The organism is Limibacillus halophilus, from assembly GCF_014191775.1.
Classification (GTDB): Bacteria; Pseudomonadota; Alphaproteobacteria; order Kiloniellales; family CECT-8803; genus Limibacillus; species Limibacillus halophilus.
Genome location: NZ_JACHXA010000002.1, coordinates 514,747 through 571,329, shown reverse-complemented (window position 1 = coordinate 571,329; position 56,583 = coordinate 514,747). Strand labels below are relative to the sequence as shown.

General features: G+C 59.3%; 51 protein-coding genes and 1 other RNA gene (2 of these 52 cut by a window edge). 39 read left to right on the top strand and 13 right to left on the bottom strand.

Features of this window, described 5'->3' with window-relative positions:
- On the bottom strand, positions 1–837 hold the beginning of the coding sequence (locus FHR98_RS05810; protein ID WP_183415681.1) for a molybdopterin guanine dinucleotide-containing S/N-oxide reductase. It extends 1,494 nt beyond the left edge of the window; the window shows 837 of its 2,331 coding nt (coding positions 1–837); it begins with the start codon at positions 835–837; its stop codon lies beyond the left edge, outside the window.
- Between the two features lie 233 nt (positions 838–1,070).
- Here FHR98_RS05810 and phnD point away from each other — a divergent pair, with 233 nt between their 5' ends.
- The 11 genes from phnD (at position 1,071) to FHR98_RS05755 (ending at position 14,430) form a co-directional block, all read left to right on the top strand.
- A complete protein-coding gene (gene phnD, locus FHR98_RS05805) occupies positions 1,071–2,018 on the top strand; it encodes a phosphate/phosphite/phosphonate ABC transporter substrate-binding protein (protein WP_183415680.1) in 948 nt (315 codons plus the stop codon).
- Positions 2,019–2,174: 156 nt separating this feature from the next.
- Positions 2,175–2,999: a phosphonate ABC transporter ATP-binding protein gene (gene phnC / locus FHR98_RS05800; RefSeq protein WP_183415679.1), complete on the top strand. Its 825-nt coding sequence runs from the start codon at positions 2,175–2,177 to the stop codon at positions 2,997–2,999.
- Between the two features lies 1 nt (position 3,000).
- Positions 3,001–3,810 carry a phosphonate ABC transporter, permease protein PhnE gene (gene phnE / locus FHR98_RS05795; RefSeq protein ID WP_183415678.1) on the top strand — a complete coding sequence of 270 codons (810 nt, stop codon included), beginning with the start codon at positions 3,001–3,003 and terminating at the stop codon, positions 3,808–3,810.
- On the top strand, positions 3,810–4,625 hold the full coding sequence (gene phnE, locus FHR98_RS05790) for a phosphonate ABC transporter, permease protein PhnE (protein WP_183415677.1): 816 nt from the start codon (positions 3,810–3,812) through the stop codon (positions 4,623–4,625). Before phnE (FHR98_RS05795) ends, phnE (FHR98_RS05790) begins: the two co-directional genes overlap by 1 nt.
- An 84-nt stretch (positions 4,626–4,709) precedes the next feature.
- The gene (locus FHR98_RS05785; RefSeq protein WP_183415676.1) at positions 4,710–6,716 is read left to right on the top strand and encodes a CocE/NonD family hydrolase; all 2,007 of its coding nucleotides are present in this window, start codon (positions 4,710–4,712) and stop codon (positions 6,714–6,716) included.
- 159 nt (positions 6,717–6,875) lie between these two features.
- Entirely contained in the window at positions 6,876–7,910 is a 1,035-nt protein-coding gene (locus tag FHR98_RS05780) for a putative 2-aminoethylphosphonate ABC transporter substrate-binding protein (protein ID WP_183415675.1), read from the top strand.
- A 108-nt stretch (positions 7,911–8,018) separates the two neighbouring features.
- Entirely contained in the window at positions 8,019–9,143 is a 1,125-nt protein-coding gene (locus FHR98_RS05775) for a putative 2-aminoethylphosphonate ABC transporter ATP-binding protein (RefSeq protein ID WP_221205736.1), read from the top strand.
- Positions 9,140–11,167, top strand: a complete 2,028-nt coding sequence (locus FHR98_RS05770) for a putative 2-aminoethylphosphonate ABC transporter permease subunit (RefSeq protein ID WP_183415674.1) — start codon at positions 9,140–9,142, stop codon at positions 11,165–11,167. Before FHR98_RS05775 ends, FHR98_RS05770 begins: the two co-directional genes overlap by 4 nt.
- Before the next feature lie 76 nt (positions 11,168–11,243).
- Positions 11,244–12,458 (top strand): diaminopropionate ammonia-lyase, encoded by a 1,215-nt coding sequence (locus tag FHR98_RS05765; protein ID WP_183415673.1) that lies wholly within the window; start codon positions 11,244–11,246, stop codon positions 12,456–12,458.
- On the top strand, positions 12,451–13,644 hold the full coding sequence (locus tag FHR98_RS05760) for a M24 family metallopeptidase (protein ID WP_183415672.1): 1,194 nt from the start codon (positions 12,451–12,453) through the stop codon (positions 13,642–13,644). The genes FHR98_RS05765 and FHR98_RS05760 overlap by 8 nt, the downstream gene beginning before the upstream one ends.
- A gap of 39 nt (positions 13,645–13,683) precedes the next feature.
- Complete coding sequence (locus tag FHR98_RS05755; protein WP_183415671.1) at positions 13,684–14,430, top strand: maleate cis-trans isomerase family protein; 747 nt, start codon at positions 13,684–13,686, stop codon at positions 14,428–14,430.
- Positions 14,431–14,446: 16 nt separating this feature from the next.
- Here FHR98_RS05755 and FHR98_RS05750 read toward each other — a convergent pair whose 3' ends face one another.
- A complete protein-coding gene (locus FHR98_RS05750) occupies positions 14,447–14,815 on the bottom strand; it encodes a hypothetical protein (protein ID WP_183415670.1) in 369 nt (122 codons plus the stop codon).
- Positions 14,816–15,353: 538 nt separating this feature from the next.
- Here FHR98_RS05750 and FHR98_RS05745 point away from each other — a divergent pair.
- From FHR98_RS05745 to FHR98_RS05730, 4 genes are all read left to right on the top strand, one after another.
- Positions 15,354–15,620, top strand: a complete 267-nt coding sequence (locus FHR98_RS05745; RefSeq protein ID WP_322091216.1) for a DUF4212 domain-containing protein — start codon at positions 15,354–15,356, stop codon at positions 15,618–15,620.
- 14 nt (positions 15,621–15,634) lie between these two features.
- Complete coding sequence (locus FHR98_RS05740) at positions 15,635–17,494, top strand: sodium:solute symporter family protein (protein WP_183415669.1); 1,860 nt, start codon at positions 15,635–15,637, stop codon at positions 17,492–17,494.
- 100 nt (positions 17,495–17,594) lie between these two features.
- Entirely contained in the window at positions 17,595–17,951 is a 357-nt protein-coding gene (locus tag FHR98_RS05735; RefSeq protein ID WP_183415668.1) for a YggT family protein, read from the top strand.
- An 18-nt stretch (positions 17,952–17,969) separates the two neighbouring features.
- A complete protein-coding gene (locus tag FHR98_RS05730; RefSeq protein ID WP_183415667.1) occupies positions 17,970–20,081 on the top strand; it encodes a DUF294 nucleotidyltransferase-like domain-containing protein in 2,112 nt (703 codons plus the stop codon).
- Positions 20,082–20,098: 17 nt separating this feature from the next.
- Here FHR98_RS05730 and FHR98_RS05725 read toward each other — a convergent pair whose 3' ends face one another.
- A complete protein-coding gene (locus FHR98_RS05725) occupies positions 20,099–20,776 on the bottom strand; it encodes an esterase (protein ID WP_183415666.1) in 678 nt (225 codons plus the stop codon).
- A gap of 326 nt (positions 20,777–21,102) precedes the next feature.
- On the opposite strand from FHR98_RS05725, the gene ettA reads away from it, so the two are divergent.
- Positions 21,103–22,776, top strand: a complete 1,674-nt coding sequence (ettA, locus tag FHR98_RS05720; protein ID WP_183415665.1) for an energy-dependent translational throttle protein EttA — start codon at positions 21,103–21,105, stop codon at positions 22,774–22,776.
- Positions 22,777–22,854: 78 nt separating this feature from the next.
- Here the strand turns inward: ettA and FHR98_RS05715 are convergent, their stop codons facing one another.
- From FHR98_RS05715 to FHR98_RS05705, 3 genes are all read right to left on the bottom strand, one after another.
- Positions 22,855–23,532 carry an MlaC/ttg2D family ABC transporter substrate-binding protein gene (locus tag FHR98_RS05715; RefSeq protein ID WP_183415664.1) on the bottom strand — a complete coding sequence of 226 codons (678 nt, stop codon included), beginning with the start codon at positions 23,530–23,532 and terminating at the stop codon, positions 22,855–22,857.
- A 53-nt stretch (positions 23,533–23,585) separates the two neighbouring features.
- The gene (locus FHR98_RS05710) at positions 23,586–24,452 is read right to left on the bottom strand and encodes an MlaA family lipoprotein (RefSeq protein ID WP_183415663.1); all 867 of its coding nucleotides are present in this window, start codon (positions 24,450–24,452) and stop codon (positions 23,586–23,588) included.
- A gap of 163 nt (positions 24,453–24,615) precedes the next feature.
- Positions 24,616–25,548, bottom strand: a complete 933-nt coding sequence (locus FHR98_RS05705) for a hypothetical protein (RefSeq protein WP_183415662.1) — start codon at positions 25,546–25,548, stop codon at positions 24,616–24,618.
- Positions 25,549–25,658: 110 nt separating this feature from the next.
- On the opposite strand from FHR98_RS05705, the gene FHR98_RS05700 reads away from it, so the two are divergent.
- Together FHR98_RS05700 and FHR98_RS05695 are read left to right on the top strand one after the other, a co-directional pair.
- Entirely contained in the window at positions 25,659–26,156 is a 498-nt protein-coding gene (locus FHR98_RS05700) for a thioesterase family protein (RefSeq protein ID WP_183415661.1), read from the top strand.
- Positions 26,156–26,680 (top strand): pentapeptide repeat-containing protein, encoded by a 525-nt coding sequence (locus FHR98_RS05695; protein WP_183415660.1) that lies wholly within the window; start codon positions 26,156–26,158, stop codon positions 26,678–26,680. Before FHR98_RS05700 ends, FHR98_RS05695 begins: the two co-directional genes overlap by 1 nt.
- Here FHR98_RS05695 and FHR98_RS05690 read toward each other — a convergent pair.
- Together FHR98_RS05690 and FHR98_RS05685 are read right to left on the bottom strand one after the other, a co-directional pair.
- On the bottom strand, positions 26,677–27,162 hold the full coding sequence (locus FHR98_RS05690) for a GNAT family N-acetyltransferase (RefSeq protein ID WP_183415659.1): 486 nt from the start codon (positions 27,160–27,162) through the stop codon (positions 26,677–26,679). The genes FHR98_RS05695 and FHR98_RS05690 overlap by 4 nt on opposite strands.
- Positions 27,159–27,644 carry a GNAT family N-acetyltransferase gene (locus FHR98_RS05685; protein ID WP_183415658.1) on the bottom strand — a complete coding sequence of 162 codons (486 nt, stop codon included), beginning with the start codon at positions 27,642–27,644 and terminating at the stop codon, positions 27,159–27,161. Before FHR98_RS05685 ends, FHR98_RS05690 begins: the two co-directional genes overlap by 4 nt.
- Before the next feature lie 127 nt (positions 27,645–27,771).
- Here FHR98_RS05685 and FHR98_RS05680 point away from each other — a divergent pair, with 127 nt between their 5' ends.
- Positions 27,772–29,619 (top strand): chloride channel protein, encoded by a 1,848-nt coding sequence (locus FHR98_RS05680; RefSeq protein WP_221205735.1) that lies wholly within the window; start codon positions 27,772–27,774, stop codon positions 29,617–29,619.
- Positions 29,620–29,626: 7 nt separating this feature from the next.
- On the opposite strand, the gene FHR98_RS05675 is transcribed toward FHR98_RS05680, so the two are convergent.
- Together FHR98_RS05675 and FHR98_RS05670 are read right to left on the bottom strand one after the other, a co-directional pair.
- Positions 29,627–30,769 carry a succinylglutamate desuccinylase/aspartoacylase family protein gene (locus tag FHR98_RS05675; protein WP_183415657.1) on the bottom strand — a complete coding sequence of 381 codons (1,143 nt, stop codon included), beginning with the start codon at positions 30,767–30,769 and terminating at the stop codon, positions 29,627–29,629.
- A gap of 121 nt (positions 30,770–30,890) precedes the next feature.
- Complete coding sequence (locus FHR98_RS05670) at positions 30,891–31,868, bottom strand: AraC family transcriptional regulator (protein ID WP_183415656.1); 978 nt, start codon at positions 31,866–31,868, stop codon at positions 30,891–30,893.
- Between the two features lie 186 nt (positions 31,869–32,054).
- Between FHR98_RS05670 and FHR98_RS05665 the strand changes: the two genes are divergently transcribed.
- The 3 genes from FHR98_RS05665 to FHR98_RS05655 all read left to right on the top strand — a co-directional run bounded on the left by FHR98_RS05665 (position 32,055) and on the right by FHR98_RS05655 (position 36,240).
- Positions 32,055–32,912: a cysteine hydrolase family protein gene (locus FHR98_RS05665; RefSeq protein ID WP_246377469.1), complete on the top strand. Its 858-nt coding sequence runs from the start codon at positions 32,055–32,057 to the stop codon at positions 32,910–32,912.
- 140 nt (positions 32,913–33,052) lie between these two features.
- Positions 33,053–35,338, top strand: a complete 2,286-nt coding sequence (locus FHR98_RS05660) for an ATP-dependent helicase (protein ID WP_183415718.1) — start codon at positions 33,053–33,055, stop codon at positions 35,336–35,338.
- Positions 35,338–36,240, top strand: a complete 903-nt coding sequence (locus FHR98_RS05655; RefSeq protein ID WP_183415655.1) for a 50S ribosomal protein L11 methyltransferase — start codon at positions 35,338–35,340, stop codon at positions 36,238–36,240. Before FHR98_RS05660 ends, FHR98_RS05655 begins: the two co-directional genes overlap by 1 nt.
- Before the next feature lie 105 nt (positions 36,241–36,345).
- On the opposite strand, the gene FHR98_RS05650 is transcribed toward FHR98_RS05655, so the two are convergent.
- On the bottom strand, positions 36,346–36,726 hold the full coding sequence (locus FHR98_RS05650) for a DUF1127 domain-containing protein (RefSeq protein ID WP_183415654.1): 381 nt from the start codon (positions 36,724–36,726) through the stop codon (positions 36,346–36,348).
- A gap of 234 nt (positions 36,727–36,960) precedes the next feature.
- Between FHR98_RS05650 and FHR98_RS05645 the strand changes: the two genes are divergently transcribed.
- From FHR98_RS05645 to FHR98_RS05635, 3 genes are all read left to right on the top strand, one after another.
- On the top strand, positions 36,961–39,000 hold the full coding sequence (locus tag FHR98_RS05645; RefSeq protein WP_183415653.1) for an aminopeptidase P family protein: 2,040 nt from the start codon (positions 36,961–36,963) through the stop codon (positions 38,998–39,000).
- A gap of 33 nt (positions 39,001–39,033) precedes the next feature.
- An RNA gene (rnpB, locus tag FHR98_RS05640) (RNase P RNA component class A) lies at positions 39,034–39,450 on the top strand.
- A gap of 42 nt (positions 39,451–39,492) precedes the next feature.
- Positions 39,493–39,990, top strand: coding sequence for a GNAT family N-acetyltransferase (locus tag FHR98_RS05635; protein WP_183415652.1), 498 nt, complete (start codon positions 39,493–39,495; stop codon positions 39,988–39,990).
- Between the two features lie 11 nt (positions 39,991–40,001).
- Here the strand turns inward: FHR98_RS05635 and FHR98_RS05630 are convergent, their stop codons facing one another.
- Complete coding sequence (locus FHR98_RS05630) at positions 40,002–40,298, bottom strand: STAS-like domain-containing protein (RefSeq protein WP_183415651.1); 297 nt, start codon at positions 40,296–40,298, stop codon at positions 40,002–40,004.
- Positions 40,292–41,182 carry an STAS domain-containing protein gene (locus FHR98_RS05625; protein WP_183415650.1) on the bottom strand — a complete coding sequence of 297 codons (891 nt, stop codon included), beginning with the start codon at positions 41,180–41,182 and terminating at the stop codon, positions 40,292–40,294. Before FHR98_RS05625 ends, FHR98_RS05630 begins: the two co-directional genes overlap by 7 nt.
- Before the next feature lie 514 nt (positions 41,183–41,696).
- Here FHR98_RS05625 and mraZ point away from each other — a divergent pair.
- The 14 genes in view from mraZ to FHR98_RS05555 are tightly spaced (at most 11 nt apart) and all read left to right on the top strand, a layout consistent with a single transcriptional unit that may run on beyond the window.
- Complete coding sequence (mraZ, locus tag FHR98_RS05620) at positions 41,697–42,164, top strand: division/cell wall cluster transcriptional repressor MraZ (protein ID WP_183415649.1); 468 nt, start codon at positions 41,697–41,699, stop codon at positions 42,162–42,164.
- A complete protein-coding gene (gene rsmH, locus FHR98_RS05615) occupies positions 42,164–43,129 on the top strand; it encodes a 16S rRNA (cytosine(1402)-N(4))-methyltransferase RsmH (protein ID WP_183415648.1) in 966 nt (321 codons plus the stop codon). Before mraZ ends, rsmH begins: the two co-directional genes overlap by 1 nt.
- Positions 43,126–43,665, top strand: a complete 540-nt coding sequence (gene ftsL / locus FHR98_RS05610) for a cell division protein FtsL (protein ID WP_183415647.1) — start codon at positions 43,126–43,128, stop codon at positions 43,663–43,665. The genes rsmH and ftsL overlap by 4 nt, the downstream gene beginning before the upstream one ends.
- Complete coding sequence (locus FHR98_RS05605) at positions 43,662–45,431, top strand: peptidoglycan D,D-transpeptidase FtsI family protein (protein WP_221205734.1); 1,770 nt, start codon at positions 43,662–43,664, stop codon at positions 45,429–45,431. The genes ftsL and FHR98_RS05605 overlap by 4 nt, the downstream gene beginning before the upstream one ends.
- Positions 45,409–46,896 carry a UDP-N-acetylmuramoyl-L-alanyl-D-glutamate--2,6-diaminopimelate ligase gene (locus FHR98_RS05600; protein ID WP_183415646.1) on the top strand — a complete coding sequence of 496 codons (1,488 nt, stop codon included), beginning with the start codon at positions 45,409–45,411 and terminating at the stop codon, positions 46,894–46,896. The genes FHR98_RS05605 and FHR98_RS05600 overlap by 23 nt, the downstream gene beginning before the upstream one ends.
- Entirely contained in the window at positions 46,893–48,338 is a 1,446-nt protein-coding gene (locus FHR98_RS05595) for a UDP-N-acetylmuramoylalanyl-D-glutamyl-2,6-diaminopimelate--D-alanyl-D-alanine ligase (RefSeq protein WP_183415645.1), read from the top strand. The genes FHR98_RS05600 and FHR98_RS05595 overlap by 4 nt, the downstream gene beginning before the upstream one ends.
- Before the next feature lie 11 nt (positions 48,339–48,349).
- Positions 48,350–49,438: a phospho-N-acetylmuramoyl-pentapeptide-transferase gene (gene mraY / locus FHR98_RS05590; protein WP_183415644.1), complete on the top strand. Its 1,089-nt coding sequence runs from the start codon at positions 48,350–48,352 to the stop codon at positions 49,436–49,438.
- A gap of 7 nt (positions 49,439–49,445) precedes the next feature.
- A complete protein-coding gene (murD, locus tag FHR98_RS05585) occupies positions 49,446–50,867 on the top strand; it encodes a UDP-N-acetylmuramoyl-L-alanine--D-glutamate ligase (RefSeq protein WP_183415643.1) in 1,422 nt (473 codons plus the stop codon).
- On the top strand, positions 50,864–51,991 hold the full coding sequence (locus tag FHR98_RS05580; protein WP_183415642.1) for an FtsW/RodA/SpoVE family cell cycle protein: 1,128 nt from the start codon (positions 50,864–50,866) through the stop codon (positions 51,989–51,991). Before murD ends, FHR98_RS05580 begins: the two co-directional genes overlap by 4 nt.
- Positions 51,988–53,148 (top strand): undecaprenyldiphospho-muramoylpentapeptide beta-N-acetylglucosaminyltransferase, encoded by a 1,161-nt coding sequence (murG, locus tag FHR98_RS05575; protein ID WP_183415641.1) that lies wholly within the window; start codon positions 51,988–51,990, stop codon positions 53,146–53,148. The genes FHR98_RS05580 and murG overlap by 4 nt, the downstream gene beginning before the upstream one ends.
- On the top strand, positions 53,145–54,569 hold the full coding sequence (murC, locus tag FHR98_RS05570; RefSeq protein WP_183415640.1) for a UDP-N-acetylmuramate--L-alanine ligase: 1,425 nt from the start codon (positions 53,145–53,147) through the stop codon (positions 54,567–54,569). Before murG ends, murC begins: the two co-directional genes overlap by 4 nt.
- Positions 54,566–55,507 (top strand): UDP-N-acetylmuramate dehydrogenase, encoded by a 942-nt coding sequence (gene murB / locus FHR98_RS05565; protein WP_183415639.1) that lies wholly within the window; start codon positions 54,566–54,568, stop codon positions 55,505–55,507. Before murC ends, murB begins: the two co-directional genes overlap by 4 nt.
- Positions 55,504–56,424, top strand: coding sequence for a D-alanine--D-alanine ligase (locus FHR98_RS05560; protein WP_183415638.1), 921 nt, complete (start codon positions 55,504–55,506; stop codon positions 56,422–56,424). Before murB ends, FHR98_RS05560 begins: the two co-directional genes overlap by 4 nt.
- Positions 56,412–56,583, top strand: the 5' end (the start) of a protein-coding gene (locus tag FHR98_RS05555; RefSeq protein ID WP_183415637.1) for a cell division protein FtsQ/DivIB. It continues 707 nt past the right edge of the window; the window shows 172 of its 879 coding nt (coding positions 1–172); the start codon lies at positions 56,412–56,414; its stop codon lies beyond the right edge, outside the window. The genes FHR98_RS05560 and FHR98_RS05555 overlap by 13 nt, the downstream gene beginning before the upstream one ends.

Below are 56,583 nucleotides of genomic sequence, written 5' to 3'. Positions count from 1 at the left end.
GCGGTCGAAGCCGGTACAATAGCGATCAAGGAAGGCCTGATCGTGTAATCCCTCGCTGTGAATCGTGTGCGCAAGCGCCAGCATCAATGCGGTGTCGCTATTTGGCCGCGCAGCGACCCAATCGGCGTCCAACAGGTCGATGGCATCGCTGCGCAGCGGCGAAACGGAGACAAATTGCGTGCCGTTTCGCTTGGCTGCCAACAGTGCCTCGCGGGTCGTGTGCCGACCAACGCCGCCCGAGGTTACCTGGGCATTCTTGATGGCCATGCCACCGAACATCACCATCAGCTCGCAATTCTCGACGATATGCGGCCAGGCCGTCGCCTGATTCAAGACAAGGCGGGCAAAGTGGCCGACCACGTGGGGCGAAATGGCGCTGACCGCCGCATAACTGTAAGTGTCGATGGAGGGCGTATAGCCGCCGATGCAGTTCAGGAAGCGGTGCACCTGGCTCTGCGCGTGATGAAAACGGCCGGCACTGCCCCAGCCATAGGATCCGCCGAATATCGCTTGGTTGCCGTGGGCCTTACGGACCCGGTCCAGCTCGCCCGAGGCGATTTCCAGAGCCTCATCCCAGGGAACGGCGACGAAGGGTTCGCGGCCGCGGCCACTGCGGTCGGAATCCTTACCCTTTTCCAAGAAGCCCTTGCGGATCATCGGCCGACCGACCCGCGTCGGATGCTCGACCATATCGACGATACCAGGGCCGATGACCGCGGGATCGGGATCGTCGGCATAGTCCCTGACGCCAACCACCTTGCCGCCGCGAACCTCCGCGTGATAGGTGCCCCAGTGGGTCGCGAAGGGTGTAACGCGAAGCTGACTGTCGTCTTCCATGGCCTTGATCCTGGTGGTTTAATAGATCTCCTATCTACTTAAAGTGCAACGCGCCCGCAATCCAGCGCTAAGCCGTCGCAGCGTGGTTCGGAATTCTTATTCCCCGGTATCAGTCTCACAACAATTTTCGGCTTGCTCCGACGGCAAACTTCCGTTCGTAATAAAAACATCATAAAACGTTAGCCAAGTGAGCTTCTTATAACGCTCCGTAAAACAGACCAGGGAGATACCCGATGAAGTTGCTTTTAATGGCGCTTGCCGCGCTGACCTTTCTTGTGAGCCCCGCGCGTGCCGAGTTCACGTTGGATAGCCGTTTCACGGACAGCGACGGTGACTTGATCGCCGATATTCCGAGCGATGCCTCTCAGCAGATCGATCCGGACACCTTGATCTTCGCTTACACACCGGTCGAGGATCCGGCTGTCTACGCCAAGGCTTGGTCGGACTTCTTGGCCCACATGGAAAGCGTAACCGGCAAGAAGGTGCAGTTCTTCCCGGTGCAGTCCAATGCCGCCCAGATCGAGGCGATGCGCGCCGGCCGCCTGCATATTGCAGGCTTCAATACCGGCTCGAATCCGCTGGCTGTCGCCTGTGCGGGCTTCCGGCCCTTCACCATGATGGCGAGCGCCGACGGCTCCTTCGGTTATGAGATGGAGATCATCACCTATCCCGGCTCCGGCATCACCAAGGTCGAGGACATCAAGGGCAAGAAGATGGCCTTTACGTCTGAGACTTCGAACTCTGGCTTTAAGGCGCCCTCGGCGATCCTGAAAGCCGACTACCAGTTCGTTGCCGGCACGGATTTCGAGCCTGTCTTCTCCGGCAAACACGATAACTCGATCCTGGGCGTCGCTAACAAAGACTATCCAGCGGCTGCCATCGCCAATTCGGTTCTGGCGCGCATGCTGGACCGTGATGTCGTCAAGGCCGAGCAGATCGTTTCGATCTACAAATCCCAAACCTTCCCGACGACCGGTTACGGCATAGCCTACAACCTGAAGCCGGAACTGCAGGAGAAGATCCAAGAGGCTTTCTTCTCCTTCAAGTGGGAGGGGTCATCTCTTGAAGAAGAGTTCGGCAAATCCGGCGAAGCGCAGTTCGTGCCGATCACCTTCAAGGACCATTGGGCCGTCATTCGCAAGATCGACGAAGCCAACGGTGTTTCTTACGCTTGTCAGTAAGACGCTTGATTTAGCTTTTTCGTCGTCTTTCCCGTGTTGGGAAAATCGGAACTTTAACGTACAGCGGTTCGCCGGACATTTGGTTATCCAAGTGTCCGGCGGCACGCGACGTTCATCCGGTTCCGTTTTTGGTACTTGCTTATCTGGAGATGCCCGGTGCTTAAGGTCGCCAATCTCTCAAAAACCTATAAGACCGGAGATAAAGCGCTCAGCGATGTTTCCTTCGAGGTCCCGTCCGGCGAAGTGGTCGGGTTGATTGGCCCCTCCGGCGCCGGCAAGTCTACCTTGATTCGCTGCGTAAACCGCTTGGTGGAGCCGACCGCGGGCAAGGTCTTCCTGGGCGATTTGGATATCACCTCGTTGCCGCGCAAGGAACTGCGCCGCGCCCGGCGCCGGATCGGTATGATCTTCCAGGAATACGCGTTGGTCGAGCGGCTGACCGTCATGGAGAACGTGCTTTCTGGCCGATTGGGTTATGTTCCTTTCTGGCGGTCGTTCACGCGACGTTTTAATCAATCCGACCTGGATAAGGCCTTCAAGCTCTTGGATCGTGTTGGCTTGTCCGATCAGGCCGAAAAGCGTGCCGATGCGCTGTCAGGCGGCCAGCGCCAGCGTGTTGGTATCGCACGGGCGTTGGAGCAAGACCCCGAGCTCCTGCTGGTGGATGAACCCACGGCATCGCTGGACCCCAAGACCTCGCGACAGATCATGCGGCTGATCGGCGAGATCTGCGCAGAGCGGGACCTGCCGGCCATCATCAATATTCATGACGTGATCCTGGCGCAGAACTTCACGCGCAGGATCATCGGCCTGCGGGCGGGGCAAGTGGTCTTCGACGGCCCGCCGGATGCGCTTGACGACAAGGTGCTGACCGAAATCTACGGCGAGGAGGACTGGACAGCGATGCGTAAGGCTGCGCACTCGGATGACCATGATGACGCCGCGCTGGTGAAGGAAGAACGTTTGGCGGGGCTGACTTGAGATGACAGACGCCGCCGTCAAACCGCGCCGTTGGAAGCGTCCGCCCGTACTGATCCAAGACGCTCGATGGCGCTTGGGAATATACAGTGGTGCGGTCATCTATCTTATCCTGGCGATCAGTTCCGTCGAGGTGAACTGGGTCCGTGTCTATGACGGACTGGAGCGAGGCTGGCGCTTCGTGCAGGGTTTCTTGGTTCCCGATTTCACGAGTCGTTGGTCGGATATCTCACAAGGGTTGGTCGAAAGCTTGACCATGACCGTAACGGCAACGGTCGTCGGCATTCTGATATCCGTTCCCATCGGCGTCGGGGCTGCGCGCAATCTGGCGCCGCGTCCCGTTTACTACGTTTGCCGCTCGATCATTGCGCTGTCGCGGGCCCTGCAGGAAATCATTATCGCCATTCTTTTTGTTGCAATGTTCGGTTTTGGTCCCTTCGCGGGGTTCTTGACCTTGTCGTTTGCCACCATTGGTTTTCTCGCCAAATTGCTGGCGGAGGATATCGAAGACATTGACGAGAGCCAGGCGGAAGCGGTTCGCTCGACCGGCGCAAGCTGGCTTCAGCTTGTGAATTACGCCATTCAACCGCAGGTCATGCCGCGTTTGATAGGCTTGTCGCTTTATCGTCTGGATATCAATTTCCGAGAGTCGGCGGTGATTGGAATCGTCGGGGCGGGCGGTATCGGCGCCACCTTGAACACGGCGATTGATCGTTACGAGTATGACTCGGCCGGCGCAATTTTGCTGATGATCATCGCTATCGTCATGGTGGCGGAATATTCCTCCGGCTTCGTTCGCAAGTGGGTGCAGTAATGCCGATTACAAAAACTTCCGATTCGGCTGTCTGGCGCAAGCGCACAACCTTGCAACAGTGGGCATTGTGGGGCGGTTGGTTCCTTCTCGTGGTCTTCTTTATCTTCTGTTGGCAGGTGATGACGAAGGACACGATCTGGTATTTTGTGGCCGATGCGCCGACCCAGGCCGCCGATTTGGGCGGACGGATGTTTCCGCCTCGCTGGTCTTACATCGACGTGCTTTGGGCCCCTCTGTGGGATACGCTTAATATCGCAACGCTGGGGACGCTCCTGGGCATCGCCATTGCTATTCCGGTGGCCTTTCTGGCTGCCAGAAACACGACACCCAGCGTCCTTTTCGTACGACCGATAGCGCTTTTCATCATTGTGTCGTCGCGTTCGATCAACTCGCTGATATGGGCTCTGTTGCTGGTGGCGATCATAGGTCCGGGGATTCTGGCGGGAATCGTCGCCATCGGCCTTAGGTCGATCGGCTTTGTCGCTAAGCTCCTTTATGAGGCGATTGAGGAGATAGACGAGACTCAGGTCGAGGCGATCTCTGCGACCGGCGCATCTGCCGCACAGGTCGTGGACTACGCTATTGTGCCTCAGGTGTTGCCAGCGTTCTTCGGCATTTCGGTGTTTCGGTGGGATATCAACATCCGAGAGTCGACGATTCTGGGCTTGGTCGGCGCCGGAGGCATTGGCCTCCAACTTCAGGCATCGCTGAATGTACTGGCCTGGCCGCAAGTAACCATGATTTTCATCGTTATCCTTGGAACCGTGGTGTTGAGCGAATGGGTGTCCGCGAAGGTTCGCCACGCGATCATTTAGGCCCCCGGCATCTTTCTTCGTTGTTGATCGCACCATTAGTTCGGCAAGATTGTTCCCTTGTCGGCACTTGGGAGGGTGTACTTCATGTCCGGTAATGCTGTGGCAAGCCATGATGTGCTGGAAAACGTCTGGATAGAGATGGACGACGGCTGCCGGCTAGCGGCGCGCATCTGGCGCCCGCGCGGCGCCGATGTGGCACCCGTTCCGGCAATTCTTGAGTTCCTCCCTTACCGCAAGCGCGATGGCACCGCGCAGCGTGACGAAACCAATTATCCGACCTTTGCCCAAGCCGGATATGCCGGTGTGCGTGTTGATATGCGTGGCAACGGCGAATCGGACGGCCTGATGACCGACGAGTACACGCAGCAGGAGTGGGATGATGCTGTCGCGGTCATCCACTGGATTGCGGCGCAACCTTGGTGCAGCGGCAAGGTCGGCATGATGGGAATCTCGTGGGGCGGCTTCAACGCCCTGCAGGTAGCGGCGTTGGCGCCCGAACCCTTAAAGGCTGTGATAGCGCTCTCCACGACAGTGGATCGTTACAACGATGATATCCATTACAAGAACGGCTGCCTTCTAAACAGCAACCTCAGCTGGGCTGCTTCGATGCTGTCGCGTAGCTCCCGCCCGCCCGATCCTTTGTTGGTTGGGGAGCGTTGGCGCGAGATGTGGCGCGAAAGGTTGGAGAACCTACCGCCGTTGGTCGCGATTTGGTTCGGTCATCCGCACCGTGATGCCTACTGGAAGCACGGCTCCATCTGTGAGGACTATGGTGCCTTGAAAGCCGCAGCCTTGGTGATAGGTGGGTGGGCCGACGGTTACAAGAATGCGCCGCCGGCTGCTGTGGCGGGCCTTGGAGGCGTTGCCAAGGCCATCAACGGCCCGTGGATTCACAAGTATCCCCATTTCGCCTATCCCCACCCGCGCATCGATTTTTTCGCTGAGGCGCTGCGTTGGTGGGACCGCTGGCTCAAGGAGGAAGACAACGGCGCGGAAAGCCTGCCCGCCTATCGTGCCTATATCACGCAAGCCGTTCGACCGACACGCTGGCGCGAAAGAGACCCTGGACGTTGGGTCGGAGAGCAGACTTGGCCCTCCGACAACATTGAACCGTTTAGCCTGTTCCTTAACCGGGATGGCAGCCTGTCTGATGAAGGTGGCAGCCAGGTTTCGGTGTCATTGAAGTCACCTCAGGATCTGGGGCTGGAATGCGGGGAGTACTTCTCAGTCGCACCTGATGGTCAGTTGCCCGGCGACCAGCGGATCGATGGCGGCGGGTCTCTTCTGTTCCAGTCTGATGTTTTGGTTGCGCCCTTGGAGATTCTGGGGCGACCGTTTCTCACCCTGAAGGTCGCAATCGACGCCGCAGTCGGTAATCTGATCATTCGACTGATCGATTTGGCGCCGGACGGTGCGGCACACCGCGTTTCATGGGGTGTCCTCAATCTCACGCACCGGCGCGGCAATGAAACGCCGGAGCCAATGGTCCCCGGTCAAGTCGAAGACCTACAGATCGTGCTTGATGAATGCGGGCATCGCTTTTTGGCGGGGCATCGTTTGCAACTGGCAATCTCCACCGCCTACTGGCCTCTCATTCAACCGCCGCCGACGGCCGTAACCGCAACGCTGGAGTTAGGTGCGGCGGCGCGTCTGACCTTGCCCTGTCGCACCGTTTGCGATGATCGCTATGACTTCGAAGAGCCCGAACTTCCGCCTGTTCCAACTTACAAAATTTGTGAGCCCAAGCAGAACCGGCGCTGGATTGAACGCGACCTCAATAGCAACGTGACCCGATACTGTATCCTGGAGGACAGCGGCGTGGAGGAGTTGCCGGACCACGGGTTGCTGCAGCAAGAGGTGCGTCGGGAAACCTGGTCGATTTCTCCGGAGGATCCGACAACGGCTACTGCGGATCTGCATTTCACGAGCTGGCGCAAGCGCGGCGACTGGGAGGTCCGTACCGAGATTCAAGTTGAGGCTACGACCGACGGTGAGCTTTTCGTCTTCGATACAACCTTGGAGGCCTACGAAGGCGATCGCGAAGTCTTGGTGCGGCGTTGGCGCGATACGATACCTCGCTTGCTTCTTTAGGTATCCGAATTGAGTCAGGCCGTCTCGCCCAGAAGAAGATTGTTACGATACGTGACGGCGGTGTAATATTTCTGTAATAATTTTGCCGCGAAACCGATAGAGTTCGGATTCTAAAAAGGCAAATCAACGAAATTCACCACAGGGAAGAGGTCTTCTGACATGAAATTATCTCATCGTAGTTTGCTGGGGGGAGCATTCACCGCCCTGGCCATGTCCATGATGCTCAGCACCGCCGCCAAAGCGGAGGCGTTGACCGTCTATACGGCCATCGAAGCCGAGGACTTGCAGAAATATGCCGAGCGCTTCAACGCGGCCCATCCGGATATCGAAGTTAAGTGGGTGCGCGATTCGACGGGCATCATCACGGCCAAGCTTTTGGCTGAGAAGGACAATGCCCAAGCCGATGTAATTTGGGGCTTGGCCGCTACGTCGCTGCTTCTGATGAAGAGTGAGGGCATGCTTGAGCCCTACGCGCCCAAGGGTGTGGAAAAGCTCGATCCAAAATTCCGGGATAAAGCCAATCCGCCGGCTTGGGTGGGCATGGACGCCTGGGTCGCGGCCATCTGCTTCAACACCGTCGAAGGCGAGAAGAACGGCCTGCCGGTTCCCACATCTTGGGAAGATCTGACCAAGCCGGTCTATCAGGGTCACGTTTCCATGCCGAACCCGAACTCTTCGGGCACGGGCTTCCTGGACGTTTCCAGCTGGCTCCAGATGTTCGGCGAAGATGGTGGCTGGGCCTATATGGACAAGCTCCATGAAAACATCCGCTACTACACGCACTCCGGCTCCAAGCCCTGCAAGGACGCTGCTCGCGGCGAAATCGCCATCGGCGTGTCCTTCGCCTTCCGTGGCGCGAAGTCCAAAGCCGAGGGCGCCCCGCTTGAGGTTGTGATTCCTTCCGAGGGTATCGGTTGGGACATGGAAGCGGCGGCAATCGTTAAGGGTACGGATCACATGGACGCCGCCAAGACGCTCATGGACTGGCTCATTACCGAAGACGCGATGAAGATGTACAACGAAGGCTATGCCGTCGTCGGCATCCCCTCGCTGGCCAAGCCGGTCGAGCATTTCCCAGACGGTATCCTGGAAGCCATGATCGACAACGACTTCGAGTTCGCTGCTCGTAATCGCGAGCGGATTCTGAAGGAATGGCAGACGCGCTACGACAGCAAGTCGGAGCCCAAGAGCTGAGTATAGCGAAAGGGGACCGTCGGTTCTCAACGTGACAGCCAGGGGGCGCCTGTTCGCAGGCGTCCCCGCCATTCATTTCTTAACGCCGGAACCTCAGGAGCGGAATACATGGCCGTAGCCGAAACCGCAGGTATGAGTAAAGCAAAACTCTCCACACAAGAACCCTTCCTGCGCATCGAAAATGTCATAAAACGCTTCGGAGAGTTCGTTGCACTTAAAGAAATCTCGCTGGAGATATACCCCGGCGAATTCGTTTGTTTTCTCGGTCCTTCCGGTTGTGGAAAGACGACCCTTCTGCGGGCGATAGCCGGGCTCGACATTCAAAGCGAAGGGCGCATCTATCAAAATGGCGAGGATATTTCCGCGTTGCCGCCCAGCGAGCGGGATTTCGGCATCGTGTTCCAGTCTTACGCTCTGTTCCCCAACCTGACGGTCTCGAAGAATGTGGCCTATGGGTTGGAGAATCGCCGCATGCCGCGCCAGGAAGTGCAGCGGCGTGTTACCGAGCTTTTGGAGTTGGTCGGGCTGCCCGATCAAGGGGACAAATACCCAGCACAGCTTTCCGGCGGCCAGCAACAGCGCGTCGCCTTGGCGCGCGCCCTGGCGCCTTCGCCGAATCTGCTGCTGCTCGACGAGCCGCTTTCGGCACTCGATGCGAAGGTTCGCACGCACCTGCGCCACGAGATCAAGCTATTGCAGCGCGAGCTTGGCGTGACCACGGCGATGGTGACACACGATCAGGAAGAAGCTCTGACCATGGCAGACCGCATCGTCGTGATGAACCACGGCGTCATTGAGCAGGTCGGGACGCCTGAGCAGATTTATCGGGAGCCTGAGTCCGCTTTTGTAGCCGATTTCATCGGCGCCATGAATTTCCTGACCGGAGAAGTCACCGGCCAAGATAGCATTACGATCGAAGGTCGCCAGTTGCGCTGCGAGACCGGCGAATTAGCGGTTGGTAAGGCCGTAACCTTGGCGTTGCGCCCGGAAGAGGTTGAAGTCCAAACCGACACCGGCGCGCAGGACAACAGCCTTGATCTGAAGATTGTCTACCATGAGTTCCTGGGGCCGGTGGTGCGCCTGCACCTGGGGTGGGAAGTCGGGCAAGCGCCGCTGTTGCGCCTTGAATTGCCTGCAGAACAAACGCGGGCGGATTCCCTGAAGAACGGCGCGCCTTTGACCGTTCGCTTGCCGGCGCGTGGCCTGAGGATATTCGGACGAGGCGAGCGATGACTGCGTCGGACCCAGCAGTAGCCTTGCAGCCTGCGCGCCCGTCGAGCGGTCCGATCAAGGCGAAAGTCAGTCGCGACGACTGGATGATGCGCGGGCTGATAATGGTCATTGGCCTCTATCTTCTGATAACCCTGGCCTTTCCCCTCTATGCGATGATGTCGCGCTCTGTCGAGGTTTACGATTTCCGCTTCGATGCGGTGATGATCGAATTTGAGGAAGATGGTCAGTGGATTGACAAGGGCACGGCGGCGGACTGGGTGGAACGCCTGAGCCAGCCAATCAATAACGGACTGCTGCCGACCGCACGTACACGCATCGCCGCGTCTGAATTTCTTTTGAAATCGGAGCGCCAGGGCATCGACGCTTTTCGGTTCACCGACACGACCGAAGAGGGAGGGACGCTTCTCTATGACGGTAACCTGACCGAATCCGGACAGACATTGGAAGTCGGGCGCGGCGATCTTTCCCGTGTTTTCTTGCGCCCCATGCCGCAACTCGGCGCGCGGAACTACCAGATCTACTTCCAGACACCGACGTTGCGTCTGTCGATAGTCAACAGCCTTTTCATTGCCAGCCTGACAACCATCATTACGGTGTCGCTGGCATTCTTTTTTGCTTACGCGCTAACGCGAAGCTGCATGCCCTTCAAGGGGCTGTTCCGCGTGATTGCCCTTGTTCCCATTCTGGTTCCTTCGCTGCTTCCCGGCATTGGGCTTGTCTACCTGTTTGGTAATCAGGGGATGATCAAGGAAATGCTGATGGGGGAGTCGATCTACGGCCCCATTGGCATCGTCATAGCATCGGTCTTTTATACCTTTCCGCATGCCTTGATCATCATCCTGGTAGCCTTGTCGATCGCCGATGCCAGGCTCTATGAAGCTGCGATCGCCCTTCGGGCCTCCAAACTGAAGACGTTTTTCACCGTGACCCTGCCCGGTGCGCGCTACGGTTTGGTTTCTGCAGCTTTTGTGGTTTTCAACCTGGTGATCACCGACTTCGGCGTGCCCAAGGTTATCGGTGGCCAGTACAACGTGCTGGCGCTGGACATCTACAAACAGGTTGTCGGCCAGCAGAACTTCGAAATGGGCGCCGTGGTCTCGGTCGTTCTGCTGTTCCCCGCGGTCTTGGCTTTTGCCATTGATCGCTCCATGCAGCGTCGCCAGGTGGCGCTGCTCTCGGCACGCGCCGTTCCCTATTCGCCCAAGAAAAGCAGGCTCTTCGATTTATCCATGTTCGGTTACTGCACGTTTGTGGGACTCTTCATCATGGGTCTTCTGGCGGTCTGCCAGTATGCCGCGTTGGTGAAGTTCTATCCCTATAACCTGGAATTGGGCCTGAAGAATTATCAGTTTGGACGCATGGATGGCGGCGGTTGGGGTTCCTACCTGAACTCAATTCGTCTTGCGCTTTACACCAGTATTTTTGGAACCGCGGTGGTTTTCATCGGTGCTTATGTCGTTGAAAAAGGCCGCGGGTTCCAGTTCGGGCGCTCCAGTTTTCAATTCCTCGCAATGATGCCGATGGCGGTGCCGGGTATGGTTTTGGGACTGGCCTATGTGTTCTTTTTCAATGATCCAGACAATCCGTTAAACGCGCTCTATGGCAGCATGACCATCCTGGTGATCTGTACGATCACCCACTTTTATACCGTGTCGCACCTGACGGCCGTCACCGCGCTCAAACAGATGGATGCCGAGTTCGAGTCCGTTTCGGCTTCATTGAAACAGCCGTTTTACCGAACGTTTGCGCGTGTGACGGTACCGGTTTGCTTGCCCGCGATTCTCGATATTTCGATCTATCTGTTCGTCAACGCCATGACCACTGTGTCCGCTGTCGTCTTCCTCTATTCGCCCGATACCACGCTGGCATCCATCGCCATGTTGAACATGGATGACGCCGGTGATATCGCACCGGCGGCGGCCATGGGGATGATGATCTTCTATACCAACGCCTGCGTTCGATTGATGCACGCGGGTTTGACGCATGGCTTGATTGGCAAGACGCAAGCTTGGCGGCGCGCCTAGAGTGCCCAAGCCCATGTTTCGTATTGGCGGGTCTTGCTTCCCGACGGTCTCTTTGGCTTGCCGAAAGGAGTGAACGATGACGCTGAGCAGGACAATAGCGGGGTGCGGCAGGATCACCGACCGTGCGGCGACCTCACCCTCGACGGGCTCCTTTCCGGCAGAGTTAGAGGCCGTTCTTTCCTCCACGATGACCGCAGCCGCTCAGCGTGAAATCACGACTTGGCCGGGCTATGAGCCAACACCCTTGCGGTCGCTGAATCACCTGGCGGAAGGGCTGCAGCTGGCCGAGGTGCTCTACAAGGACGAAAGCCCTCGATTTGGGTTGGGGAGCTTCAAGGCCTTGGGTGGGTCCTACGCCGTCGTTTGTCTGATGGCCGACTTGCTGGAAGCGCAAAAGGGTGAACGTCCGCCTTTGGCCGCGTTGCGTAGCGGCGCGCTGGCGCGTGCGGTGGAGAATATTACGGTGGTGACGGCCACGGACGGCAACCACGGGCGCTCGGTGGCCTGGGGTGCGCAGATGGTTGGCTGCGCTTGCCGAATTTATATTCATGCCGAAGTTAGCAAAGGGCGGCAGGAAGCCATGGAGGCGCTGGGCGCTGAAGTTGTCCGCATCGATGGCGATTACGATGCCTCTTTGCGGCGTTGCGCGGAGGAAGCGGCGGCTAACGGATGGTATGTGGTCTCCGACACCTCATACGAAGGTTATATGGACCTGCCCCGCAATGTCATGGCTGGGTACAGCGTCATGGCGGCCGAGGTGCTGGACCAAATCGAGGGTCCACCACCCAGCCATGTTTTCATACAGGCCGGTGTTGGCGGCGTGGCGGCTGCGGTCTGCGCGACCTTCTGGCAGCGCTTGGGGGCCGCCCGCCCGCGGTTTGTGATCGTTGAGCCCGCAACGGCGGCATGCATCCTGGCAAGCGCGCGCGCCGGTCGCCCCGCGACGGTGCCGATCGAAGCGGAGACCATCATGGCCGGGCTTTCTTGCGGCGAAGCTTCGCTGCTGGCCTGGGATATTCTATCCCGCGGCGCTCAGGACTTCCTGGCCATCGAAGAGCAGGGTGTCGAATCGATGATGCGGCTGCTGGCATCGGGTGAAGCCGGAGGCGGTACAATCGAAGCGGGCGAGTCGGCCGTACCAGGATTGGTGGCTCTTGTCGCTGCGTGCCGCGACCAGGATCTCCGCCGTTCTCTCGGACTGGACGACACATCTCGTGTCTTGGTTTTTGGCTGCGAAGGCGCAACCGATCCGGCCATCTATCAGCAAATTCTGGCAGGCAACGATGCCTGACGCCGGGAACGACAAGCAATCGAGCGCACCGCGACGTGGATTTCCGGACCAGGAGTTCGTGAATCGGACCACGCGGGCCCAGGCGCTGATGGAAGCCCAGGGTCTGGATGCCTTGTTGCTGACGACCGAGCCGGAAGTCCGTTACTTTTCCGGCTTCCTGACACAGTTCTGGCAAAGCCCGACGCGACCTTGGTTCCTGATCCTCCCCAAGCAAGGAAAGCCGGTCGCCGTCATTCCCGCCATCGGTAAGGAATGCATGGCGCGCACCTGGGTCGAGGATATCCGCACCTGGTCTTCGCCTGCCCCCGACGACGAAGGCGTGTCATTGCTTGCCGCGACCTTGTTGGAGCTTGTTGGACCAAACGGCGCGGTGGGTTTGCCCGAAGGGCCAGAGACGCACCTGCGGATGCCGCTTGGCGATTACCGGATTTTGCTGGAGTGGCTGCCGGGGATCGCCATCCAGGATGCCTCAGCCATTTTGCGAAGCCTTCGCCAGGTTAAATCAGAAGCCGAAATCGAGAAAATCGCCTACATCTGTGACTTGGTTTCAGGAGTCTTCGAAGACCTGCCCGGCTTGCTGCACCAGGGTATGAGCGAAATCGAGATATTTCGCCGCTTCAAGATCGAATGTCTGAAGCGCGGCGCCGATGACGTTGCCTACCTGGTGGGAGGTGCCGGTCCGGGCGGATATGGCGATATTATATCCCCACCATCGAACCGGCCCGTCGCCGCCGGCGACATTTTGATCTTGGATACAGGCTCGATTTTCGACGGTTATTTCTGCGACTTCGATCGCAACTATGCGTTTGGTCACGCGTCCGATGCCGTGAAGCGAGCCTACGCCGCGGTTTACGAGGCAACGGAAGCGGGGCTGGCAGCAGCGAAGCCGGGCGCAAGTTGCTCTGAAGTTTTTGCCGCTATGCAGGACGTGATGGACAGGGCGGGGGCAATGGGTAATGACGTGGGGCGCCTTGGGCATGGCCTGGGAATGCAGTTGACCGAATGGCCATCGAACCGACCAGGTGACGAAACACGATTGGAACCCGGCATGATATTGACTCTGGAACCAGGTATGACCTTCGAGCCGGGTCATGTGATGGTACATGAGGAAAACATTGTGATTCGCCCGGACGGCGCGCATCTCCTGACGCGGCGCGCCGCGGCCGAGATTCCGATTATTCGATAGTTCCAGCATGAGGCGGGCCGGTCAGAGAGGGGATCGATAATGCAGTTACCCTACCGACTGAATGAAGGCAGCGATGCGCGCCGGAAACTCGGGCTGATCGTGCTGAAGACCGATGAAACCATCGAGCGGGATTTCCGTGCGCTTAGGTTGCCCGACGATCTTTGGCTTTATCACAGCCGGATTCCCAGCTCTCTGGAAGTCACGGTAGAGACATTGAGTGAAATGGAGCAGGCGCTGCCGACGGCTGCGGGGCTTTTTCCAACTGCCTCAACGTTCGATGTCATTGGCTATGCCTGCACCTCTGGCGCTACGGTCTTGGGCGAGTCACGGGTAGAGGCCATGGTGCAACAGGCACATCCGGAGGCCCGGGTTACCAATCCCATGACCGCCCTCAAGGCGGCATGCCGGGCCTTGGGGATCACGCGCTTGGGAATGGTCAGCCCTTATGTGGAGAAGGTTTCCGATGCCTTACGGCAGCGGTTGGAACAAGCCAAGGTCCAAGTTACTTCGTTTGGCGAGTTCGGTGAAAAGGAAGAGTGGAAGGTCGCCCGCATCGACCGCCATTCGATCATTCGGGCGATGGTAGAGGTCGGAAGCAGTGACACATGTGATGCGGTTTTTGCTTCCTGCACCAATCTACGCGCCTTCGAAGCCATCGAGGAGGTCGAGTCGCTGATCGACAAACCCGCGCTTTGCAGCAATCAGGTGCTGGCTTGGCACATGCTGCGCGTGACCGGCGTCGCTGATCCCATCGCGGGGGCGGGTCGTCTTTTTAGTTTGGCTTAGCGGTGCCAGGGGACCGTCAGAGGGCAAAACGGATTGCTGCGCTGATGCCCCAAAGGATCATCCCGATGATGCCGGCTCGCAGGGCGTATTTGTAGTAAACGCGCTGCAGTATCAAGCCCAGAACCGCCTGTACGCGCTCTCGCGGTACGCCACCGAAATCTCCACCCAACATGATCCAGGCATGGGTTGATCGACTGTCGCGTCGCGGGGCCGTTAAACCGCGGAGAACCAGGATTGCAGCCAACAAGATGGATAAATTAGCGCCGATCAGAAAGGCCAATGCGGCATCGTAGCTAAGGCCCATCATTAATATGGTAATGCCAAAGCCGATAAATGCCAGGGCTCGCAGCACGGAAAGCTCCGCCGTTCGCTCGATCCGCTCCATAACGCTAGCTCAAAAAGTGGATCTTCACCGTAAAGCATGCCTTAAAAGGCCAACATTTGTGAACCTCCATTCACCCAAATGACTGAAACAGGAAGTTCAAAAAATGATGAGCGCTCACCCAAAAGGCCCCTCACCGGTACGCCCGTCAGATGTGCTTAAAGCTGTATTGTGAAGGAGGTCTGCTATAATATATAATCATATTCGGATAGGCGAAGGAGTTGTCTGATCCGATATGCCCCGGGTAATTGATGCGTTTGCAGCGGTTATCCGGGTTTATCTGCAGGGGGAATAGGTCGGGGAATGACTTGTACTTTTCCCTCTAGTTGCAATGCTCTGAAATAAGAGCGCCCGATTTGGCCGAGGGTTCTCGGTTGGTAGCCGTCTACAAATAAATAATAAAGAGTCGGGTACAGTAAAACGGTGAACTGTTTAGCGGGAGGCACGCGCAACTTAGTTCCGAATCTACCAAAATGTTTGTGTGTTCCTGCTTTGCATTCGACGAAGTCCTAACACCGCGATTTGAACGGGAGGAAACTCGGTGAATACGGATACAACACAACGTCGCGAAGAACACTGGAAGCGAACCAAGGCGCTGATGATCAAGCACTTGGTCGTATGGTTTTTCTTCGCTTATTTGGTGCATTTGTTCGCGTCCAGCCTCAACAGCATTAACTTCTTCGGCTGGCCGCTTGGCTTTTACATGGCTGCCCAGGGTTCCCTGATCGCTTTCGTTGTCCAGCTCTTCTTGTTTGCGAAGCAGCAGGACAGGATTGATCAGGACTGTGGCGTCGCCGAAGAAAGCTGAGGGGGGACACGATCATGTCAAACGTAAACGATCCATTCGGTGGCCTCTTCAGGATGAAGGGGAACTTCATCGACAATCTGCCCAAGATCTACGGATTCTACACGGGTGGTTTTCTACTATTCTTCGCTCTAATGGCGGTTCTTGAAACGATGGGAGTGAGTGCTGACGTCATCGGCATCCTGTTCCTGTCCTTCACGATTTTCATCTACGCCCTCATCGGGTGGCTTTCCCGCACCATGCAGGTCGACGCCTACTATGTTGCCGGGCGGCAAGTGCCTGCGGTGTTCAACGGCATGGCAACAGCGGCAGACTGGATGTCTGGTGCATCGTTCGTGGCGATGGCCGGCGGTATCTACTTCGGCGGTCACGGGTACCTTGCCTTCGTGGTTGGCTGGACCGGCGGTTACGTGCTGGTGTCGGTCTTGATGGCACCCTATCTGCGCAAGTTCGGTTGTTATACGGTGCCGGACTTCATCGGTACGCGCTACGGCGGAAACCTGACACGTTTCCTCGCTGTTCTGGTTTTGGTGATCGCTTCCTTCACCTACGTGACGGCGCAGATCAACGCGACGGGTACCATTGCATCGCGTGCCTTGCAGATCCCGTTTGAAGTCGGTGTCTGGTTTGGACTTATCTCCATTCTGCTGTGCTCCATGCTTGGCGGAATGCGGGCCGTTACCTGGACGCAGGTCGCTCAGTATATCGTGCTGATCATCGCCTACCTGTTGCCGGTGTTCTGGATGTCCAACAAGCAGGGCTTCGGCGTCATTCCTCAGTTCGTCTACGGCGATGCCGTCGCACGAATTCAGGAACTCGAGGGTATGTTGCAGGTCGGTATGGCGCCCGCCGAGGGAGCTGCTTCGACCTTCCCGGGCTTGAAAGCCCTGACAACCCTTCACGCGGACACCGGTGGTGGTCTTGCCGCGTGGAAGTTCGTGACTCTTGCAGCGGCTATGATGCTCGGTACGGCATCGCTGCCGCACATTCTGATGCGCTATTTCACCACGCCGTCCGTCAAGGCGGCGCGTAACTCGGTGACGTGGTCATTGGTTTTCATCTTCCTGCTCTACTTCACGGCCCCTGCGCTTGCGACTTTCACCAAGCTGCAGATCATGGATCCCAATCTCGCGACGAGCATCATCGGTAAAGCCATTGCCGATGTGAACGCCATCGAGTGGATTCAACGGTGGAGCGAGGTCGGTATGCTTGCTGTCGCCGATGGTAACGGCGACGGAATCTTGCAGATCAACGAACTGTTCATCCGCGGCGACATCGTCGTGTTGGCTACACCGGAAATCGCCGGTTTGCCTTATGTGATCTCCGGCCTCGTGGCCGCGGGTGGCATGGCAGCTGCGATGTCCACGGCCGACGGACTGTTGCTCGCCATCGCCAACGCCTTGTCGCATGATCTTTACTACAAGATCATCGATCCCAAGGCTGAGACGAGGAAGCGTCTGGTCGTTGCACGCGTCCTGCTGATCGTCATCGGGGCCGCCGGCGCCGCTGTCGCCAGTCTGAAGCTCACGGGTATTCTCGGGGCGGTGGCCTGGGCCTTCTGCTTTGCCATGTCGGGTCTGTTCTTCCCGCTTGTGCTTGGCGTTTGGTGGAAGCGGGCCAACCGACCAGGTGCGATTGCCGGTATGGCGGTCGGACTGGGTGTTGGTTCTTGGTACCTCTACATGGTGAAGTTCGCCGGTATGACGCCATGGATTGGGCTTGATGATTTGCGCTTCGGCATCGTCGGTGCCGCGGCAAGCCTGATCGCCATGGTGGTGGTCACCTTGATGACCAAGGAACCGGATGCTGAGACTCAAGCAATGGTGGATGAAGTCCGCGTTCCAAGCGGCGATACCATTCTCGGTTCACAGCACTAGTCGCTATGTTGCATTTGAAGCCGGGGCGAGAGTTTCTCGTCCCGGCTTTTTTTCTTCTTTTCTGATCTTTATCACGGCAGCATAGCGCCGGAGGATTTCTATGCTTAGTGCGATTCCCTTATGGGCAATTATAATCGATTACCTTCTCGGCATGATCATGTGGACCTTGATCGGGCGATTTGGGATGGGGCTGTTTCTGCCGGAGAAAAGCCAATTCTTCTTTATGCAGTTTTTCGTGAAGGTTACCGACCCGATCCTTCGCGTTTTCAAGCCAGTGACACCAGGTTTCTTGATTCCACCAATGGTACCGCTGTTTGTGGCTTGGTTCTTTTTTATGACACGATTTTATCTTATGCCGTGGCTGCTCGGATACTCGGTCATGGGAATGCTTTCCTTTCCGCTGGAAAGCGAGATTGGCCAGGGTGTTGCTTATCTGATCGGTAAGATCGTCAATTAACCTGAGGAGAGCTTGGGCATGCCAGGCAAATTGCCACCTGCTGGTCACACGCCGCTGGTGGCTTTGCCTGTTCTGGTGCTGGACCTGGAGACCACCGGACTCAACGTGAAGGAGGACAGGCTCGTTCAGATCGCCGGTATTGCCATGGCAGGCGCCCGCGTGCTCCCGGAACCACAATTGAACCAACTGGTAAATCCCGGGGTGTCCATCCCACCGGCAGCCACGCGCGTTCACGGCATAGATGACCAACAGGTTGCCGATGCGTCCCGGTTTTCCGATCTGTACGGGTCCATCGCCGATCTGATTTCCGATCGGGTCGTGGTCGGCCACCATATCGCTTTTGATTTGGCGATACTCAAGCATGAGGCTGCGCGAATAGGGGTGGCTTGGCGTGATCCGCAGCAATTGGATGTCGGTCAATTGCTGGGCGCCTTACAACCAGCGCTGCCTGATCTTGCCTTGGAAACAGTGGCGGCGTTTCTGGATGTAACGATCACCAGGCGGCACGACGCAATGGGCGATTGCGAGGCGACAGCGCAAGCATGGTCGCGTCTTTTGGACCTGCTTCGGGAGCGTGATATCAGGACGCTTGCGGAGGCGCAGGCCTTTGCGGCCGGGCGCGACGATATCCAGCGCCGGGAGGTACAAGCAGGCTGGCACACGGCACCCGGAAATCACATGGATCCGGGCGAAACGAGCGGTGAGTTCCGGATCGATAGCCATGCCTTCCAGGCACGGTTGGCCGATCATATGCGGCGTCCGCCGATCATGGTTCCCGGTGCTACGACCCTCCGCAAGGCGGTGCAGCGGATGGTCGAGTGCAAGGTGGGGGCTTTGCTGATCGGCGAACCTGCTTCGCCGCCGATTGGAATCTTTACCGAACGTGATCTGCTGCGCCTGTTGGCGGAAGGTACGGTCGATATCGATGATGCGCCGGTATCATCTGTGATGTCTGCACCGGTGGAAACCCTGGGTGCCGAAGATATGCTTTACCGGGCGCTTGGCCGAATGGACCGGTTGGGGATCCGGCACATTTGCGTGGCGGGAAACGACGGTTCGGCGCTCGGCATGATTTCCCAGCGGGACCTGCTGGATCATCGCGCGCGCGGCGCTGTGATGCTTGATGACGCTCTGGTGACGGCGAAAGACCTGCAAGGCTTGGCTGCAGCCTTCGCGCGGGTTCCGGAGGTGGCGGGCGGACTGTTAACGGAAGACCTGGACGGGCTGGAGATCGCGCGCTTCGTGTCGCAGGAATTGCAGTCCTTGACCGCGCGGGCGGCTGAGCTAGCGGCACAGGCAGTGGAAGCGCAGGGATTGGGACCGGCGCCGGCGCCTTGGTGCGTCATTGTGCTGGGGTCGGGAGGTCGCGGAGAGAGCCTTCTGGGCGCCGATCAGGACAATGCCCTGATCCACGAGGGTGGTGAGGCGGACGATCCCTGGTTTGCAGCCCTGGGGGAGCGCATGGCCGATCTTCTGGATGCGGCAGGAGTGCCGCGCTGTAAAGGCGGCATCATGGTCAAGAATGCGCTATGGCGCGGCAATGTCGCCGACTGGCGTGGCCGCGTCGACGGCTGGCTGCGCAAGGCAAGCCCCGAGGATCTATTGAATGTTGATATTTTCTTCGATCTCGCCCCGGTCGTGGGGCCCGCCGAAATTGCGCGCGCAATCAAGAACGACGCTATCCAACAGGCATCGGAGTCCATCGGGTTTTTGACCTATCTGGCAGACTCCGTTTCCGCCGTTGCGCCGCGTTTTAGCCTTTTCAATCGCTTGCCGTTGGAGGAGGGAAGGGTAGACCTGAAACGCGATGGGCTGTTGCCTCTCGTTAGTTTGGCCAGAACGCTGGGACTGAGGGCCGCATCAAAGTCCCGGGCAACGCCTGAACGCCTGCGTGACGCGGTGGTCTTCGGCAATCTTGCCGAAGCGGATGCGGAGATTCTGCTCACCCTGCAAAGCCAACTTATGACAGCAATACTGCGTCAGCAGCTCTCGGACCTCGCAGAAGGGATTCGTCCTTCCAGTCGCGTTGCCCTGAAGGATATGCGTCGATCGGACAAGAAGGACCTTTTGTCTGGTCTGGGGCATCTGAGGGAAATCGTCGATGATCTGCGTAACGCGGTGTCCCGATAGAACGAAGCGTACAGGCTTCAAATTGTAGGCGGCAATCTCTGGACGAGGGATTCGGCATCCAAGAGATCACGATACTCGCGGCGGATCTCCTGCCAACGATAGCGCACGGAATTGCGGACGATGGATGCATCCAATTGCTTTAGCTCATCGATGATAGGGGTCCAGGTAACAAGGGAGTCAGGACTTCGCGAAAAAGCATCTTCACCGTCTTCTATGGTGCTCCAAGTGCAATGCCGAATGCGTGTCAGAACACCTTCGGCGTGTTCCGGGAAGGCCATCCCGGCTTCGTGGGGCCACCCGGCATCGGCAATAATGGATTCAACCAGAGACTCCATGAACAGCGCGAGGCGATCCTCTTCAATGTCGCTGCGCTGAATGACCAATGCCCCGGTGTAGATTGACAGATCGCTCAGACAATCCAGCCAGATCTGCCACTTGGCGATATTGATGGACACAACGAAATTGTCATCGTCGAAGAGGTCAGGATAGCGTGACCCGGCACGGGTCCGCAGATAACCGTACAGTGAGGTTTGCGCGACCAAGCTGGCGCGTGTTTCCAGAAACGTGCGTAAGCTTTCCGGGTCGTTGAGCGGCTCGCGTTTCCTACTGCCCGACAGCCCCACATATTGACGAAGCGTTCCCAGGAACGCTGATATCCGCTGCCCGATACCTTCGGAGTTCGGTTGGCCGCCCATCACGCCGGAGTCTCCCCGTCAGTGCTAAACCCGGTTTTGGCTGACTGCATCGATTGATGGCTCCCAAACGGTGTTTCGGCAGAACGAAATGGCTCGATCAATCACTGTCATACAAACCTATAGTTCCTCGCTTATGTCCGGACCGCAAGTGCGGCGTGGTGCTTGGCGATACCTTCCGGCGGCAAGCGTGAGGGGAGCGCTGCGATCACATTGCACGGCTGCCTGGGATAGGGTAAAACCCGCGCCGACTCCTTCATCACGCGGTGCGATATAAGAAGCGACCCGATAGCAATCGGGCGCGTCCTGCCAAAACCCAAGGGATACCCATGGCTTCCTATCAATACATCTACCACATGGACGGCGTGTCCAAGACTTTCCCTGGCGGTCGTCAGATCCTCAAGGATATCAGGCTGTTTTTCCTACCCGGCGCGAAGATCGGCGTTCTCGGTCTGAACGGCTCGGGTAAGTCGACCCTGATGAAGATCATGGCGGGCCTGGACACCGATATCAGCGGCGAAGCCAAGGCGGCCAACGGTGTGCGCGTCGGTTATCTGGAACAGGAGCCGACGCTGAACCCGGAGAAGGACGTCCAGGGTAACATCCTGGAGGGCGTAAAGGAGATCAAACAGTTGATGGACCGGTTCGAGGAGGTGAGCGCAAAGTTTGCCGAGCCGGACGCCGACTTCGACGCTTTGATTGCCGAGCAGGCCGAACTGCAGGAAAAGATCGACGCCGCAGACGGTTGGGACTTGGACCGTAAGGTCGATATCGCCATGGATGCCTTGCGCTGCCCACCGGGCGATGCAGATGTTGCCAAACTTTCAGGTGGTGAGCGCCGCCGTGTTGCGCTGTGCCGATTGCTGTTGAGCGAGCCGGACATGCTGCTGCTCGACGAACCGACCAACCATCTGGATGCGGAATCCGTGGCTTGGCTGGAGCGCTTCCTGGAGAACTATGCCGGTACCGTCGTGGCCGTCACCCACGATCGCTACTTCCTGGACAATGTTGCCGGCTGGATTCTGGAACTGGACCGGGGCCGCGGCATCCCTTTCGAAGGGAACTATTCCGCGTGGCTGGAGAACAAGCAGAAGCGCTTGGCTCAGGAGGAGAAGGAAGAAAGTTCGCGGCAGACGGCTCTTAAGCATGAACTGGAATGGGTCCGGCAAACGCCGCGTGCTCGCCAAGCCAAATCAAAGGCGCGCTTGCAGGCCTATGAGCAACTGCTCAACCAGCAGCGCGACAAAGCGCCGGACCCTGGCCGCATCGTCATTCCTGTCGGCCCACGTTTGGGTGATTTGGTGATTGCGGCCGAGGGTTTGCGGAAAGGCTTTGGTGATCGCCTGTTGATCGAGGACCTGGATTTCAAAGTGCCGCCGGGTGCAATTGTCGGAATCATCGGCCCTAACGGCGCGGGTAAGACCACATTGTTCCGTATGATTGTCGGTCAGGACAAACCTGATGGCGGCAGTCTGCGTGTCGGCGACACGGTTCAGTTGGGCTATGTCGATCAATCCCGCGATGCCCTTTCGCCTGGCAAGACGGTGTGGGAAGAGATTTCCGGCGGCACCGATGTCATTGAGGTCGGCAAGCACACTGTTCCTTCGCGGGCCTATGTCGGTGCGTTTAATTTCAAGGGGCCTGATCAGCAGAAAAAGGTTGGGGCATTGTCCGGCGGTGAGCGCAATCGTGTCCACCTCGCCAAGATGCTCAAATCGGGCGCCAACGTTCTTATGCTTGACGAGCCCACCAACGATCTTGATGTCGACACTTTGCGTTCATTGGAAGAAGCTGTGTTGGAGTTTGCTGGTTGCGTGCTGGTCACGAGCCACGATCGTTGGTTCCTCGACCGAGTGGCGACTCATATCCTGGCATTTGAAGGCGATAGCCGGGTGGTTTGGTTCGAAGGTAATTATGAAGACTACGAAGCCGACCGTAAGCGCCGACTAGGCGCCGAGGCCGACCAGCCGCACCGCATCAAGTACAAGCCATTGAAACGCTGAACGGGTTTCGGATCGGCAATAGAGGCGGGGAGCCTTTCGGTTTCCCGCCTATCCGCCTAACGACACTTCCCGAGAAAATTACTGAGCGTTGGTGATAGCCGGATCGCCGACGTCACCGGCGGCAACGCGGCGACGCAGTTCCTTCGCCAGCGCGGCCATGTCGCCGTTGTGACGCTGCAAGAGCGAGGTGTACTCAGAGCGAAGCGTGATCGCCATGCTGAGGTTCTCGACCCGAACATCGACGATTTGGTAGACGCTGTCGGTTTCCAGAATGCGCCAAGCGATGCTGACCGGTTCACCAACCGGGCGCACCAGCGTTGAGAAGACATCGATCACCCGAGGGCTGTCCTTGTCGTTCACTACGCGATTGACTTCCAGTTCCGTGCCTTCCTCAAAGTGATCGAAGATGGGCAGGAAACGCAGGGTTATGACATCCTGGAATACATCCAGAAAATCCTGTTGAGCCGCAGCATCTGCGCGCCGCCAATACTTGGCGGTGACAAAGCTGCCAATGGCAGGGATGTCGAAACCTTCGGCCAGTAACTGGCGGAAGCGCTGTTTACGCTGTTCGTGCGGAACGGATTTGTCGGTCAGTTCCTTAACCGCGGAATCACGCAGTTGCCCGATAAAGGCTTCCGGCGTTCCAGATGCTCGCAATTCGACAGGTACCAAAAGCATGAATGCAGCTAGCGCGAATCCAGCCAAGACGGAAACGACAGTCCGGCGCCCGGTCATGATATCGTTCAGTTTATCCATGGCAGCAAAACCCGTTCGCGAAATCGGCTTCAGATTTGTGATGTAGTAACAAGTCACTGGGAATCTAGGCCTGGTGTTGGGAACGAGCCCTGGTCGGCTTCGCCGTTGACGATCTCACTTCGGCGCTTTTGTGTGTATAGCGAGCGGAGGCGAGCGTAGTAGTCAACCGAGTCTTCCCGCAATTCGTCCAGCGCCTCCACGTTTCGCGCTCGCGCGTCCAGGCCGCCTGAAGCGCCTATATAACCAGCAGTAATACTGGACGTAGCCCAAGTGATCGGGTCAATCAAGATGTCCACGACCATGCCGACGGTATCACGCGTATTGGACGGCCCAATGATCGGCAGGACTAAGTAAGGTCCTTCCACAACACCGCCAACCCCCATCGTCTGGCCGAAATCCTCATTGCGGAACGGATAGCCCTCCAGTGCCGCAACGTCCACAAGACCGCCGGTTGAGGCGGTGTTGATGAAGAAGCGCTGTGTGGTCACCAATGCCTGATCCCAGTCACCCTGCAAGATGTTATTCACGAGCTGTACAGGGGTTGTCAGATTTCGAATGAAATCGCGCACGACATCCCTGGCGCCCGGCGCCAGCACATAGCGGTAGCCGTCTGCAACAGGGCGTATCAGGAAATCGTCAAGGAACAGGTTGATATCAAAGATGACGCGGTTCACATCCTCGAAGGGATCTTCCACGGCACCGGGCTGTTGCGCTTCCTGTTCTTCCGCCGGTGCGCCTGCACAGGCAGACACAAAGAGCATCATGGCAACAGCCATTGCCCGGGTCAGGCCCGTCAGCGTTCGATCAAAGGCTCCGACAGTCATGGCGGCCTTTCCATTCTCAAAATCGGTTCGCACGGAACCCGTGCTTATTTCACCATGCACGTTGTTCTGCGCATCTTCACGTCTTACTCGATCCATACTAGATTGCCCCCCGGCGCGTCGCTAGCCGTCATACCCTAGATTAATACCCCATAGTTCTTTCGAAAAGTATAACCCAGGTTTATCTGCAAGCGTCATCTCTTTGAAAAAAACAGCAAAAAATATCCTGTGTTATTAATGCAACAGTGATTGAAACCTAGCATCACGTTCTGGCAATCCGCTGGTACAGGCGTTTTTGCAGTGCCGGCAGAGTGTACATCGGTATCTGAGCGACGGCAAAAAAGAGTGCGACTCCAGGATCGGCGCCCGCGGGTAGCGCCGCCAGCAGCAAGCCCATGTTGCGATTACCCATCATCAGACCGACGGTCAATCCACGGTTGCGACCCAGGAAACGCGTTCCTGCGTAGCCTAGGACCTGTAACAGAGGATTGGCGGCAAGACCGGCCAGGGTCCAAAGCGCGACACGTTGGGGATCGACCATCGCCGTGTCTGTCACGCCTTCCATGATGGCAACTGCAAATCCGACCATGCACAGGACCACTAGACCGTCCAGCAGTTCATGATTCTGTGCCAGAACAACGCTGCCCACCTTGCGCCGCACCGCAACGGCAAGAAGCAGGGACACACCGACCAGTATTCCAAGGCGCCCCATGAAGGAAAGGAGGCTGATGTCGAGGTCGAGGCCAAGCAGTATGAGTGCGACCGGCGGCACCGTTATCGGCGTCAGCAAGGTGCAGCAAAGACAGACAACCAAGGTCACGGCGCCATCAAGGCGCAACAAGAATGCGATTGCCGTCGCGCCTAGAATCGGCGGTCCGGCAGCCATCAGCACGATGCCCGTACGCAGCCCTTCGGGAATTGGCAGGGGCAATAACAGAACCCAGGTTAAGACGGGGGCTGCAATCATCAAACCCACGACCAAACCACTTATCAGGAATGGCCGCCGCAGCACTTGGCCCAGCGCGCTCCAATCCACACGCAACAAAGAGATGAAGAGCAACAGAAAAACGAAAGCGGGCAGTGTCGGTCTAAGAAAGCTGGCCGCCGATGGCAAAAGCAAACCCAGGAAAATCGAGCCGAACAGCACTGTCGTACCATGCCGTCCCAAGGCCGCCATCCATCTTACTGCCGCCATGTTGGTCGCCTCTTCCTTGCCCGCGGCTCACGCTCGCCCGTTGACCCTTCCAGCCTTTGCTTTATCGTCGTCGAGACATTGGAGCAAGGCGCATTACGGAGGAGAACTGAATGTCGGCAGCAGGACCGTTGAGATTGTACCGTACGACCGTCTCGCCGGATTGGATCGATTACAACGGTCACATGAATGTTGCGTACTATGTCTTAGTTTTCGATCAAGCCACGGATGTATTCCTGGAGAGGATCGGCCTTGGCCCTGAGGAACGCAAGACCTTGCAGGGTTCCATTTTCAGTGTTGAAGGACATATTACCTATCAGCGAGAGGTCAATCTCGGCGATCCGCTGGTCTGTGATGTGCAACTGCTTGGTTTTGATGAGAAGCGTATTCGTTTTATCACGATCATGCGGCATGAGACTGAAGGATTCGTTGCGGCCACCATGGAGTGGGTCCATCTCTACATGGATATGAATCTGCGCAAGGTCGCGCCTATGCCCAAACAAGTATGCGAGGAACTTCAGTCCATCATGAATGACCATGCCCTTCTTGAAATGCCGGCTGAAGCTGGTCGCGCCATTGCCAAGCCACCGCTTCCAGGGACAAGACCCTGATGCGAAATCGGTGGTTGTTGAACCTGTGTTTATCTTTGGGGTTTGCAGCGCTTGCCTTGGGTTTGGACGCGCGGGATGCTTCAGCGGCCTGCACGGACCCGCCACAGCCTTTGGTTAATTGGCAGCGCTGCTCGTTGGATGGTTTGGACCTCAGCGGGCTTGACGTCACCGGCGGTAGAGTACGAGAGGCCTCTTTTGTGCGGGCGAATCTCAGCAACAGTGTCTTTGCCGAGGTGGAGGGGTATCGGGCCAAATTCGTCAACTCGGTGATGATCGGGACGATGCTCGACGGTGCCAAGTTGTCGGATGCTGACCTGACGAAAGCGGATCTGACGGACGCATCGTTGGTTGGGACTGATTTGCGGAATGCAATGTTGTTTCGGGCGAACCTTCGTGGTGCCAACTTGACTGATGCGCGCCTGGAAGGTGCAAACTTGACCTTTGCCGATCTGTCGGGCGCTACCTGGACGGACGGCAAAACGGTTTGTGCGGAAGGCTCCAAAGGTCGCTGTAACTGGCGCTAGGTTCTGTCGGAATCGGCGAGGGTTTTGAGACCGTTCCCTGAAAGGCGATAGGCGCACCACTCGTTCATGTGAGTCATTTCCAATGACTCGTAAAAGGCGCGTGCGGGATTCCAATGCAGCACTGACAGATCCAAGCGGCGGCAGTCACGCTCGATCGCAAGTTTGGCGATACGCGCCAATAACGCTTTACCCGCGCCTAAACCTCGGGCCTCCGGCTTGACGAAAATGTCTTCCAGGTAAATTCCCGGCCGCCCTTCGAACGTCGAGTAATTGTGGAAAAAGAGAGCAAATCCAACAGCTTTTCCCTGCCATTCGGCCAAGAGGCATTCAAAGTACGGATGGCTGGAAAACCCGGTGTCGAGAAAATCCTGCTCGGTGGCCCGCACGTCGTCGAGAAGGTCTTCGAAGGCAGCCAAGTCTCGAACGAGGCCCATAATAACGCCTGTATCGCCGGGCTCCGCTTTGCGGATCGAGAGGGTCATTGGTCACACTCCTCTGCCAGCGTCGCTAACGCCGCGTCCTCGCTTCGCATCACGGATTCACCGGGCGCGAAAAGCCCCAGGCCTTCATAAAAGGCAATAGTCTTTGGGTTGTCCCCGCGCACGTTCAGCTCCAAGCGGATGTAGCCTCGACGCCTGCCTTCGGCGGCGGCGGCGGCGAGCAGTTTTCGCCCTAACCGCTGGCCGCGGAGCGCCTCGCGAACATAAACATTTTCGATCAGGAGAACCGGGCCGCCTTTGAACAGCGAGAAAGCGCGATAAAAGGCCAAGTAGCCGACCACACCGGAGTCTGTTTCCGCTACCAATAACTCGAAAGCAGGCGCGGAACCAAAAGCCCAGCGTTCGATAAATTCAGGTGTGCAGGCACCGACCTTGCCTTCGAAGCGCGCCAGTTCAGTGACCAAATCAGCGATGACCGCTGCATCTTCCCTACGTGCGAATCGGATCTTCGGTGATGAGGTCATGGGCGCTTTGCTTTCAGGCTGGATTCGGAAAACGCAGACGCTAGCATTGCATTGGTTTATCCGACAACGGGTGATGCGCCGCGCGTTCCAGGGGGTTTCATACCATCGCCGGAAAGCGTTTAATCCGATGGACGAACCAGAGGACGCGGGGATGATTTCAATAGCCGACTTTGATCTTGGGCGTCGCCTGCGGCGTCAACGCCGTATACTGGCGCTGCGGTGGTATCGGACCCGCCGTGCCCTGCAGTCGCCGCATCTAAAGCTGTTCTTGTTATCGATCCTAGTCGGACTGGCGGGGGGATTGGCCGGAATCGGCTTTCGTCTTGGAATTGATTTCTTCCAGTGGTTAGCGCTTTCGGTTCGCGGCGAGAACCTCCTGGCCGCTATCGATGCTGTGCCCTGGTGGCGGATACTGCTGTCGCCGATGCTCGGCGGCTTGATCATCGGGCTGTTTGTTTATCATTTCATGCCCGGCCGCCAGCAACCGCAGGCTGTGTCACAGGTCATCGAAGCCAGCGCTTTTCGCGGCGGCCGCATGTCATCGATCGTCGGTTTGAAGGCTGCGGTAGTCAATGCCTTGTCCATTGGGTGCGGAGGCTCTGTGGGTCGTGAAGGCCCGGTTGTGCATCTTGGAGCCAGCATCGGTTCGTTCTTCGCCAACCGCCTCCATCTGGGACGCGCCATGAGCCGGACGTTGCTCGGCTGCGGTGTCGCCGCTGCGGTCGCGGCGTCCTTCAATGCACCTATCGCCGGCGTGTTCTTCGCGCTGGAGGTTGTTGTTGGCCATTATGCGTTGTCGGCTTTCGCGCCGGTCGTCGTTGCCAGCGTCTTGGGTACGATGGTCAGCCGCATGTACTTCGGCGATTTTCCGGCCTTTGTGCTGCCGGCGACGCGGGAGATCACTTCCTTCTTCGAGTTTCCGGCGTTTGCGTTGCTAGGCATCATCAGCGCCATTGCCGCGATCTTATTCATGCGTTCCATCATGGCCGTCGAGGATACTTGGTTGCGGTTCCCAAAAGTGCCGTCGTGGGCGCGTCCGGCGATCGGCGGCCTGGCCGTGGGCTGTATCGCATTGGTCTTTCCCCAAGTCTTGGGGGTCGGATATGGCGCGACCGATGCCGCGCTGTCGGAAACCCTGCCGTTATGGCTGCTCTTTGCGCTTATTCTGATGAAGACCCTGGCCACCGCGCTTTCGTTAGGTTCTGGCTTCGGCGGGGGAATTTTCTCGCCGTCGCTGTTCTTGGGCGCCATGGTGGGAGGTGCGTTCGGTGTGCTGGCGACCAGCGTCTTTCCCGATCTATCGTCCGGTCATGGGGCCTACACGATAGTTGGAATGGGCGCTGTTTCCGGCGCAGTGCTTGGCGCGCCGATCTCGACGGTCTTGATCATTTTTGAGATGACCAACGACTACGCGTTGACCATCGCCGTGATGATTGCCACGGCGATCGCCTCGATCATCACGCAGCAGCTTTTTGGCAAGAGTTTCTTCCAATGGCAGCTGGAGCGGCGCGGCATCAGCCTCGCAGGCGGTCGCGAGGTCGGTTTGCTGCGCGCCCTGGAGGTCTCGGGCTTCACCGACAAAGCGGTCGAGAGCGTGGATCCTAGCACACCCTTAGCCGAGGTGCGGCGCAAGCTGGCGGCGGCCCCCTGGAGTTTGCTGGCCGTTGTCGATGACGATGAACGTCTGGTTGGTCTGATTTCCTTCCCGGATTTGGCGGAGTTAGCCTTCGATTCCTCCAGTGATGAAATCATGGTGGCCCAGGATACAATGCATAAGGCGGGGTACCTCTTGACGGCCCGCGACGATCTGCAAACCGCTGTGCAGGCCTTCGGCGCCAGCGGCGAAGTGCATCTTCCCGTCGTCTTCGATCGCGAGGAACAGCGCTTCCTGGGTTTTGTCCACGAACACGAGGTGATGGTTGCCTACCACCGCACTTTGCAGCAGGCCCGTCGCGAGGAGCGCGGCGAGGTCTGAGAGCTGGTCAGCGATTTTCCAGCAAGACACCGACCCGATCCTCGAGGATTTCCTCGCCAACAATCTTCGCAATCGAAAAGCCCGGAACGACCCACTTGTGCTGGCGTTTGGACAAAAGAACGCCGTTTGTCCCGGCGTGTAGCGGCACCCTCGCTCGTCCCAAGGTATCGGCCGCCGGATCGACGATCTCAGCGATCAGATCGCCAGCTTTGATCTGTTGCCCAAGCGCTGCTTTATAGGACACAACCCCCGCCATTGGCGCGCGCAGAATTTCGGTTGCGCGCAAATCGGTGGCGTCGCAGATGGGCTTGGCGGGCGGTGGCGCTTCACCGTCGATAATTCCGCGGCGCTGTAGCGCCTTGAATATTGCCAAGGCGTCTTTTTCGGCGGTGGCGTCGTCCACATCGGGCCTGCCGCGAAGCTCGACGGTTGCCGATAGCGGTGGCGCCGGAATGTTCGCATCCGGGAAGGCACGCGCCAGTTTGGTCCAAGGAGCAGAGAAACATTCGTCAAACGAACCGCCGCCCGAATCTTCTGCCGTCATGACCGCAGCACAGCCAAGATCCGCCGCAAGGTCGGCGGCATCCGGCCAGGATTGTGGCGCGATAAAGAGGTGCATCAAGGCGTCGTCGTCGCAATGAAGGTCGAGTACGATATCGGCATCATAGGCCAGACCGAGCAGCGTCTTGCGCCAAGTCTCCATCTCGCTATTCGGTTTCCAGTCGTTGAGCCATGTGACCACTGCCGTGCGAAAAACCTTCTGGTTAGTGACGGGGTCCTCACCGATCAAGCCGTCGAGCCGCTTTTCCACAACCGCGAAGAGGTCCGGCCAGTTGCGATTGAAATTGCCCTTGCCGCCTACTTCATAGCGTCCTGACAGTTCGTCATTGACGATCTGTGAAAGGCCGATCGGGTTGGCGAAGGGCACCAAGACGACTTGTCCCAGAATCCGGCCTTTGCCCGCGGCTTGATCGAGAAGCCGGCGCAGGTGATGAGCAACCAGCAGCGCAGGTGTTTCGTCTGCGTGGATGGCAGCCTGAATATAGGCCTTTTTTCGCGCGTTCCTCTTCCCGTAGAAAAGGGCGAATAACTCCCGGCTGCTACCTGGTCCAGCAGGTGCAAGAGTGAATTTTTGGACCTCTGCTGCCATCAAATCTATCCCTTTCGGTCTTGGTCTTCGTCTGGTCGGGCCTTCACCATGAAGGCCGACGGCATTCTTGCGTGCACTTGGTCTCGGAGGTCAAGGGGGTGGGAAGTAAACAAGCGGTGTGTTACTTCGCGACCTGGCGGCTCCGCCGCCGATACGCTCCCGGCGCTATCTTGAAACGCGTTTGAAAAGCGCGCGTGAAGTAGCTTCGGCTTTGATAGCCGACTTTCTGCGCGATCCGGTCAATGGGCAGGCGGCTGCCGCTCAGAAGTTGGGCTGCATGTTTCAGACGCAGCTCAATCAGTAGGTCGATTGCGCCGCGGCCAAAAGCGTCCGAGAAGCGCTGGGCAAAACTGGACCGGCTCATGCCCGCGAGAGCCGCCAAGCTCTCCAGATCATGCGGCGCGGTGGGATCGTTGGTCATCGCCAGGAGCGATCTCGCCAAACGCTCGTCCTCCAGCGCTGCCAGCCAGGGGAGGCGGCAGTCCTCCTCCTTGCAGTGCCCGCGTAGCAGCAGGATCAGACTCTCCTTCAGCAGGACACGGGCACTAGCCAGGCTGCCAGGCCGGGGGGTCGCCAGTTCTTCCAGCAGCCGGTTCAGCGTCCAGCCGAGGGGATCGTTCGGCAGCGCATGTGCGATTATTGGCTCGTCGAGATAATCAAACAGTCCTGTCCCGGCGCAAAAGCTTGCGCGCAGCAGGCTGCAGGCCATGACCGTGCGGGGTTGACCGGTGGCTTCCTGGCCAAGCGGGTCATGCGTTTCGCGAAGCACCAGATGGTGCCGCCAACTTGGGTCGAGGTCACGACAACAGTTGCTGTTTACGCCCGAGGCAATCGGCTCGCCGGTCAACGTTAGCGCTTCGTCGGTCCAGCGCGCGGTCATGTGCTGGTGCCAGTGCGCGGGGATGATAGCGACCGTGCCGGGATGCAGCAGCAAACGACGATCCTGCGTAAAGCTAATCTCGGCCGAACCTTGCAGCAGATAATGGATCGTCGGCACCGCGTGCGCGCCAAGGTCTAGCGCGGCACCCGTCTCGACCTCGCAGATCGCGAAGGGCTCCACGGTTACCTCGGTCGCATCAAGCAGGTTGTTCAGCAGCATCAAAAGGCCTTCAAGGATTCTAAAGCTCCCAAGGATGCATACACCCGCATGGCAGTTGCGCCAACATCAAACTGGACGATAAGGCACAAATGAACGACCTAAGGGCTCGCCGTTACCCCGAAGCTGCGTTGCAGAAGCGTGGTGCAATGACGCATCCGGCCTGTCGATGAATTGGAGGGATTAGAAATGAAATGTTGCGATCATCACAATGAAGGGTCTGCGCCTGATAGCGAGGAGATTCATGAAAGCCGCAGGAAGCTGTTGATGGGAGGTGGCGCCGCTGCCGCGGTCGCAGCCGGTGTCGGCCTTTCCGGCGGCATCGGAGTCGCCGAGGCGGCGGGTGAGGGGGCCTATGCCGACCCTGCCGAACCAGCGCTGCCGCAGACCGATGTCGACGTAAATCTGGCAAACACCGCTCTGGTCATCACCGACCCCCAAATCGATTTTTTGAGCCCGGATGGTGTGACCTGGGGCGTAGTGGGCGCCAGTGTTGAATCCAACGGTACGGTCGAGAACATCGGCAAGCTGTTGAAAGCCGCCAAGTCGGTTGGCATGACGGTGGCGATCTCGCCCCACTACTACTACCCCACCGATCATGGCTGGAAGTTCGGCGGTCCGCTTGAGAAATTGATGCATGCGATTGGCATGTTCGATCGCAAGGGTCCGCTGTCGACAGACGGCTTTGAAGGGTCGGGCGCAGACTTCATGCCGGAATACAAACCTTACATTGAAGACGGCAAGACCATCATCGCCTCGCCGCACAAGGTGTATGGTCCGGAAGCCAACGATCTTAGTTTGCAGCTTCGCAAGGCGGGAATCGATAAGGTGATCCTGGCGGGCATGTCGGCGAACCTTTGCGTTCAGGCGCACCTGCATGAACTGCTGGAACAAGGCTACGAGGTCGCGGTGGTACGTGACGCAACAGCCGCAGCCATGTTGCCGGAGGGTGACGGATATATGGCAGCACTCATAAACTTCCGCTACATCGCCAATGCGCTCTGGACGACCGAAGAAGCGACGAAGCGCATAACCGAAGCTGCTTGATAACGAGACGCCGTTCCAAGGGGAGTTCTTCTCAGGCGGCTTTCAAGGAAGTGGGCTGCTTTCGGGCGGTCCACTTTTTTTTGTAAAACAGGACGGGCGACGGCGTGCAGGCGCGAACCGGCTGCGCTATATTGCCCGCCATGGCCGATTCGATTTCAGCCGCTGCGGCGGCCACACCACCTTATTTTGCAAAGCTCAACCCCACCCAGCGGGAGGCGGTCGAGGCCCTGGACGGGCCCGTCCTGGTCCTGGCAGGGGCGGGTACCGGTAAGACGCGGGTGTTGACCACCCGTCTTGCGCATCTGCTCTACACCCGCCGTTGCCTGCCCGGGGAGCTTCTGGCCGTGACCTTCACCAACAAGGCGGCGCGGGAGATGAAAGACCGTGTCAGTTCCCTGCTGGGTGTTGATCATGTTGAGAGTTGGTGGTTGGGCACGTTCCACGCCTTGGCTGCGCGCATACTGCGCAAACATGCAGAGCGCCTTGGCCTCGCCTCGAACTTCACTATCATCGATACCGATGATCAGATCCGGCTGGTCAAGCAGCTTCTGAGAGCCGAGCAGATCGACGACAAGAAATGGCCCGCTCGGGCCGTGCTCTCGGCCATCGAGCGCTGGAAGGACAAGGGGCTGACGCCCGACCGCCTGAAGACAACCGACGGCGGCGAGATGGCGGCGGGCCGCGCCGTGGAAATCTTCCGCCAGTATCAGGAACGACTGATTACGTTGAACGCCTGCGATTTTGGCGACTTGTTGCTGCACTGTCTGACGTTGTTTCAGAAGCACCCGGACGTGCTGGAGGAATATCATCGCCGCTTCAAATACATTCTGGTCGATGAGTACCAGGACACCAACGTGGCGCAGTACCTTTGGTTGCGACTGCTTGCTCAGGCCAATCACAACATTTGTTGCGTGGGTGACGACGATCAGTCGATCTATGGCTGGCGTGGTGCGGAAGTCGGCAACATCCTGCGTTTCGAGCAAGATTTCACTGGCGCAAAACTGGTTCGTCTGGAACGCAACTATCGCTCGACCGGAAACATTCTGGGTGCGGCCAGCGGTCTGATAAAGCAGAACGCCGGACGTCTTGGGAAAACGCTCTGGACTGAAGGCGGCGAAGGCGAGAAAGTGCGGGTTCGCGGTCTTTGGGACGGCGAGGCGGAAGCCCGCTACGTGGGCGACGAAATCGAAGCCCTACAGCGCAAGGGGCATTCGCTCGACGAGATCGCCATCCTGGTGCGCACGACCGCGCAAACCCGCGAGTTTGAAGAGCGCTTCATCACCTTGGGACTGCCCTACCGTGTCGTCGGTGGCCCGCGTTTCTATGAGCGCGCGGAAATACGCGACGCGCTGGCTTACCTTCGGCTCTTGCAATCGCCGAGCGATGATCTGGCCTTTGAGCGCATCGTCAACAAACCTAAACGCGGGCTGGGCGACGCAACCATCCGGTTGCTGCATGGCTTGGCACGTCCCGCTGAGATTCCCCTGACCGAGGCTGCCCGGCGAATCGTTGAAACCGATGAGCTGCGGCCGCAGGCAAGGCGCTCCCTAGGCGGTCTCCTTGCCGATCTCGACCGCTGGACCGGTATGGTCGGCGATACGCCCCACCCGGAGTTGGCCGAGATTGTTCTCGACGAGTCCGGCTACACCGAGATGTGGCAACTGGATAAATCGGTTGATGCGCCGGGGCGGCTCGAGAACCTCAAGGAATTGGTCAACGCCATGGCCGAGTTCGACAGCTTGATGCAGTTCCTCGAGCACGTCAGTCTGGTAATGGAGAACACCCAGACCCTGGACCAAGAGCAAGTTACGCTTATGACCTTGCATGGCGCAAAAGGGCTGGAGTTCGATAGCGTCTTCCTGCCGGGCTGGGAGGAAGGGCTGTTTCCCAATCAGCGAGCCCTGGACGAAACGGGACTGCGCGGCTTGGAAGAGGAGCGGCGCCTGGCCTACGTGGGCCTGACCAGAGCGCGCAAGCGGGTGGTCATATCCTTCGTTGCGAACCGGCGTCTGCATGGCTCTTGGGCGGCGGCCCTACCTTCACGGTTCCTGGACGAGTTACCCAAGGACCACGTGGAGGTCGAGAGCGATGCCGGCCTCTATGGTAGCAGAGGCGGCGGCTACGGGGGCTTCTCGGGCTTCGCAGGCTTCTCCGACTGGGGGCAGGGGCGCACGACACCCGGTTATCGCCGGGCCCAGAGCCACGCGAGGGGTGCTGCGCCGAAGCGGTTTATCGACGGCGTAGCCGAAGAGGTCGGGCAGCTTTCCAAGCCCGGATTCAAGGTTGGTCAGCGCGTTTTCCACCAGAAATTCGGCTATGGTGTGGTGATCGAGCGGGAAGGCGACCGCCTTTCCATTTCCTTCGATAAGGCGGGCGACAAGAAGGTCATGGCCTCCTTCGTCGTCCCCGAAGATCAGGCGGGCTAATGACAAAATCGGACGATGGCGGCAACGGCTGGCGTGTGGACCTGGAATTTCCGGCCGACGGCTTGGCTGTGCTGGAAGAGGCATTGATGCCGTTAGGCGGCGCATTGGTGACGGGCGGCCCCGATGATAAAGGTGTGGTGCCGGTGGTGCTTTATCTAGGGGAAGAGCCGGATCGCGCGGCCTTGACGGCGGCGGTGTCATTGGCGGCGTTGGCCAGCGGTCTCGGTCAGAATGCGCCCGCTTACAAGGCAGAACCCCTGCCTCCGACCGATTGGGTGTCGGAGAGTCAGAAATCTTTGCCGCCGATTACCGCCGGACGGGTTTACATTCATGGTTCGCATGTAACGGAAACACCGCCCGAGGGTAGCATTTCGCTGTTGATCGATGCCAATCAGGCCTTTGGGACCGGTCGGCACGAGACCACGCGCGGCTGTCTGTTGGCCTTGCAGGACCTGCATGAACAGGGGGTCGTCTACGAGCGGGCGCTCGATATGGGCTGCGGTTCCGGCGTGTTGGCCATGGCCATGACGCGGCTTTGGTCCAGGCCGGTGCTGGCAGTAGACAACGATAGGGATTCCGTTCTGGTCGCCCAGGAAAACTTGCGCCTCAACGGCCTATCATCTGCAGTGCGGGCGGAGCTGTCTGATGGCTACAACAGCGACGTCGTGCGCGACTCGGCACCCTACGATTTGATCGTCGCCAATATTCTAGCCGGGCCGCTCTGCGAGATGGCCGATGATCTGGCGGCCAACCTGGCATCGGGCGGCTATGCTGTCTTGTCCGGGCTGCTCGATCACCAGGAACGCGAAGTCGGAGACCGCCACCTTGAGGTAGGGCTGGAGTTGGTGGCGCGCTACCCGCTGGATGAGTGGATGACGCTGGTCCTTCGCCGCCCGTTGTAAAGGTCCGGGGACCGACCAACCCTGAAACGCGAAAAGGACGGCTGCCCCTCAACGGAGCGCCGTCCCTTTCGTTCAGTGCAGGTCTGCCGGAAAGCGGGGTTTGCTTTACGCAGCTTTCTTCTGGCGGTTGCTGTTGGCAACCCGCTTGGCAGCGAATCCGTCGGCCTGATTCATGGCCTGAGCCGGCGTCAGGAAGGTCGGCTTGGAAACGCCACGCATCTCCTGATCGTAGGCAAAATCGGCAGCACTGATCGCAGCGCGACGGATCATGCCCGGAGCCAAGCCGATGTCGGCCAGCGTGCGTTCATCCAGACGCTCAAGCGCGATCATGGTGCGGCGGCGCTGGTAAGCGCGACGCAGACGCTCAGGAATGCCCTTGAACAACTTGTTGCCCAAGGAAGCGAAAAACGCCCGAAACAACTCGGACTGCTCACGGCGCGCCTTTGCCAGGATCGCGTCGTTGATTAGGGTTTTCTCGTAGTACATCTCAGTCACCTCAACTTGACACTATGCAAGCCTTTATTGCGAGCTTATCTCTAAGCGACGTTAGCTCCATGCCGACGTTGCCTTCATGGACTGGAAGATGGCGCTGGGACGCATGGCTGAGAAGTGGCCGTTTTGCACTGCAGCATTGCAGCCGCAGCATGACTAGAAACGCGGTAGAACTTACCGAAATAAAACGATTTTTAAGTTTCGGGTTTGGATTTGAAGGGTTGTGGAATGACTGCTGGTGAAGGAAGCCCCGCGTCTGATGCAGAGCTTGTCGAGCTGCTGAGACAGAACGGTATCGTGCTCGAACTGGACGATTTGGAGGCCTTGTTGGATGGCGTTCTGGCCGCACCGGAGGGCGAGGATTCCCTCGCCTGGACCGCGTTGGTGAGCGAAAATCCATCACCGGAGCTGGTTCGCGTCTTCCAGGATCTCAAGGCGCGGCGTCGATCCGCCGGTTCAAAGAAGCGGCCACCGATTGCCGAGCGGCTCGCCGGCGTGCGTGCGGCGATGGCCGAGCGCGAACTGGATGGCTTTTTTGTGCCGCGCGCAGACGAACATCAGGGCGAGTATGTGCCAAAGCGCGCCGACAGGCTGGCATGGTTGACCGGCTTCACCGGCTCCGCGGGCATTGCATTGGTTCTAGAGGAAGCAGCGGCGATCTTTTCTGATGGGCGCTATACCTTGCAGCTTGAGCAGCAAGTTGATGGCGCGCATTTTGAGCGTCTGCACGTCACAGAGCAGCCGCCTGCCGAATGGCTGCTGGAAAAACTGCCGAATGGCGGCCGCGTGGGCTACGACACCATGCTGCACACACCGACTCAGGTCGAGGCCCTGATTCAGGCTCTGGCGCCGGGCGGTATCGAACTGGTGCCGCTTGACGACAACCTGGTTGATCATGCCTGGAGCGCGCAGCCACCCGCACCCCTGTCGCCTGCGATCCCGCATCCTTTGGAGTTCGCGGGGCGCAGCAGCGAGGATAAGCGCGCCGCTTTGGCGGATGATCTCGCCAAGCGGGGAGCCGAGGCGGCGGTCTTGACCTTGCCTGATTCCATCGCCTGGCTTTTGAACCTGCGGGGCGCGGATGTCCCGCGCACACCCTTTTGCCTGTCCTTTGCGGTGCTGCATGCCGATGGGGCGCTCGACTGGTTCGTCGATAAACGCAAGGTGACGCCGGCTCTGGCGCGAACACTTGGGAATTCCGTGCGACTGCAAGACCCGGACGCTTTGGGTGCGGCGCTTGATGGCCTGGGTGCGCGCGGCGCCAAGGTTCTCGCCGACCCTGGTTCGGCGGGTATTTGGTTCTTCCGACGGTTGGCGGCGGCTGGCGCCAAGCTGCTTTATGCGCCCGACCCCTGCCAGCTTGCCAAGGCCTGCAAGAATCCGGTTGAGGTTGCCGGAACCAAGCGCACGCACGAACGCGACGCCGTGCCGCTGATCCGCTTCCTGGCCTGGCTGGATCGCGAGGCTTGCGCGCGGGCCGATAGCGGCAATCCGATCACCGAGATGGAGGCGGCGGACAAGCTCCATGGCTTGCGGCGCGAGACCGGGAAGCTGCGGGATCTCTCCTTTGATACCATTTCAAGCGTCGGTCCGAATGGTGCGCTGAACCACTACCGGGTAACGGAAGAGACCAACCGGCCGCTGACGCGCGGTGAATTCTATCTGGTGGATAGCGGCGGACAGTATTCCGATGGCACGACCGACGTCACCCGCACGCTGCCGATCGGCGAGGTCAGCGTGGAAATGGCCGAACGCTATACTCTGGTTCTGAAGGGGCATCTGGCGCTGGGTCGCCAGCGCTTCCCGAAGGGCACCACCGGCAGTCAGATCGATGCACTTGCGCGCCAGTATCTTTGGCAGGCGGGTCTCGACTTCGATCACGGCACGGGCCATGGCGTCGGCAGCTTCCTGTCGGTGCACGAGGGGCCGCAGCGTATCTCCAAGGTTCCCAACAGCATCGCCTTGCAGCCGGGCATGATCGTTTCCAACGAGCCGGGGTACTACAAGCCGGGCGCCTACGGCATCCGCATCGAGAACCTGGAGGTGGTGGAGGAGATCGATCTGCCGGGACGCGAGCGTCCTCTGCTGGGGTTCCATACCCTGACGCTTGCGCCCTACGACCGGCGTGTCATCCGCCTCGATCTTCTGACTGGAGAGGAGCAGGCGCAGATCGACGCTTATCACGCCCGCGTCTTTGCCACCGTGGGCCAGCACCTGGACGAAGCCGACCGCACCTGGTTGGCGGCAGCTACGCAACCGCTGGCTTGATCCAGAAGGTGGCCCAGCGTACATAGAACCCAGCCAGATGGCCGGATGGCTGCCTTTGGCGTTTCGGGCGCAAGCCCGGGGCGCCGGGGGAGGAAAGTCCGGGCTCCACGGAAACACGGTGCCGGGTAACGCCCGGCGGGGGCGACCCTAGGGAAAGTGCCACAGAAAGCAAACCGCCACCCGGAACGTGCCGCAAGGGACGCCGGAGGTAAGGGTGAAAGGGTGCGGTAAGAGCGCACCGCGCGACCGGCAACGGAAGCGGCAGGGCAAACCCCACCGGGAGCAAGACCAAGTAGGGACGGCAGGGCTCCTTGAGGGTTCAGGCGGGTTTTCGCGCCGCCGTCCGGGTCGGTCGCGCGAGGCGTCCGGTAACGGGCGTCCCAGATGAATGGCCATCTCGGGAGGCTTCGGCCTTTCGGACAGAACCCGGCTTACAGGCCATCTGGCTCTTTATTTTTCTACAAGTCCCACGGGGCGGGAAGGGTGACGCACATGTCCCAAGAACCAAACAGCGAGACGACGCCCCTGATGATCCGTCCGGCCCGCGAAGCCGACCTGCCCAGCGTTGTCGCGCTCCTGGCCGCCGACAATCTGGGCGCCGGTCGTGAAGTCCCGCCGGGACCAAACGGCAAGGCGCTAGATCCAGCCTATGGAAAAGCCTTCGCCGCGATGTCCATGCAAGGCGGCAATGAGCTTTTGGTGGCCGAGATCGACGGTGCGGTTGTAGGCTGTTTGCAGTTTACGGTCATTCACGGTGTCAGCAGACGCGGCATGTCCCGCGCGCAGATCGAAGGCGTGCGCGTCGCCTCTTCCCAACGTGGCCAGCAGGCCGGTCAACGTTTGATGGCCTTCGCCATTGAGCGTGCGCGATCTTTAGGGTGTGGCCTCGTACAGCTCACCACCGATCAGACGCGCCCGGACGCCCACCGCTTTTATGAACGCCTCGGTTTCAAGGCCAGTCATATCGGCATGAAACTGCCGCTGGACTAGGGCTTGGAATACTAGGCCGCTATGACTGGGCTACTATGCGCCACGGCAAACCGACGTCGAATTATGTCGTTAATTTGACGTGTCGAATCTACAACCTTTAAATTTTTCTGAATGTAGTCCAGCGGGAACGAATCCAGGAGGTTGAGGAAAGCAGCATTCACGAAGGACGAGGGAACGTCATCTACGCCATCAAAAGATAAGGTAACGGATTGGTCGCGCAAAAAAGCGGCGCGAATCAAGGTAAAAATCACTGTGCCGTCTTTTGACGTATAGCACTGAGGTACGTGATCTAAAGCTCTGATTACCATTCCAAATCCTCCCTATCGTCTGGCACCTGTTCTATGGTGTCGGTCCGAAAGCTGATGTTCAACAGTGTGCCAGGATAGAAGTTGGCCTTCACCCAAGAGCGCTCACCAATGCCGTTGGGGCGGCGATAAAAATGGGCCACGCCATGACCGGAATATATGATAACTTTCCCATTATTTCTAGATACCACGTAATCAATCAGCAGCTTGAGCCCCGCGCCGCGGTTGTTGACGAGGCTTTTTGTCGTGATTCCTTCTTGTGTCGCTAGAAGAATTGCTTTGCCATCATTATGGAACGCGTATTTCTGCGAAAGGCTTGCGGGTATACCAACCCCGAAGTCCGAAATCGTGACTTCGACACGATCCACATTCGGGTAATGTTGTACGTGTATACACCCGATGTCCTTCGTCGAATGATCATCGATGTTGTTAAAAATCTCTTTTAAGCAGGCGTTGATACTGGCAAGGGACGCCTGAGTCATGTTTAGAAGGTTTGCCAGCCAAGGCTTGAAAGTCAATTCAAGCCACTGAAAACTCTCGGCGTGCAATACTTGGCGAGCTGGGAGCGTTGTCTTGCGCACTTTGGCGACGCCCAAAAGCGGCCGACCCAGATAGAGTTCGAAGAATCCACAATCATCGAGATAGCGAACGCTCTCATTTGAGTGTGAGAAATTGCAGAACTCGATGCTGGCATTGTACAACCGGAGCCACTCAATAATGTTGGTTAAGGCTGTTAAGCCACCTCCATCAATAAATTCAAGATACTGGAAATCAAAGATAAAATTCTTAGTTTTGGGTTTCTCCTCAGGGCCGATTAGCTTAGCCAGGAAGCTATGGACTGTTGTGAGATTGAACCGCCTTGGGATCGCTACAATGATCTTTGTCATGCCTCTATTGGTAGCAATGTGTGGAGAGAATATCTATCGATTAATCAGCGTGTTTAAACCTTAAAAACAGATTTAACCGGTCCACCCAACTCTACTCTTCCAGCCCTCTTTCAAATAGAACAAAAGAAGAACTTAGATTCACGCTGCGTGACAGCGCCTTGTTTTCCCGTGGTTTTGTCGTTGCGGGAACACAACCGGAACAAAAACTCGCCACATTCCGCTGCTTGATTGCTTGCTGCAGCAATTAATGACGATTTTAGGCTTATTCGATGCATTGCGAGGGTCGAGTAAAGCCTTGTGAGACTACGCTTTTTACTGCGCTTTTCATTGACGCCCATGAATTCCCATGATATCCCATTTATTCCCATAAGCGAGTGTGCGGCAGTGCGTTTGTCCATACCGCTCGTGGGACAACAGGGCGCCGGGGGAAAAGCGCCAGGGGAATAACACCCGAATAAATCGCCAGGTAGTCCCTGGCTAAGGCGTTGAACTGGGCAACGAACGGGAGCAACAGGTGGCCACCTTTCTAGGCACCTACGAGAACCGGTTAGATAGCAAGGGTCGGATTTCCGTGCCCGCGCTGTTCCGTGCCCAGCTTCCCGAGCCCCACAATCAAACGGTCATTCTGTTTCCGTCCTACCGCGCTGCGGCCATCGAGGGCTGCGCGATGGACTTCATCGAACAACTGGGTGAGAGCATCAGCGAGATCGACCTCTTCTCGGATGATCAGGACGATCTGGCGACCTCGCTCTTTTCAGATTCACAGCCGTTGGGCATGGACAAGGAAGGGCGCATCGTGTTGCCCGCCGAGTTGATGGCCCATGCGGGCATCACCGATCGGGGCTGTTTCGTGGGCAAGGGTCCGCTGTTCCAGATCTGGCAGCCCGATGCCCTGGCAGCACACAAGGCAGAGGCTCGTCAGCGCGCCCGCACCAAGGGCCTGACCTTGCCGATCCGGCCGCGTCGGGACGGGGGGGCGTGATGACGAACCTGACCCAAGACCGCCACGCTCCGGTCATGCTTCGAGAAGTCCTTGAGACGTTGGTTCCGCATGACGGCGGACGTTATCTCGACGGCACTTTCGGCGCCGGCGGCTATACCCGGGGTATCCTGGAGGCGGCAAATTGCCGCGTCTGGGCCATCGACCGCGATCCGACCGCCCTGGCGGCGGGGGCTGCCTTGGTAAAGGCTTTCGACGGACGTTTGACCCTCTTGGCCGGTTGCTTTGGCGAAATGGACCGTCTGCTGCACGCCGACGGCGTCGAGGCGGTCGAGGGCGTGGCGCTGGACATCGGCGTCTCCTCCATGCAGATCGACGAAGCCGAGCGCGGCTTCTCCTTCCGCCATGACGGCCCACTGGACATGCGCATGGGCGGCGAGGGGGCGACGGCGGCCGACGTGGTGAACGATCAGGAAGAGGCCGCGCTGGCCGATATCATCTACCGTTACGGAGAGGAGCGGCAGTCGCGCCGCATCGCCCGCGCCATCGTGGCGGCTCGCCAGGAAGCGCCGATCACCCGCACGCTGCAGCTTGCCGAAGTGGTGCGTGGCGCAATTCGCGGCGGCGGCGCGCAGGCCATCGACCCGGCGACCCGCACCTTCCAGGCGCTGCGCATTTATGTGAATGACGAGCTCGGTGAGTTGGAGCGGGGTCTTGCCGCAGCCGAATCCTTACTGGCGCCGAACGGCCGCCTGGTGGTGGTTTCTTTCCATTCGCTGGAAGACCGCATTGTCAAAAGTTTCCTGCGCGCCCGCAGTGGCGGCGAAGGGGGCTCGCGTCATCTTCCACAAGTCCAATCACGTGAGGCCGCGACCCTGGAGTTGCTGTTCAAGGGTGCGCTCAAGCCAAGCGACGAAGAAATCCGGATCAATCCTCGAGCCCGCTCCGCCCGCTTGCGCGCCGCGCGCAAGCGGGAAGGCTCGTTCATTGAGGGAGGCCGCGCATGATCCGCTGGTCCGCATTCCTCTGGAGCGTCGTGGGGATCGTCATGGCGATCGTCGTGTTCCAGGTCAAATACAAGGTACAGGAGCTTGAAGGTGAGCTTGCCGCCGCGAACGCTCGAATCCTGCACGAGCAGGAAACGATCCAGGTGTTGCGCGCGGAGTGGAGCTACCTGAACCGTCCGGCCCGTATCTCCGAACTGGCTCAGCGTTACCTTGAAGTCGGGTCCGATGGCCAGCCGGTGACCTTCGCCACCGCTCAATTGGATGAATTGCCGCTTCGGCTGGAAGGCGTTGTGCTTCGCGCCGCCGATGCCGGACCGCTTCTCCCGCAACCGAAACCTACTTTGTCTGGACCTATCTTCGTAGCTGCGCCCTCTCAAGCTTCTCCTGATGGGATTGCGCCAAGCGGGGTCGGACCTGCGTTCTCCTCTCCAGCGCAGGCCGACCTCCATGTTCATAAAGATCAAGCGACGACTTATGCGGCGACGCACGTACCAACCATAGGGGCGACCCTCGCCAGCTTCGGAGGGACGCAATGATCCCTCGCTTGTTCCGACGGAGCGCCAGCATCACAGTTTCTCCCTGCCCGCCGCTCGGTCTCGACATGCAGACCGGGCGGCAGCCAAATGTGGTGCTCGGTAGTCGGCGCAAGCAAAGCATCGACGTGGGCCGCACGCGTTTAATCGTGGCCGCCTCCATTTTCGCTTTCGCCTTTGTTATCGTCTCCGTCCGTTTGGTCGAACTGGCGGTCTTCAAGCCAGGTCAAGAGCCGCATGTGGCTTCAACCAGTGATGCGGAACGCCTGGAAACCGGGCGCGCCGACATCGTCGATCGGAACGGCATCGTTCTTGCGACTACATTGCCTGCCGCATCGCTTTATGCAAACGCCCGGCAGATCGACAATCCCAAGCGCGTGGCGGCGCAACTCTCCGCCGTGCTGGTGGATGTCAGCGAGCCGCGGTTAGAGCGTTTGCTGTCCAGCGACCGTGCCTTTGTTTATCTGAAACGTGACCTGTCTCCGCGTGAACAGTTTGAAGTCAATGCGCTGGGCGTGCCCGGCTTGTACTTCCAGAAAGAGAACAAGCGGGTTTATCCGCAAGGGGCCCTGACCGCGCAGATCGTCGGCTTTACCGACATCGACAATCGAGGTTTAGCGGGCATGGAACAGGCCTTCGACGAGGTATTGCGCGGCCGTACTGAACCCCTGCCGCTTTCCGTCGATCTCCGGGTCCAGCATGTGCTGGCCGAAGAGCTGGGCATTGCCATGAATGAGTTCAGCGCCATTGGCGCTGCCGGCGTGGTGCTGGATGTCGAAACTGGTGAAGTGGTGGCCATGGCCTCCCTGCCGACCTTCGAGCCCAGCGAGGTCGGAACCGCCAGCAACGATGCGCGTTTCAACCGGGCGACGCTGGGCACCTACGAGATGGGGTCGGTCTTCAAGGTCTTCACCGCCGCCATGGCGTTGGACAGCGGTCGCGTCTCCATCACTGACAGCTTCGATGTTTCCAAGCCTATCCGCATCGCGCGCTTCACCATCAACGATTACAAGCCCAAGGGGCGGGCGCTGAGCGTGCCGGAAATCCTGATTTATTCCAGCAACATCGGCACGGTGCACATGGTCGAGCAGATCGGCTCCGAGATGCAGCAACAGTATCTGGGAGCGCTTGGTCTGCTGGAGCCGATTTCCATTGAGTTGCCCGAGGTCGGGTCACCCCTGGTGCCGCTGCCGTGGCGCGAAATCAACATGATGACCGTGTCGTACGGGCATGGTCTTTCCGTATCGCCGCTGCAGCTCGCCGGTGCCATGGCGACGGTGGTCAACGGCGGAATCCAAAAGCCGATGACCTTGCTACGCCGTCCGCCCAACAAGCCGGTCGGTGGCGAGCGGGTTCTGAAGGCCGAGACCTCTGAGAAAGTCCGCTGGCTAATGCGCCAGGTAGTCGTTGAGGGAACCGGCAAGTTTGCCAATGCGAAGGGCTACAGGGTCGGCGGCAAGACAGGCACATCCGACAAGCTGCGCGGAGGGCGCTATTCGGACAACGCACGCATAGCCTCCTTCGTCGGCGCCTTCCCGATGGACAACCCGCGCTATGTCGTTTTCGCCATGGTCGATGAGCCCAAGGGCCTCAAGCGGACCTATGGCTACGCCACAGGCGGCTGGGTCGCAGCACCCGTCGTCGGCAACGTCGTCGAGCGGATCGCGCCGCTGCTGGGGGTCGCGCGTCGTGATCTGGAACTGCCGGCGCCGAGGGAACTCGGACCGCTCCTGGAGGCGAAGGCGGATGCCGGGCAGACAACTCACTGAATTATTGACTGGGCTGGAAGAAGTTAAGGTGCAAACCGCGATGGAGCAGAAAGAGATGATGATCGGAGGATTGACGGCAGATAGCCGGGAAGTCCGTCCGGGCGATCTCTTTGCGGCTCTACCGGGAGCCCGTGTGGACGGACGTGACTTCATCGATCAGGCCGTGGGCCGAGGCGCCGATGTGGTGCTGGCCCCGGTGGGCACCAGTCTGAAAGATTACGGAAGGCCTGTTTCGCTGGTGACGTCCGACGAGCCGCGTCGCACGTTGGCGCAGATGGCCGCTCGTTTCCATGGCCGCCAGCCGCGCACCATTGCCGCGGTAACCGGTACCAGCGGCAAGACATCGGTTGCCGATTTCCTGCGCCAAATCTGGACTTTGGCGGACCGCAAGGCGGCCAGCCTTGGCACGCTCGGGTTGATCCCGGCCACGGCCGCCAGCAAGGCTCCGCCATACCTGACGACGCCCGATCCGGTCGCTCTTCATGCCTGCCTGAAGGAGGTCGCAGAAGCCGGATACGAGCATTTGGCCTTGGAGGCCTCCAGTCATGGTCTTGACCAGTATCGGCTGGATGGGCTCACGTTCAGCGCGGCTGCTTTCACCAACCTTTCCCAGGATCACCTGGATTACCACCCGGACATGGAAAGCTACCTCAACGCCAAGGCACGCCTGTTTGGGGATCTGTTGCCGACGGGCGCAACAGCCGTTCTGAATGCTGATGCGCCGGAGTTCGACAGGCTTGCGGCGCTTTGTGAAAGGCGGGGCATAGAGGTTCTGTCTTATGGCTTGGCCGGGGATGACCTGCGCATCGTCGAAGCCCGCGCTTTGCCCGACGGAATCGCGCTTTCGCTGCGGGTGAAGGGCCAGGACTGGCAGGGCAAGCTTGATCTGATAGGGACTTTCCAGGGGCACAATGTCCTTGCCGCCCTCGGCTTGGCATTGGCTACAGGGCTGGAACCTTCGGTCGCCCTTGAGGCCTTGCCGAAACTAGTTGGCGTTCCCGGACGGCTGCAGCGGGTCGCCCAGACCGTTAGTGGCGCGCAGGTCTTCGTCGACTATGCCCACAAACCCGGCGCGCTGGAAGCCGCGCTCACGGCCTTGCGCCCCCATGCGGAAGGTCGTCTGATCGTGGTATTCGGCGCAGGTGGTGACCGCGACCGTGGCAAGCGTCCCCTGATGGGAGAGATTGCGACGCGTTTGGCCGATGTCGTGCTGGTGACCGACGACAATCCACGCAGTGAGGACCCCGTTGCCATCCGCGCCGAGATTCTGGCTGCAGCGCCGGGAGCGCGGGAAGTCAGCGACCGCGGCGGCGCCATCGCGGCGGCCTTGGCTGAAGCCGATCCGGGCGATCTGGTTCTGATCGCAGGCAAGGGACATGAAACCGGGCAGATCGTCGGCGACAAGGTGTTGCCGTTCGACGATAGCGAAATAGCGCGACGTCTTGCGCGGGGAGGGCAGGTATGACCCAGACCCCGCTATGGACACGCGACGAGGTGCTGGACGCTGTCGGCGGATTGGCCAAAGGGGCGGATTGGACCGCAGGCGGTGTTGCGATCGACAGCCGTAACCTGCAACCGGGAGACCTCTTCGTCGCACTCCAGGGGCCCAATCACGATGCGCATGATTTCGTAGCCGCCGCTCTAGCTAAGGGGGCGACGGCGGCGCTGGTGCATCGGATGCCGGAAGACGTACCGGAAGGCGCGCCTTTGATCCTGGTCGAGGACACTCTCAAAGCCTTGACGGCTCTGGGTCGGGCTGCGCGCAAACGTTCATCGGCCCGAATCGTGGCGGTGACCGGCAGCGCCGGGAAAACTGGAACGAAGGAAGCTCTGCGCTTGGTACTCTCGCCTTTCGGCAAGGTGAGCGCCAGCGTATCCAGCTTCAATAATCACTGGGGCGTCCCGTTGTCGCTCGCACGCATGCCGCGTGACGCTGAATTCGGTGTGTTCGAATTGGGCATGAACCATCCGGGTGAGATTCGCGATCTGGTGGATCTGGTGCAGCCGGAAGTGGCGGTTATCACGACCATCGCCCGCGCTCATCTCGCTTTCTTCAAGACAGGCGCCGCAATCGCCGAGGCCAAGGCCGAAATCTTTGAGGGGGTGCAGCCCGGAGGCGCCGCTATTCTGAATGCCTCCAGCGAGTACTACGGTCTATTGCGGGCCCGCGCCGAAGCGTGCGGCGTAACTCGGTTTCAGACCTTCGGCAAGTCGGCCGAAGCCCAGCTTCGTCTTGTAAACGCAGAGCTTTATGCCCGTTGCAGCGCAGTTTCCGCGTTGATCGGCGGCAAGCCCTTTGACTATAGCCTGGCGGTACCCGGTGAACATTGGGTCATGAACTCGCTTGCGGTCTTGGCGGTGGTGCGGGCGTTGGGTCTGGACCTGACGACGGCAGCCGCACAATTCACGCGCCTGAAGGTTCTGAAGGGCCGCGGCTCCAGCGAGTTGGTCTCCATGCCCGAAGGCGCATTCGAGTTGATCGACGACAGCTACAACGCCAATCCGGAATCCATGCGCGCGGCGCTCTCGGTCCTGGGGCGCTCCAAGCCGCGTGAGGGAAGCCGCCGGATCGCGATCCTAGGCGACATGCTGGAGTTGGGGTCGGAAAGCCGCAGCCTGCATGCCGGCCTGGCCAAGCCGCTTTTGGAAGCAGATGTCGATCTGCTCTTTGCCTGCGGTGCGGACATGACGGCGTTGTTCGAGGCGCTGCCCGCTGACCGTCGCGGCGCCCATGCGCGTGATTCAGTAGCCCTGCTCCCCATCGTTCAGGCCGCGGTCAAGCCCGGCGACGTAGTGATGGTCAAGGGCTCTCTCGGCAGCCGCATGGCGGTAATCGTCGAGGGTTTAAGGACCCTCGACCGGAAACACTCCGATAACCAGCCGCTTCGCGCGGCCAACGGACGTTAGGAGGAGACCTCATGCTTTACAATCTCCTGACCCCGCTGGCTGAGGACTTCATCTTCTTCAACCTCTTCCGCTATCTGACATTCCGTGGCGGCGGCGCCGTTATCACTGCGCTGATCCTGTCCTTCGTGCTTGGGCCCTGGGTAATCAACTGGCTGAAGGCCAAGCAGAAGGAAGGCCAGCCAATTCGTGAGGATGGGCCGGAGACACACCTGCTGACCAAAAAGGGGACGCCGACCATGGGCGGTGTTCTCATCTTGCTCGCGGTCGCCATCTCCACCTTGTTGTGGGCTGACCTCTCGAACCAGTACGTTTGGATCGTGCTGCTGGTGACAGGCGGTTACGGTGCGATCGGCTTCGTCGACGATTACAAGAAACTGACCAGCCGGTCTCACAAAGGTTTGCCCGGAAAGCTCCGGTTGGTTCTGGAAATCGGTATCGCCGTCGCCGCTGCTTACTGGATCACGGTCATCAGTCCCGAGCATCTGCAGTTCCGTTTCGCCTTGCCGTTCTTCAAGGATGCGCTGCTCAATCTGAGTTGGCTGTTCCTGGCGGTCGCCGCCGTTGTCATGGTGGGTTCGGCCAATGCGGTGAACCTGACGGACGGGCTGGACGGGTTGGCTATCGTTCCCGTGATGATCGCCACCGGCGTCTTCGCCCTGATCGCCTACCTCGTCGGCAATGCGGTCTTTGCGAACTATCTGGGGCTGCACGGTGTGCCGGGGTCGGGTGAACTGGCGGTTTTCTGCGCCGCGCTGGTTGGCGCCAGTCTCGGGTTCCTCTGGTTCAATGCACCGCCGGCCATGGTCTTCATGGGCGATACCGGCTCGCTGTCCTGCGGCGCGGCGCTGGGCACCATAGCGGTGATCACGCGGCACGAACTGGTCCTCGCCATCGTCGGTGGGCTCTTCGTTTTGGAAACGGTATCGGTGATCGTGCAGGTCGCATCCTTCAAGATGACCGGTAAACGCGTATTCCGTATGGCGCCACTGCATCATCACTTCGAGAAGAAGGGGTGGGCGGAGCCGACCATCGTTATCCGCTTCTGGATCATCGCATCCATCCTGGCCCTGATCGGCCTTTCAACCTTGAAGATTAGGTGAGGGCCAGATGATCGACCTCTTCTACATGAGTGGGTTCCCGGTGGCGGTGATGGGTCTGGGTAAGTCCGGCATCGCGACTGCCCGCTCGCTCATCGCTTCCGGAGCCGAAGTGCGGGCCTGGGATGACAACGAGGATACCCGCGCCGCGGCTCGCGCCGCCGATATTCCGCTGGTCGACCTCTATAAGATGAACTGGGACGAGGTGCCGACGCTGGTGCTCTCGCCGGGCATCCCCGATCGTTATCCAGAACCCCATCCGGTTGCCGCAGCCGCGCGCGCGGCCAATATCGAGATCGTCTGCGATATTGAGTTGCTGGCGCGGGCACAGCGCGAGGCGCGCTACCTTGGTGTCACCGGAACCAATGGTAAATCGACCACCACGGCGTTGATCGGCCATATAATGAGCCTGAGTGGTGCTGCGGTTGAAACGGGCGGCAATCTCGGCACACCTGCTTTGCAACTGGACGCTCTTTATCAGGACGGAACCTATGTCCTGGAACTGTCGAGCTACCAGCTTGAGCGCATTTACTCGATCACCTTCGATACTGCGGTTCTGCTCAACATTTCGCCCGATCATCTGGATCGCCACGGCGGTTTGGAGGGCTACATCGCGGCAAAGAAGCAGATCTTCCGTCGTCAGACCAAGCCGCGCACCGCCGTTATTGGGATCGACGACGATTATTGCCGTGCAATCCACAAAGCGCTCGTAAAGGCGGACGATCAGCGGGTTGTCCCGATCTCTGCGTCGGGCGAAGCCGTTCCGGGTGGGGTCTATGTGCTGGACCGTGTGCTCTACGACGACATGGATGGCGAGGGCTTCCCGGTGCTCAATCTTGATGAGGTACCGAATCTGCCTGGCCGGCATAACTGGCAGAATGCCGCCGCCGCCTACGCGGCTTGCAAGGCGCACGGCGTGCCTGCACCGGTTGCGATTGCCTGTATCCGCTCTTTCCCGGGCCTGGCGCATCGTCAGCAACTGGTGAGTGAGATCGACGGCATCCGCTACATCAACGATTCCAAGGCGACGAACGCCGACGCAGCCGCAAAGGCGCTGGCCTGTTACGACGATATCTATTGGATCCTGGGGGGGCGGGCCAAAGAGGGCGGCCTTGCCGGTCTCGAAGCCTACTACCCGAAGATTGCCCATGCCTTCCTAATCGGCGAATCCGCCGAAACCTTCGCCAAGGAGTTGGAAGGCAAGGTGGCGACGCATTCCTGCGGCGACCTCGCCTCCGCCGTCGTCAAGGCGCAAGCCCTGGCGGCGGCGGAGCGGCGGTCGGCTCCTGTGGTGCTGCTGTCGCCTGCCTGCGCGTCGTTTGACCAGTTCGCGAACTTCGAAGCCCGCGGCAAGGCTTTTATTGACTCGGTCAGGGAGTTGGAGAAAGCAGCCTCAACTGTCGGCTCAAGCCAGGCGGGAGGTGGTCAATGAGCAGCTTCGCCCGCACCGATACGAGCATCCTGGGTCGTTGGTGGTGGACCGTCGACCGTTGGACTTTGCTCGCGCTGGGCGTGCTGATGATCTTCGGCGTGGTGCTGACGCTGGCCGCATCTCCCGCTGCTGGCGGTCGCATCGGGCTGGATGGATTCCATCTAGCCAAGCGCCAACTCGTACTGGTGCCGCTGGCGGCAGCCATCCTGGTAGGAACCTCGCTCCTCAGCGTGAAGTGGGTGCGGCGCGTTGCCGTCCTTGGGTTCCTGGGGACCATTGCCGTGCTTGTTGTCACCTTGCTCGTTGGGACCGAGATCAAGGGCGCGGTGCGTTGGATTTCAATCGCAGGCTTCTCCTTGCAGCCTTCCGAGTTCATTAAGCCGACCTTCGCGGTTACAGCAGCCTGGATGTTCGCGGCAGCCAAGGATGAGGAAAACTCGATCCCGGGCACTTGGATATCGGCCTTTCTCTACACCGTGGTCGTGGCTTTGCTACTGGCGCAGCCGGATCTCGGCCAGACCGTCGTGGTGACCGCAGTTTGGGCCGGGCAGTTCTTCCTGGCCGGATTGCCCTTGATCCTGGTGGCCGGCCTCATTGTTCTGGGGGTGGTCGGTCTGATCGGCGCCTACTTCATGCTGCCGCACGTGACCGTGCGCATCGATGCATTCTTTGATCCGCAAGCGGGTGATCGCTTTCAAATCAACCGGTCGCTCGAAGCCTTCATGAACGGTGGATTGCTGGGGCGTGGGCCGGGCGAGGGAACAATCAAGAATTCGCTCCCGGATTCTCATTCCGACTTCATCTTTGCCGTTGCTGGCGAGGAATTCGGGGCATTGGTTTGCCTGTTCATTGTGGCGCTGTTCGCTGTGGTCGTACTTCGCGGTATGTCGCGCATCTGGGGTGAAAACAGCCTTTTCGTGATGCTGGCAGCAGCCGGTTTGGTCTTCCAGTTCGGGCTTCAGGCACTGATCAATATGGGGTCGACTTTGCACCTCATGCCCACGAAGGGCATGACCCTGCCCTTTATCTCTTATGGGGGGTCATCGCTCCTCGCACTGGCTTTTGGCATGGGCATGCTGTTGGCGCTGACACGCCGACGCTCCTCTTTGGAGGAGAACCTATGAGCGCCCAACGCCAAAAACTCGCGGTTCTCGCGGCTGGCGGCACGGGCGGCCACATGTTCCCGGCTCGCGCGCTGGCCGAGCAACTGCTGGGACACGGCTGGCGGGTCGCCCTGTTGACCGATCAGCGCGGCGGCGGTTTCGGTGCCGGGTTCGAGGATACCGTGGAGACGCGTCATCTGCGTTCCGGCGCGCTTGCAGGGGGCGACTTCCTGGCCAAGGCAAAGGGTGCCTTCAATCTGGCAATTGGCACGCTTCAGGCCTTTCTTTATCTAGTAAGGCGCCGGCCCGATGCGGTCGTGGGCTTCGGCGGCTATGCATCTGTACCTCCCGTGCTGGTGGGCGGATATCTACGCTGCCCGATCGTTCTCCATGAACAGAATGCGGTGGCCGGGCGCGCCAATCGCTTCCTGGCGGCAAAAGCACACGCCATAGCGACCTGCTTCGAACAAGTTAAGGGCTTCGACGAGCGCGAAAGCGGCAAAACCGTGTTGACCGGCAATCCCGTGCGTCCCGCTATTGCCGCGCTGCGTGCGGCGCCCTATCGCGCACCAGGCGCGGATGGGCCGTTGCATCTACTGGTCATCGGCGGCAGCCAGGGAGCGACCATCTTGAACGAGGCCGTCCCGGACGCGATCGAACGCCTGCCGGAATCCCAACGGCATCGGCTTCACATCGCCCAGCAGGTTCGCGGCAACGGTCTTGAAGAGATTGCGGCACGCTATGCCGCCTGCGGGGTGACCGCTGATCTGCGCTCCTTCTTTGACGATATGCCCGAGCAGTTGGCCAAGGCACACCTGGTAATCGCGCGGGCCGGCGCGTCGACCATCGCTGAGTTGTCGATTGCCGGTCGACCGGCAATCCTGGTGCCCTATCCTTTTGCCGCCGACGATCACCAGGCGGCAAATGCACGCAGCCTATCGATGGCGGGGGGCGCTTGGTTGCTAGCGCAATCCAATCTCTCCGGTCCGCATTTGGCGGAGCGCCTGGAAACCCTGCTGTCGGCTCCCGAAACATTGACAAACGCCGCGTCGGCGGCGAGGTCCTTTGGCCAGGAACGAGCGGCCGAGCGTCTCGCTGCAGTGGTGTTTAGCGCGACCGGCCTGGTGCCGGATCAGAACGATTCCGCTCCCCAGACTCGAGAGGAGGATGCCGCATGAGGGCCATGCCTCTCGATATCGGGACGGTGCACTTCGTCGGGATCGGCGGAATCGGCATGAGTGGAATAGCCGAGATCCTCCATAATCTTGGCTATCAGGTTCGGGGATCCGATATCGCCGAGAATGCAAACGTCGCCCGCCTTCGCAAGCTGGGCATTGAGGTGGTCATCGGCCATCGTGCCGAGAACGTCGAAGACATCCAGGTTCTGGTTGTTTCTTCCGCGATCAAGGCTGACAACCCAGAGCTCAAAGCGGCACGCGCGCGCTTTGTACCTGTTGTGCGCCGGGCCGAGATGCTTGGTGAATTGATGCGGTTGAAGTGGTCGATTGCGGTTGGCGGAACCCACGGCAAGACGACGACGACCTCGCTGGTCGCAGGATTGTTGGACGGCGCCGAGTTCGATCCGACCGTCATTAACGGGGGCATCATCAACGCCTATGGCACCAACGCGCGCTTGGGACAGGGCGAATGGCTGGTTGCCGAGGCCGATGAGAGCGACGGCAGTTTCGTGAAGCTGCCTGCCACCATCGCCGTGGTCACCAATATCGATCCGGAACACCTGGACTACTACGGCTCGGTGGAGTCGTTGCACGAGGCATTCGAGAGCTTTGTCTCCAACGTGCCCTTCTACGGTTTCGCGGTCGTCTGTATCGACCATCCGCAGGTGCAGGCTTTGATCGGTCAGGTCACCGACCGCCGCCTAATTACCTATGGATTCTCGCCGCAAGCGGAAGTTCGTGGTGAGAATCTGCGCAGCGACAGCAACGGCCAGATTTTCGATGTTACCGTCAGCGACCGCGTGACCGGACAGGAAACCAAGATCAGCAGTCTGCATCTGCCGATGTTTGGGAAGCACAATGTTTCAAACGCCTTGGCTGCGATCGCCGTGGCCTTGGAGATGGGCATTGATTCCGAGGTGGTGCGCAAGAGCCTTGCTGTCTTTAGCGGCGTGAAGCGGCGCTTCACCAAAACCGGCGAGTCCGGTGGCATCACGGTGATCGACGACTACGGGCATCATCCGGTCGAGATCGCCGCGGTTCTCCAAGCCGCGCGCGCCGCTACCAAGGGGCGCGTCATCGCGGTGGTGCAGCCGCATCGCTACAGCCGCCTTGCCAACCTCTTCGCTGATTTCTGCACCTGCTTTAACGATGCGGATCATGTCGTCGTGGCCGACGTATATGCCGCTGGCGAAGAACCCATCGAAGGGGCGAGTAAGGATGCGCTCGTCGAAGGACTTCATGACCGCGGGCACCGGCACGTAACCGCGCTTTCAGGCCCCGAGGCTTTGCCGGAGACGATCAAAGCCATTGCCCGTCCCGGCGACCTGGTGGTTTGCCTAGGTGCCGGCAACATTACTGCCTGGGCCCAGAGCTTGCCGCAGCAACTGGAGGCTTTTCAAAGCCGGGAGGCGGTCCGATGAACGCCGCTCTCCGCAGTCCACAGCCACCCTTGATCGAGCGTTTGCCCGAAGTGCGCGGCCGTGTCACCGCGGACGCCCCTTTGGACCGCATTACGTGGTTCCGTGTCGGAGGCTGTGCCGAAGTGATGTTCAAGCCCGCCGACATGGAAGATCTGGCAATGTTCTTGAAGGGGCTGCCGATCGATGTGCCGGTGACGGTAATGGGCGTTGGGTCCAACCTTTTGGTTCGTGACGGCGGTGTGCCCGGTGTTCTGATTCGCCTGGGCGCCGCTTTCGCCAAGATGCGGGCCTTGGATGATTACGTCCTGGAGGCGGGGGCTGCCGCGCTCGATCTGACGGTGGCCAAGGCCGCGCACGCCGCATCGATTGCGGGACTGGAATTTTTCTGCGGTGTGCCCGGAACTTTGGGTGGGGCGCTGCGCATGAATGCCGGGGCCTACAACAGCGAGACTAAGGATGTCCTGATTGAAGCCGAGGCGATTGATCGTCGCGGCAGGATTCACCGGGTAACGCCTTGCGACCTGGGCATGTCCTACCGTCACAGCGATGCGCCTGCGGATTGGATTTTTACCCGCGCTTGGTTGCAGGGACGCCCGGGAGATCCCCAGGTCATCGGCGGCATGATGGCGACTATCCAGGCGCAACGCGAAGAGAGTCAGCCGGTCAAAACCAGGACCGGTGGCTCCACCTTCAAGAATCCAGTCGGGCTCAAGGCATGGCAGCTTATCGATGCCGCGGGTTGTCGCGGACTTCGCATGGGCGCTGCCCAGGTGTCGGAGATGCACTGCAACTTCCTGATCAACACCGGCGGCGCGACGGCGGCCGAGTTGGAAGGCCTCGGCGAAGAGGTGAGACGGCGGGTAAAGGAATCAAGCGGCGTCGATCTGGAGTGGGAAATTCGCCGGATCGGCGTGGCGGCGAAAGGAGGTGCGCGATGAACGTGCATCGCGTCGCCGTCCTGTTGGGAGGTCGCTCCGCAGAGCGTGAGGTTTCCCTTGTCAGCGGTAAGGCCTGTGCCAAGGCACTGCGTGAACGCGGCCATGATGTTCTGGAAATCGATCCGCGTGATGGCGTGGCGGAAATGGTTTCGGCTCTCCAGCCAAAACCCGATGTCGTCTTCAATGCGCTGCACGGCCATTGGGGTGAGGATGGCTGCGTGCAGGGGCTGCTTGAACTGCTCGACATTCCCTACACCCATTCCGGTGTCCTTGCCTCGGCGTTGGCGATGGATAAGGGCGTCGCGAAGAAGTCCTTCGTTGCAGCGGGATTGCCGGTCGCCGAAAGCGTCATCGCCAGCCGCGCGGAGGTTCTGGCGGGCGATGTCATGCCGCGTCCCTATGTGGTCAAGCCGGTCGCAGAAGGGTCGAGCGTGGGTGTGGAGATCATCATGCCTGGCGCCAACAGCCTGGTTCTTGATGAAGAGCGTTGGCCCTATGGCGACAAGGTGATGGTGGAGCGCTTTGTTCCGGGTCGGGAGTTGACCGTTGCCGTGATGGGGGAGCGTCCCTTGTCAGTGACTGAAATTCGGCCCCGTCAGGGTTTCTATGACTACACCGCCAAGTACACCGATGGAAAAGCCGACCATCTTTTGCCGGCGCCTCTCAAGAACGGCCTGACGGAAAAGGTCATGGAGATGGCGCTGGTGGCGCATCGCGCATTGGGTTGCCGTGGCGTCAGCCGCGCCGATTTCCGTTTCGACGAAGATCTTGGCGAGGACGGACTCATCATTCTCGAAGTCAATACCCAGCCGGGCATGACCCCGTTGAGCTTGGTGCCGGAGCAGGCGGCTCACGTGGGGATTCCTTTCGGCGAATTGGTCGAGTGGATCGTGGAGGAGGCACTATGTCGAGCATGAACCCCCCGGCCCGTAGCAAGAAACGCGCCTCTGCCAAAACAGGGACGCAGCGGCGCACGGCTGGTTGGCGGTCCCTTTTGACACGCAAGGTTCTGCGGCGCGGCGGAGCCGGGCTCGGAGCTGCTTCGTTGCTGCTCGGCGGCGTGCTGCTTTGGGAAT

Bases quoted from the DNA above. Each gene is read 5' to 3' on its own strand.
- mraY (WP_183415644.1), top strand. From the start codon at position 48,350: ATGCTTTACAATCTCCTGACCCCGCTGGCTGAGGACTTCATCTTCTTC.
- FHR98_RS05695 (WP_183415660.1), top strand. From the start codon at position 26,156: ATGCGAAATCGGTGGTTGTTGAACCTGTGTTTATCTTTGGGGTTTGCA.
- FHR98_RS05725 (WP_183415666.1), bottom strand. From the start codon at position 20,776: ATGGGCGGCCAACCGAACTCCGAAGGTATCGGGCAGCGGATATCAGCG.
- murB (WP_183415639.1), top strand. From the start codon at position 54,566: ATGAACGCCGCTCTCCGCAGTCCACAGCCACCCTTGATCGAGCGTTTG.
- FHR98_RS05760 (WP_183415672.1), top strand. From the start codon at position 12,451: ATGCCTGACGCCGGGAACGACAAGCAATCGAGCGCACCGCGACGTGGA.
- FHR98_RS05670 (WP_183415656.1), bottom strand. From the start codon at position 31,868: ATGCTGCTGAACAACCTGCTTGATGCGACCGAGGTAACCGTGGAGCCC.
- murC (WP_183415640.1), top strand. From the start codon at position 53,145: ATGAGGGCCATGCCTCTCGATATCGGGACGGTGCACTTCGTCGGGATC.
- FHR98_RS05730 (WP_183415667.1), top strand. From the start codon at position 17,970: ATGCCAGGCAAATTGCCACCTGCTGGTCACACGCCGCTGGTGGCTTTG.
- ettA (WP_183415665.1), top strand. From the start codon at position 21,103: ATGGCTTCCTATCAATACATCTACCACATGGACGGCGTGTCCAAGACT.
- FHR98_RS05690 (WP_183415659.1), bottom strand. From the start codon at position 27,162: ATGACCCTCTCGATCCGCAAAGCGGAGCCCGGCGATACAGGCGTTATT.
- FHR98_RS05765 (WP_183415673.1), top strand. From the start codon at position 11,244: ATGACGCTGAGCAGGACAATAGCGGGGTGCGGCAGGATCACCGACCGT.
- FHR98_RS05595 (WP_183415645.1), top strand. From the start codon at position 46,893: ATGACCCAGACCCCGCTATGGACACGCGACGAGGTGCTGGACGCTGTC.
- FHR98_RS05655 (WP_183415655.1), top strand. From the start codon at position 35,338: ATGACAAAATCGGACGATGGCGGCAACGGCTGGCGTGTGGACCTGGAA.
- phnD (WP_183415680.1), top strand. From the start codon at position 1,071: ATGAAGTTGCTTTTAATGGCGCTTGCCGCGCTGACCTTTCTTGTGAGC.
- FHR98_RS05755 (WP_183415671.1), top strand. From the start codon at position 13,684: ATGCAGTTACCCTACCGACTGAATGAAGGCAGCGATGCGCGCCGGAAA.
- FHR98_RS05780 (WP_183415675.1), top strand. From the start codon at position 6,876: ATGAAATTATCTCATCGTAGTTTGCTGGGGGGAGCATTCACCGCCCTG.
- FHR98_RS05740 (WP_183415669.1), top strand. From the start codon at position 15,635: ATGTCAAACGTAAACGATCCATTCGGTGGCCTCTTCAGGATGAAGGGG.
- FHR98_RS05560 (WP_183415638.1), top strand. From the start codon at position 55,504: ATGAACGTGCATCGCGTCGCCGTCCTGTTGGGAGGTCGCTCCGCAGAG.
- FHR98_RS05680 (WP_221205735.1), top strand. From the start codon at position 27,772: ATGGACGAACCAGAGGACGCGGGGATGATTTCAATAGCCGACTTTGAT.
- FHR98_RS05665 (WP_246377469.1), top strand. From the start codon at position 32,055: ATGAAATGTTGCGATCATCACAATGAAGGGTCTGCGCCTGATAGCGAG.
- FHR98_RS05580 (WP_183415642.1), top strand. From the start codon at position 50,864: ATGAGCAGCTTCGCCCGCACCGATACGAGCATCCTGGGTCGTTGGTGG.
- FHR98_RS05605 (WP_221205734.1), top strand. From the start codon at position 43,662: ATGATCCCTCGCTTGTTCCGACGGAGCGCCAGCATCACAGTTTCTCCC.
- FHR98_RS05660 (WP_183415718.1), top strand. From the start codon at position 33,053: ATGGCCGATTCGATTTCAGCCGCTGCGGCGGCCACACCACCTTATTTT.
- FHR98_RS05675 (WP_183415657.1), bottom strand. From the start codon at position 30,769: ATGGCAGCAGAGGTCCAAAAATTCACTCTTGCACCTGCTGGACCAGGT.
- FHR98_RS05785 (WP_183415676.1), top strand. From the start codon at position 4,710: ATGTCCGGTAATGCTGTGGCAAGCCATGATGTGCTGGAAAACGTCTGG.
- phnE (WP_183415678.1), top strand. From the start codon at position 3,001: ATGACAGACGCCGCCGTCAAACCGCGCCGTTGGAAGCGTCCGCCCGTA.
- FHR98_RS05775 (WP_221205736.1), top strand. From the start codon at position 8,019: ATGGCCGTAGCCGAAACCGCAGGTATGAGTAAAGCAAAACTCTCCACA.
- FHR98_RS05685 (WP_183415658.1), bottom strand. From the start codon at position 27,644: ATGACCTCATCACCGAAGATCCGATTCGCACGTAGGGAAGATGCAGCG.
- ftsL (WP_183415647.1), top strand. From the start codon at position 43,126: ATGATCCGCTGGTCCGCATTCCTCTGGAGCGTCGTGGGGATCGTCATG.
- murD (WP_183415643.1), top strand. From the start codon at position 49,446: ATGATCGACCTCTTCTACATGAGTGGGTTCCCGGTGGCGGTGATGGGT.
- FHR98_RS05625 (WP_183415650.1), bottom strand. From the start codon at position 41,182: ATGACAAAGATCATTGTAGCGATCCCAAGGCGGTTCAATCTCACAACA.
- phnE (WP_183415677.1), top strand. From the start codon at position 3,810: ATGCCGATTACAAAAACTTCCGATTCGGCTGTCTGGCGCAAGCGCACA.
- FHR98_RS05770 (WP_183415674.1), top strand. From the start codon at position 9,140: ATGACTGCGTCGGACCCAGCAGTAGCCTTGCAGCCTGCGCGCCCGTCG.
- FHR98_RS05635 (WP_183415652.1), top strand. From the start codon at position 39,493: ATGTCCCAAGAACCAAACAGCGAGACGACGCCCCTGATGATCCGTCCG.
- FHR98_RS05715 (WP_183415664.1), bottom strand. From the start codon at position 23,532: ATGGATAAACTGAACGATATCATGACCGGGCGCCGGACTGTCGTTTCC.
- FHR98_RS05705 (WP_183415662.1), bottom strand. From the start codon at position 25,548: ATGGCGGCAGTAAGATGGATGGCGGCCTTGGGACGGCATGGTACGACA.
- FHR98_RS05700 (WP_183415661.1), top strand. From the start codon at position 25,659: ATGTCGGCAGCAGGACCGTTGAGATTGTACCGTACGACCGTCTCGCCG.
- FHR98_RS05645 (WP_183415653.1), top strand. From the start codon at position 36,961: ATGACTGCTGGTGAAGGAAGCCCCGCGTCTGATGCAGAGCTTGTCGAG.
- FHR98_RS05750 (WP_183415670.1), bottom strand. From the start codon at position 14,815: ATGGAGCGGATCGAGCGAACGGCGGAGCTTTCCGTGCTGCGAGCCCTG.
- FHR98_RS05600 (WP_183415646.1), top strand. From the start codon at position 45,409: ATGCCGGGCAGACAACTCACTGAATTATTGACTGGGCTGGAAGAAGTT.
- murG (WP_183415641.1), top strand. From the start codon at position 51,988: ATGAGCGCCCAACGCCAAAAACTCGCGGTTCTCGCGGCTGGCGGCACG.
- FHR98_RS05630 (WP_183415651.1), bottom strand. From the start codon at position 40,298: ATGGTAATCAGAGCTTTAGATCACGTACCTCAGTGCTATACGTCAAAA.
- FHR98_RS05710 (WP_183415663.1), bottom strand. From the start codon at position 24,452: ATGGATCGAGTAAGACGTGAAGATGCGCAGAACAACGTGCATGGTGAA.
- FHR98_RS05650 (WP_183415654.1), bottom strand. From the start codon at position 36,726: ATGTACTACGAGAAAACCCTAATCAACGACGCGATCCTGGCAAAGGCG.
- FHR98_RS05735 (WP_183415668.1), top strand. From the start codon at position 17,595: ATGCTTAGTGCGATTCCCTTATGGGCAATTATAATCGATTACCTTCTC.
- rsmH (WP_183415648.1), top strand. From the start codon at position 42,164: ATGACGAACCTGACCCAAGACCGCCACGCTCCGGTCATGCTTCGAGAA.